Genomic DNA, 57,671 nt, shown 5'->3' with positions numbered 1-57,671 from the left:
CGGGTTTCGACGTGGTCGCCTACGACATCGCCCTCGGCTACCACGGGAACGACCGCCCGCTCGACGCCGTGACCACCATCAGGGCCGAGGCCACCTCCTGGCTGGACCACTTCAACCTGGACTTCACCCAGGGCACCGTCCGTTCGATCGAGGTCAACGGAATGCCCGCCGAGTTCACGCCCGTCAAGGAGGATCTGGTCGTCACTCCCGCGAGGGCCCTGCCCGCCCACCGCGGCTTCACGGTCAAGGTGCACCACACCAGCGACCCGCGCGGCACGGGCGACGGGGGCTGGGTCCGCACGAGCGACGGACTGGTCATGGCCAATCAGGCCGACGCCGCCCACCGGATCTTCCCCGGCAGCGACCACCCCTCCGCCAAGGCCCGCTTCACCTTCCACGTCACCGTGCCCAAGGACCTGACCGTGGTCGCCAACGGCCTGCCCCTGGGCCGGGTCACCCAGGGCGAGAACACCACCTGGACGTACCGGACCCTGCACCCCATGGCCACCGAGCTCGCCCAGATCTCCATCGGACGGTCCGTCGTCCCCCGCCGCAGCGGCCCGCGGGGACTGCCCGTCCGCGACGTGGTGCCCGCCGCAGAGCAGCAGCGGCTGGAGAAGTGGACGGCGAGGACACCCGATCAGCTCGCCTGGATGGAGAAGCGCGTCGGGCCGTTCCCCTTCGAGACCTACGGGGTGCTGATGGCCGACGCGTCGACCGGCTTCGAGCTGGAGACGCAGACGCTGTCCCTCTTCGAGCGCGCCCTGTTCACCCGGACCGACATCCCCGACTGGTACCTCGAATCGATCATGGTCCATGAGCTCGCCCACCAGTGGTTCGGCGACAGCGTCACCCCCCGGATGTGGTCCGACCTCTGGCTCAACGAGGGCCACGCCACCTGGTACGAGGCGCTCTACGCGGAGGAGAAGGGCGGCACGAAGTTCGCCGACCGGATGCGCGTGGCGTACGAGTTCTCCGACGCCATGCGCGTCGACGGAGGACCGCCCGCCGCACCCAAGGGGCCCGCGCCGGGAAAGAAGATCAGCATCTTCCGGCCGGTCGTCTACGACGGCAGCGCGGTGGTGCTCTACGCGCTGCACGAGAAGATCGGGGCACCCGCCTTCGAACGGCTGGAGCGCGAGTGGGTCGCCCGCCACCGCGACTCCACCGCCGGCACGGACGACTTCGTCGCTCTCGCCTCCCGGGTCTCGGGCCAGGATCTGAAGCAGTTCCTGCACGCCTGGCTGTACGGGCCCACGACCCCGCCCATGCCCGGCCACCCCGACTGGAAGCCCACCCGGAAACCCGCGTGACGGCCCGGCGGCGGCGTGGGAACATCGACACGTCGGCGCGGGGGCCGGCCCGGGAATCTCCGGAGGCCACCGCACGTTGTCGACGGTGTGGCCCCTCGCCGGGGGCCGCCACTTCCCAACGACGTAAGGATCAAATGACCTCCTCTTCTTCCCTTCCCCAGGACCGGCAGAGCCTCCCGGAGAGCCTTCGGGCCGACGCCCTGATGGAAGAGGACGTCGCCTGGAGCCACGAGATCGACGGGGAGCGCGACGGCGCGCAGTACGACCGCTCCGAGCGCGCGGCACTGCGCCGTGTGGCGGGACTCTCCACCGAGCTGGAGGACGTCACCGAGGTCGAGTACCGGCAGCTGCGCCTGGAGCGCGTGGTGCTGGTGGGCGTGTGGACGTCGGGCACCGTGCAGGACGCCGACAATTCCCTCGCGGAGTTGGCCGCGCTCGCCGAGACGGCGGGCGCCATGGTCCTCGACGGCGTCGTCCAGCGCCGCGACAAGCCGGACCCGGCCACCTACATCGGCTCGGGCAAGGCGCAGGAGCTGCGGGACATCGTCCTGGAGACCGGCGCCGACACCGTGGTCTGCGACGGTGAGCTCAGCCCCGGCCAGCTCATCCACCTCGAGGACGTCGTCAAGGTCAAGGTGGTCGACCGGACCGCCCTGATCCTCGACATCTTCGCCCAGCACGCCAAGTCCCGAGAGGGCAAGGCCCAGGTCTCCCTGGCCCAGATGCAGTACATGCTGCCCAGGCTGCGAGGCTGGGGCCAGTCGCTCTCCCGGCAGATGGGTGGCGGTGGCTCCGGTTCGTCCGGCGGCGGCATGGCGACGCGTGGTCCCGGTGAGACCAAGATCGAGACCGACCGCCGGCGGATCCGCGAGAAGATGGCGAAGATGCGCCGGGAGATCGCGGAGATGAAGACCGGCCGCGACATCAAGCGCCAGGAGCGCCGGCGCAACAAGGTGCCCTCGGTCGCCATCGCCGGATACACCAACGCGGGCAAGTCCTCGCTGCTCAACCGGCTCACCGGGGCCGGCGTGCTGGTGGAGAACGCCCTGTTCGCCACCCTCGACCCGACCGTGCGCCGGGCCGAGACGCCCAGCGGGCGGCTCTACACCCTGGCCGACACCGTCGGCTTCGTACGGCACCTGCCGCACCACCTCGTCGAGGCGTTCCGCTCCACCATGGAGGAGGTCGGGGACTCCGACCTGATCCTGCACGTGGTGGACGGCTCGCACCCGGCGCCGGAGGAGCAGCTGGCCGCCGTGCGCGAGGTGATCCGCGAGGTCGGCGCGGTCGACGTGCCGGAGATCGTCGTGATCAACAAGGCGGACGCGGCCGACCCGCTCGTGCTCCAGCGCCTGCTGCGCATCGAGAAGCACTCCCTGGCCGTCTCCGCGCGCACCGGCGAGGGCATCGAGGAGCTGCTCCAGCTGATCGACACCGAGCTGCCCCGGCCCGCCGTCGAGATCGAGGCGCTCGTGCCGTACACCCAGGGCTCCCTCGTCGCGCGGACGCACGCCGACGGCGAGGTGATCTCCGAGGAGCACACCCCGGAGGGCACGCTCCTCAAGGCGCGGGTCCACGAGGAGCTGGCGGCGGAGCTCCAGCGCTATGTCCCGGCGGCCCGCGGCTGACCTGCTGCCGCGCGCGTACGGAACACGAAGGCCCGCCCCCGTCCGGGGGCGGGCCTTCGGGCTTCACCGCTTACTGGTTGGCGAACTTCCGGCTGATGCCGTCATAGACGCCCTTGGCCTCAGGGCCCAGGTGCGGACCCGCGAGCCAGGTGCTGTTGGCCGGGCCGATGGAGGTGTTGGAGACCAGCACCACCTTGCCGTCGCGCTGGGCGAACCAGCCGCCGCCCGACGAACCACCGGTCATGGTGCAGCCGATGCGGTACATGGTCGGCTGCGACGGCTCGATCGTCAGCCGGCTCGGCTTGTCGATGCAGTCGTACATCTTCTGCCCGTCGAACGGCGGCGCGGCCGGGTAGCCCCAAGCACCCATCGACTGGATGGACTTCACCTGCGGGGCGTCGAAGTCGACCGTGAGGGCGTTGCCGACGGTCTCTTCGAGGGACTTGCCGGAAGCGGACTCCGGCTTCACGTGCAGCACGGAGAAGTCATAGGGAGCACCGGCACCACCGGTCTCGGCACCCTGCGTGATCCACTGCGAGGACGTCTGCGCCCAGTCCGCCCACCACACGCCGTACGGAGCGACGTCCTGCACCGGCGCGGTGTTGACCTGTGCGCCCGGCAGGCCCTTGTCGTTGTAGGACGGCACGAAGGCGATGTTGCGGTACCAGCCGCCGCTCTTGCCCGCGTGCACGCAGTGGCCCGCGGTCCACACCATGTTGGACTTGCCCGGGTGTGCCGGGTCCTTGACGACCGTCGCCGAGCAGACCATGTGGCCCTCGGGGCTGTCGAAGAAGACCTTGCCGACCGGGGCGGCGTTGTTGTGGTACGGCAGGCCGACCGACTTGGCCGTGACCGGCTGCGGCTCGGGGTCGGTGACACCCTGGTCGCCGGAGGCGCCCGGGGCGGTGCCCGGAGCGCCCTTGCTCGACAGCGTCTTGTCGCTGGAGCGGGCGTCCTTCATGGTGTCGGGCTTCCAGTGGCCCTTGATGATGGGGTTGATGAAGTCACGGGCCTCGCGAAGCCACTGGTCCTTGTTCCAGTTCTTCCAGGCGCCGTTCTTCCACTTGTCCAGGTCCTTGAGGGACGAGGGCAGGTTCTTGGGCAGCTGGAGGCCGTCGTCACCCGTCTGGGTGGCCGAGGCGCTGGGCTTGTCGCTCCCGGACGCCTTGTCCTCGGAAGGGCCGCACGCGGTGGCTGTCAGGGCCAGCGCGGCGGTCAGAGCGGCCGCTGCCAGCGCGGGCCGGCGGATGGATGGCATGGAGTGGGTTCCCCCTGAATCGATCTCTTGGCGCAGCGGTGCCCGCGCAGTGCGCGCCCGCTTATGAATTTGTCATGTACCGCCCCAGTGGGGTGGCAGGACCCCACTATGCCGGTGCGATGGGAGACGGGCGAGGGCGGGTCCCCGGTTCCGGGCCGAACCTTCTTGACGGTCGGCCGTGTTCCGCCGCTCGCGGCGTCGTTGGTACGTACGGGGGAGAGCCGACCGGAGTTCAGCACCAGGAGGTCCCAGAGCTGTGACCTTGACCCAGCTGCCGCCGACCGCGTCACCGTCGGGGACCCATGACGGCATCCTCCGGCGGCAGTCGGCCCGGGAGACGGCGGCCCGTACCTACGCCCGCTCGCTGCCGGTCGTGCCGGTGCGCGCGCGGGGGCTGACGGTCGAGGGTGCCGACGGGCGGCGCTATCTCGACTGCGCCTCGGGGGCGGGCTCGCTGGCGCTCGGTCACAATCACCCGGTCGTGCTCGAAGCGATCCGCGCCGTGCTTGACTCGGGCGCCCCGCTGCACGCGCCGGACCTCGCCACACCCGTGCGGGAAGCCTTCACCCACGAGCTGTTCGCCACGCTGCCCCGCGGGCTGGCCGACGCGGCGCGGATCCGGTTCTGCGGTCCGACGGGCGCCGACGCGCTGCGGGCCGCCTCCGCACTCCTGCGGGCCGCGACGGGCCGCACGGAGCTGCTCACCCTTTCCGGGACACCCGCCGAGACCTCTCTCGCACTCTCCGGTCCGTCCGAGGCGCTCCTCGCCACCCTGGGAAGCGGCGGGCGCGCACCGGCCGGTGTGGTCGTCGAACCCGTGGCGGGCGAGGGCGCCGTGCTCCCCGCACCGGACGGCCTGCTGCGGCGGGCCCGCGACGTCACCGCCGCCCGCGCGATCCCCCTCGTCGTGGACGAGGCGGCGACCGGCGTGGGCCGCACCGGCGCCTTCTGGGCGGTCGAGCACAGCGGGATCGTGCCCGACGTGATGGTGCTGTCCCACGCGATCGGCGGCAGCCTCCCGCTCGCCGCCGTCGTCCACCGCGCCGACCTCGGTGCATGGCCGCCGGGCGACGGCGCGGACGCCTGCCGGGGCAACCAACTGGCCATGGCGGCGGGCACGGCGACCCTGCGATTCGTACGGGAGAACCACCTCGCCGGGCGCGCGGCGGAGCTCGGCGCGCACATGCTCCGGCGGCTCCGGGCGCCGGCCCACGCGTGCGTCGGCGAGGTGCGGGGGCTGGGGCTCCTGATCGGCATCGAATGCACGCCCGGCCCGGCCGCCGCCGTGCAGCGCGAGTGCCTGCGCCGAGGGCTCATCGTCGAACTCGGCGGCCCGCACTCCTCCGTCGTACGCCTCCTGCCTCCCCTCACGATCACCGACGAGCAGACGGAGGCCGTCCTCGACCGCCTGGCGGACGCCCTCGCCGCGGTAGACCGGACCCACCGCCGCGCACCCACCCCGAGCATGCCGAAGGAGGCAGGTGTCGCGTCCCCGGCCTGACACCGGGGCACGCGTGCCGCACACCGCATGAACGCATCCACCGGGACCGAGGCGCCCACCGCCCACCGGGACCGTCAGCCGGCGGGCCGGCCCAAGGTGTCCGCGGTGCCGGGCCAGGGCACGGGCCCCGACCCGCGCACGCCGACCGCTCCCGACCCGCTGGAGCACCCCGACCCCGGGGCCGCCGCGGACGCAGCCGCCGTGGAGAACCTGCTGCGCTGCTGGGTCCGCGAGAACGACATCGCCCGCCCGGACGGCGGCGCGCTGCGGCTGCCCCTCACCGCGAGCGGCACCGCCCTGCACGTCCCCCTGCGCCACTGGTCCGCCACCGGCTGGCACCGCTTCGGCCCGCCCGCGCTGGTGGACGGCCCGGCCGACGCCCCGCCCGTCGACGCCGTCACCCTGGCCGCCCTCCTCGGCCGGGAAGCCGAGCACCGGACCGCCCCCGCCGACCGCCCACCCGCCGGGGGCGTCGCCGAACTCGTCGGCCGGGTCGCGGACTCGGCACGCCGTACGGCGGAGTTCCTCGCGGACCGGCGCGCCCGGCCCGCCGACCCGGACGGGGACGACCTCTTCCTCTACGCGGAACAGTCCCTGCTGCTCGGACACCCCCTCCACCCCGCGCCCAAGAGCCGCGAGGGCCTCTCCGAAGCCGAGTCCCGCCTCTACTCACCCGAGACGCGCGGCTCCTTCCCGCTGCACTGGCTGGCCGTCCACCGCTCCCTACTGGCGTCCGAATCGGCCTGGACCGAGCGGGGCAGGTCCGTCGACGCCGGCACGCTCGCCGCCCGGCTCGCCGGCCCGGGGCTGCGCCTGCCACCGGACACCGTGGCCCTGCCGGCGCACCCCTGGCAGGCGCACGACCTGCGCAGCCGCCCGGCAGCCGCCGCCCTCCTCCAAGCCGGGCTGCTCCACGACCTCGGCGCGCACGGCGAGCCGTGGTACCCCACCTCGTCCGTGCGCACCCTGCACCGCCCCGGCGCGCCCGCGATGCTGAAGCTCTCCCTGGGGCTGCGCATCACCAACTCGCGGCGGGAGAACCTCCGCAAGGAGCTGCGGCGCGGCGTCGAGGTGCACCGGCTGCTGCGCAGCGGACTCGCCGAGCGGTGGCGCGCGGCGTGCGCGGGCGGCCTCGGCTTCGACATCGTCCGCGACCCCGCCTGGCTCGCCGTCGACTCCCCGGACGGCACGCCGCTGACCGGACTCGACGCCGTCGTCCGGCACAACCCCTTCGGCCCCGGGGACGACGCCGCGTGCCTCGCCGGGCTCCTCTCGCCGCGCCCCTGGCCGGGCACCGCGGGCCACCCGGGGCAGCCCGGCATGTCCTCCCGCGTCGCCGACCTCGTGGCCCGGCTCGCGCTCCGCACCGGACGGCCCGCGGGGGCCGTCTCCACGGAGTGGTTCCTGCGCTACCTGGAAGCGGTCGTACGGCCCGTGCTGTGGCTCGACGGCGAGGCGGGCATCGCGCTGGAGGCCCACCAGCAGAACACCCTGGTCCTCCTGGACCGCGACGGCTGGCCCGCCGGTGGCCGCTTCCGCGACAACCAGGGCTACTACTTCCGCGAGTCCCACCGCGACGCGCTCGACAGCGGGCTCCCCGGGATCGGCGCGGAGAGCGACACCTTCGTCCCCGACGCGGTGGCCGACGAACGGTTCGCGTACTACCTCGGCATCAACAACGTCCTCGGTCTGATCGGCGCGTTCGGCGCGCAGCGGCTGGCGGACGAGAGGGTCCTGCTGGCCGCCTTCCGGCGCTTCCTCAAGGACGCGGCCTCCGGACCGGGCACCGGCGCCTCGTCCCTGCCCGGCCACCTCCTCGCGTCGCCCACGCTCCGCTGCAAGGCCAACCTGCTGACCCGACTGCACGGCCTCGACGAGCTCGTCGGCCCGGTCGACACCCAGTCCGTCTACGTCACCATCGCCAACCCCCTTGTCACGTCGGCCGGATGACCGGCGAGAGCCCGGACGGGACGCATCCGGTTGAGGGCGGCGGACGTTCCGCGAGGCCGGGGGCCGGCGGAGAGGAGAGCGCCGCCGCGCCGCCCACCGACCCGAGCGCCAGTTCCAGCACCGACGACACCCTCGACCTGAAGCTGTCCGATGAGCTCGTCGAGCTCATCGCCCACGACCAGCCGGAGCCGCACGCGGAGGGCGCCGCCGCGTACCGGCGCGGCGCGGCCGACCTCCTCGACTCCCTCGCGGACTGGGGGCCGGTCGACACCGCCATGGGCACCTTCCAGCTCGTACCCGTCCGCGTCGAACGCGACCTGCGGACCGTCACCCGCTGGATGAACGACCCGGCCGTCGCGGCCTTCTGGGAGCTCGACGGGCCCGAGACCGTCGCCGAGGCCCACCTCCGCGCCCAGCTCGACGGCGACGGCCGCAGCGTCCCCTGCCTGGGAGTGCTCGCCGGTGTCCCGATGAGCTACTGGGAGGTGTACCGCGCCGACCTCGACCCCATCGCCCGCCACTACCCGGCACGGCCGCACGACACCGGACTCCACCTCCTCATCGGCAAGGTCGCCTGCCGCGGCCGTGGCATCGGCACCCACCTGCTGCGCACCGTCGCCGACCTCGTCCTGGACCGCCGCCCCGCCTGCGGCCGGGTCGTCGCCGAACCCGATCTCCGCAATGTGCCGTCCGTCTCGGCGTTCCTCAGCGCGGGCTTCCGGCTGTCCGCCGAGATCGCCCTGCCGGACAGGCGCGCGGCCCTGATGATCCGCGACCGCGCCCTGCGCCGCGTCCTCTGACCGCCCGCTGCTCCGACCGACCGCACGGGCCAACTCGACGGCCGGCCGCGCCCGTACGGGCCGGGGTACGTAAGGGCGGCATCCCGCGTATCACGGACGCTGTCCGACCGTGTCCCGCCGGACCCGATCCGCTGCACATTTCCATGATCGGGCAAGAGTTGTCAGTGCCTCCCCTTAGGCTGGACGCGCTATGACTGCCTCCTCCTCGCCCTCCCTCGCCGATCTCCTGCACGCCGCCGTCACCGCCGTCGGCGGCACCGAGCGGCCCGGTCAGGTCACCATGGCCGAAGCCGTCGCCGAAGCGGTCGACGACAATTCCCACCTGCTGGTGCAGGCCGGCACCGGCACCGGAAAGTCCCTCGGCTATCTGGTCCCGGCCCTGGCCCACGGCGAGCGCGTCGTCGTGGCGACCGCCACGCTCGCGCTCCAGCGCCAGCTCGTGGAGCGCGACCTGCCCCGCACGGTCGATGCCCTCCAGCCGCTGCTGCGCCGCCGCCCGCAGTTCGCCATGCTCAAGGGCCGGTCGAACTACCTGTGCCTGCACCGGCTGCACGAGGGCGCGCCGCAGGAGGAGGAGCAGGCCCTGTTCGACGCGGCCGAGCCGGTGGCCCCGACGGCGGCCGCCCCGAGCAGCAAGCTCGGCAAGGACCTGCTGCGCCTGCGCGACTGGTCCGACGAGACCGAGACGGGCGACCGCGACGACCTCACGCCCGGCGTCTCCGACCGCGCGTGGTCCCAGGTCTCGGTGACCTCCCGCGAGTGCCTGTCGGCGTCCAAGTGCGCGTACGGCGCCGAGTGCTTCGCCGAGGCCGCCCGGGAGCGGGCCAAGCTCGCCGATGTCGTGGTCACCAACCACGCCCTGCTGGCCATCGACGCGATCGAGGGCGCCCCGGTGCTGCCCGGCCACGAGGTGCTGATCGTCGACGAGGCCCACGAGCTGGTCTCGCGGGTCACCGGCGTGGCCACCGGCGAGCTCTCGCCGGGCCAGGTCAACCGCGCCGTGCGCCGGGCCGCCAAGCTCGTGGACGAAAAGGCCGCGGACGCGCTCCAGACCGCCTCCGAGACCTTCGAGCGCCTGATGGAGCTCGCGCTTCCGGGCCGCCTGGAGGTTCTCCCGGAGGATCTGCAGTACGCGCTGACGGCCCTGCGCGACGCGTCCCGCACGGTGATCTCGGCCATCGGCAACACCCGTGACAAGTCTGTCCAGGACGAGGACGCCGTCCGCAAGCAGGCGCTGGCCGCGGTGGAGAGCATCCACACGGTGGCGGAGCGGATCGTCGAGGGCTCCGAGTACGACGTCGTCTGGTTCGCCCGCCACGACCGCTTCGGGGCCTCCTTGCGCGTCGCTCCGCTGTCGGTCTCCGGCCTGCTGCGGGAGAAGCTCTTCACCGAGCGTTCGGTGATCCTCACCTCGGCCACGCTCAAGCTCGGCGGGGACTTCAACGGGGTCGGCGCCTCCCTGGGGCTGGCCCCCGAAGGCACCGGGGGAGAGGACAGCCCGCAGTGGAAGGGCGTCGACGTGGGCTCGCCCTTCGACTACCCCAAGCAGGGGATCCTCTACGTGGCGCAGCACCTCTCCCAGCCAGGCCGGGAGGGCAGCCGCACGGACATGCTCGACGAGCTCGCGGAGCTGGTGGAGGCGGCCGGCGGCCGTACGCTCGGGCTGTTCTCCTCGATGCGGGCCGCGCAGGCGGCGGCGGAGGCACTGCGGGGCCGGCTCGACACGCCGATCCTGCTGCAGGGCGAGGACACGCTGGGCGAGCTCATCAAGGCCTTCGCGGACGACGCGCGGACGTGCCTGTTCGGCACGCTCTCCCTGTGGCAGGGGGTCGACGTGCCCGGGCCGAGCTGTCAGCTCGTCGTGATGGACCGGGTGCCCTTCCCGCGCCCCGACGACCCGCTGATGAGCGCCCGGCAGAAGGCCGTGGAGGAGGCCGGGGGCAATGGCTTCATGGCGGTCGCGGCCACGCACGCGGCGCTGCTGATGGCACAGGGCGCGGGCCGTCTCGTACGGGCCTCGGGCGACCGGGGGGTCGTCGCGGTGCTCGACCCGAGGCTGGCCAAGGCCCGCTACGGAAGCTTCCTGCGCGCCTCGATGCCGGACTTCTGGTACACGACGGACCGCAACCAGGTCCGCCGCTCCCTGGCGGCGATCGACGCGGCCGCCAAGGCGGAGGACCGGTAGGGCGCGGTGCCCCCGGACCGGGTCCGGGGGCGAGCGCAAAGGCGAGCCCCGGAACCGGCGCAGTGGTTCCGGGGCTCGGTCGTGCGACGCCTTCAGACCCGGCGGAGCACCGCCACCACCTTGCCCAGGATGGTGGCCTCGTCGCCGGGAATGGGCTGGTAGGCGGCGTTGTGCGGGAGCAGCCACACATGGCCGTCCTCACGCTTGAAGCGCTTGACCGTCGCCTCGCCGTCGAGCATCGCGGCCACGATATCGCCGTTCTCCGCGACCGGCTGGCGACGCACCGTGACCCAGTCGCCGTCACAGATGGCGGCCTCGACCATGGAGTCGCCGACCACCTTGAGGACGAACAGCTCGCCGTCGCCCACCAATTGGCGCGGCAGCGGAAAGACGTCCTCGACGGACTCCTCGGCGAGGATGGGGCCGCCGGCGGCGATCCGGCCGACCAGGGGCACATAGGAGGCCGCGGGCTTGCCGGTGGTGTCGGTGGGCTGCGAGCTGGGCTGGTCGGAGCCGCGCACCTCATAGGCGCGCGGGCGGTGGGGATCCCTGCGGAGGAAGCCCTTGCGCTCCAGGGCCATGAGCTGGTGGGCCACGGAGGAGGTGCTCGAGAGTCCCACCGCCTGGCCGATCTCGCGCATGGAGGGCGGATAGCCCCGGCGCTGGACGGAGTCCCGGATGACCTCGATCACCCGCCGCTGCCGGTCGGTGAGGCCCGAGCTGTCCGCCCGGATCCCTGGAGGTCGTCCGGGAAGGGCGCGAGCGGGCTTCTGCCCCTCGGCGTTCATGGCTGCGTCATTCATCGGGTGTGCCTGGTCGAGTCGGTTCTGGGAGCGGTCCTGGGCGGTGATGGTGGCGCTGTCTGCGGTGGTGGTCACGTCGGCCCCTCTCGAGATGTTCTCCCTAGCTGGACAACGGTAGTTGCTTTCGAAAGGTTGCGCCAAACACACGTTCGAGTGAAATATCGAAGATTCCCTGACGTGATCAGGCGAGAGGGTGTACGGCTGAAGATCAATTCGACCTATTACGGTACCCTTCGGTGCGAAGTCCTACGGACTTCACAGACCCTGCCGGGTCGGGCGCCGACCGCTCGGAATCCTCCGGAGGGGCGGCGGTCCGCAGCCGCCGGGCGCGCCCGGCGCGCCGAGGTCGCGGTGCCGGTGTCCAGTCTGTCATCCGCGGACGCCCAAAGGCCCCACGGGGCCGCGGTTCGGGCTGCTCGCGTAGGCTCGGACCCTGCTCGGACGGCGCGACACGCCTCCGGCGAGGTTCGCCACCCGGCACCAGATCTAGTGGTTTGATTGCGGTGGCTCCCCACAAGTTGTGGTCGAAGGCTGTTGCTGGTCATTCCGGCCCACGGTCATCGCCTATGCTGGGGGCTGCTTCGCGAGGCCCCCGTAAGGGGGTCGGCCGAAGCCGAAGATCGTGCACAGTCCTATGAGGGTGAGGAGGGTGGAGAGCCATGCACTGCCCCTTCTGCAGGCACCCCGACAGCCGTGTGGTCGACAGTCGGACCACCGATGACGGATGCTCGATCCGCAGGCGCCGCCAGTGCCCCGACTGCTCCCGCCGGTTCACGACCGTCGAGACCGCGTCGCTGATGGTGATCAAGCGCAGCGGGGTCACCGAGCCCTTCAGTCGCAACAAGGTCATCTCCGGGGTGCGCAAGGCGTGCCAGGGCCGGCCGGTCACCGAGGACGCCCTGGCGCAGCTCGGTCAGCGTGTCGAGGAGGCGGTGCGGGCCACGGGCAGCGCCGAGCTCTCCACGCATGACGTCGGGCTCGCCATACTCGGCCCCCTCCGGGATCTCGACCTCGTCGCGTATCTGCGGTTCGCGTCCGTGTACCAGGCGTTCGACTCGCTGGAGGACTTCGAGGCCGCCGTCGCGGAGCTCCGCGAGCAGCGGCCCGTCGTGGCCGTCGGCGAGTGCGGCGGGGCCCCCGGGGTCCCCGCGCCCGCCACCGCCGCCGAATAGCGGCGACAACCAGAGACCTGCCCGGCGCGCTCCGCGCGCCCGGGTGAACGAAAGACATCCGCGCCACGGAAGAATTGGGCGCATTAGGGCGTTTTGCCCGTAGAGGGAGGCGGCATGACAGAGACGACGAGCGGCCCGGCACGAGGTTCCCGCTCCAAGGGGAACAAGGGCGGCAAGGGTCTGCGCATCGAACGCATCCACACGACTCCCGGCGTGCACCCGTACGACGAGGTGGTCTGGGAGCGTCGTGACGTCGTCATGACCAACTGGCGCGACGGCTCGATCAACTTCGAGCAGCGTGGCGTCGAGTTCCCCGACTTCTGGTCGGTCAACGCGGTCAACATTGTCACGAGCAAGTACTTCCGTGGTGCGGTCGGTTCGCCCGAGCGCGAGTCGAGCCTGCGGCAGCTCATCGACCGGGTGGTGAAGACCTACCGCAAGGCGGGCGAGGAGCACGGCTACTTCGCCTCCCCGGCGGACGCCGAGATCTTCGAGCACGAGCTCAGCTACGCCCTGCTGCACCAGGTCTTCAGCTTCAACTCGCCGGTGTGGTTCAACGTCGGCACCGCCCAGCCCCAGCAGGTCTCCGCCTGCTTCATCCTGTCCGTCGACGACTCCATGGAGTCGATCCTCGACTGGTACAAGGAAGAGGGCATGATCTTCAAGGGCGGCTCGGGCGCCGGCCTGAACCTCTCCCGCATCCGCTCCTCCAAGGAGCTGCTCTCCTCCGGCGGCAACGCCTCCGGCCCGGTCTCCTTCATGCGCGGCGCCGACGCCTCCGCAGGAACGATCAAGTCCGGTGGCGCCACCCGCCGCGCGGCCAAGATGGTCGTCCTCGACGTCGACCACCCGGACGTCGAGGCCTTCATCGAGACCAAGGTGAAGGAGGAGGAGAAGGTCCGCGCCCTGCGCGACGCCGGCTTCGACATGGACCTGGGCGGCGACGACATCACGTCCGTCCAGTACCAGAACGCCAACAACTCCGTCCGCGTCAACGACGAGTTCATGAAGGCCGTCGAGACCGGTTCGAAGTTCGGGCTGCGCGGCCGGATGACCGGTGAGGTCATCGAGGAGATCGACGCCAAGGGCCTCTTCCGCAAGATGGCCGAGGCGGCCTGGGCCTGCGCCGACCCGGGCATTCAGTACGACGACACGATCAACCACTGGCACACCTCGCCGGAGACGGGCCGGATCACCGCGTCCAACCCGTGCAGCGAGTACATGCACCTGGACAACTCCTCGTGCAACCTCGCCTCGCTGAACCTGATGAAGTTCCTGCGCGACGACGACAAGGGTCACCAGTCGTTCGACGCCGAGCGCTTCGCCAAGGTCGTCGAGCTGGTCATCACGGCGATGGACATCTCCATCTGCTTCGCCGACTTCCCGACCGAGAAGATCGGCGAGACGACCCGCGCCTTCCGTCAGCTCGGCATCGGCTACGCCAACCTCGGCGCGCTGCTGATGGCGACCGGCCACGCGTACGACAGCGACGGCGGCCGCGCGCTCGCCGGTGCCATCACCTCGCTGATGACCGGCACCTCCTACAAGCGCTCCGCCGAGCTGGCCGCGGTCGTCGGTCCGTACGACGGCTACGCCCGCAACGCCGACGCCCACAAGCGCGTCATGAAGCAGCACTCCGACGCCAACGCCGTCGCCCCGCGCGCCGACGACCTGGACACCCCGGTCTGGGCCGCGGCGACCGAGGCCTGGCAGGACGTCGTCCGCCTGGGCGAGAAGAACGGCTTCCGCAACGCCCAGGCCTCCGTGCTGGCCCCCACCGGCACCATCGGCCTGATGATGGACTGCGACACCACGGGCGTCGAGCCGGACCTGGCCCTGGTCAAGTTCAAGAAGCTCGTCGGCGGCGGCTCGATGCAGATCGTGAACAACACGGTCCCCAAGGCCCTCAAGCGCCTGGGCTACCAGCCCGAGCAGGTCGAGGCGATCGTCGCCCACATCGCCGAGCACGGCAATGTCATCGATGCCCCGGGCCTGAAGGCCGAGCACTACGAGGTCTTCGACTGCGCCATGGGCGAGCGCGCGATCTCCGCCATGGGCCACGTGCGCATGATGGCCGCCGCGCAGCCGTTCCTCTCCGGTGCCATCTCCAAGACGGTGAACCTGCCGGAGTCGGCCACCGTCGAGGAGGTCGAGGAGGTCTACTTCGAGGGCTGGAAGCTCGGCCTGAAGGCGCTCGCGATCTACCGCGACAACTGCAAGGTCGGCCAGCCGCTCTCCGCCAAGAAGAAGGAAGAGGCCAAGGCTCCCGAGGCCGCTCCCGTCGCGGAGAAGGTCGTCGAGTACCGCCCGGTCCGCAAGCGTCTGCCCAAGGGCCGTCCGGGCATCACCACCTCCTTCACGGTCGGTGGCGCCGAGGGCTACATGACCGCCAACTCCTACCCGGACGACGGTCTCGGCGAGGTCTTCCTCAAGATGTCCAAGCAGGGCTCGACCCTCGCGGGCATGATGGACGCCTTCTCCATCGCCGTCTCCGTCGGCCTGCAGTACGGCGTGCCGCTGGAGACGTACGTCTCGAAGTTCACCAACATGCGCTTCGAGCCGGCCGGCATGACCGACGACCCGGACGTCCGGATGGCGCAGTCGATCGTCGACTACATCTTCCGCCGCCTGGCGCTGGACTTCCTGCCGTTCGAGACCCGCTCGGCCCTGGGCATCCACTCCGCCGAGGAGCGCCAGCGTCACCTGGACACCGGTTCGTACGAGCCGACCGACGACGAGGTCGACGTCGAGGGCCTCGCCCAGTCGGCTCCGCGCCAGGTCGCGGCCCCCAAGGCGGAGGCCCCGGCCCAGCCCGCGGCGGCCGTGCCGGCTCCGAAGCAGGCCCACAACTCCACCGAACTGGTGGAGATGCAGCTCGGTCTGAACGCCGACGCCCCGCTCTGCTTCTCCTGCGGCACGAAGATGCGCCGCGCGGGCAGCTGCTACCTCTGTGAGGGCTGCGGCTCCACCAGCGGTTGCAGCTGACGGCGAGCGCCGCATAGCGCGCACCGGGTGCGCCGTATGACGTGACCAGGCGGAAAGGCCCCCTCCGGGGGTGCTTTTCCGCCTGGCCGTTTTTCGTTCCCTGGTGGGTGCCCGGAGTCAGCAACTGCCCATCAGCGCCGCGAACTCCGCCGGGTCGGCGTCGAATCCGCGGACGGCCTTGCGGAATTTCCACGCCCCCGAGCCGTCCCGGAAGAATTCCCCGACGGTCGCGGCCGTGGACGCCGCGACGGCCGCGAGATCCTCGGAAGCCAGCACGGACCGGCCTTCGCTGATGCGGACTCCCGTGTTCGCCACCTCGCCGAACGTCTTCCGCCCGGCGTTCTGCTGGATGGCCACACCCACCACCACCCGGCCGTAGTCGTCCGACAGCCGGTCGAGTTCCAGTGTCATCGCCTCGTCCGTGCCCAGGCCCTGACCGGTCCGGCTGTCCCTGTTGAGCGTGATGGTGCCGTCGGGGGCCCGGCTGTCGAAGTGGACGAGGTACGCGGGCCTGCCGTGCGGCGCGTCCACGGGATACGTCGCCGCGATGAGGTCGAGGTCGGTGGCGGGGGTTCCGGACGGGCTCGGGTCCCATTTGAGCGTCACTTCGACTTTTTCTATCCCCTTGTTGAGACTGCTCACCAGGCTCCCCTTCCTCGGTTTCGCGTCCGCAACTTCCAAGGATTTCACGCCGGTTGCCGCTGGTGCCACCCTCGGCGGCGTACCCGATGCGATGACTTTCCGGTGAGCGGGTCAGTTGACCCGCTCACGCGGTGCCACGGAGAGAAATGGGTCCTGTGCGCGGTCCCCCGAGGCGGACGCGTCGGCGGGGACGTCGTTGATGCTCGCCTCGCGCCGGCACATCAGGCCGTCGGCGTCGAACTCCCATTGCTCGTTGCCGAAACTGACCCACTGCCTGCCGTCGGCATCGCGCCAGTCGTACCGGAAACGTACGGAGATGCGGTTTCCGCTCCAGGACCACAGATCCTTGCGCAGGCGGTAGTCCAGTTCCTTCTCCCACTTGAGGCGCAGGAATTCCCGGATTTCCGCGCGGCCGGTGAGGAACCGGTCCCGGTTCCGCCAGACGCAGTCCTCGGTGTAGGCGAGGGCGACCCGGTCCGGGTCGCAGGAGTTCCAGGCGTCCTCGGCGGCCTGGACCTTGGCTCGGGCGGTCTCCTCGTCGAACGGCGGAAGCGGCGGTCGCTGAGTCATGGAATTGCCTTTCCCGACAAGGGAGAACGGTCGTTCTCCCGCTGTCGCGTAGCCTAGAGAACGAACGTTCTCTTCGCTAGTCGGGAGTGGCATGGACACCACCGAGGTCGAACGGCGGGTGCTCGACGCCGCCGAGGCGCTCTTCTACGAGCACGGGGTGCAGGCCGTCGGCATGGACCGGATCCGCGCCGCGTCCGGCGTCTCGCTCAAGCGCCTCTATCAGGGCTTCCCCTCCAAGGACACCCTGGTGGAGGCCTGTCTGCGGCGCCGCGACCGGCGCTGGCGCGACGCACTGGCCGATCATGTGGAACTCCGGCCCGCCGACCGGGACCGGCCGCTCGCGGTGTTCGACTGGCTGTATGAATGGTTCACCGAACCGGACTTCAGGGGCTGCGCGTTCATCAACGCGTTCGGTGAACTGGGTACGGGCTCACCGGCCGTGGCCGACGCCGTGCGCGACCACAAGGCCGAGGTGCACGGCTATCTCCTGGGCCTCGTCCGCACCGCCGGGGTGAGGGATCCGGAGCGCCTGGCCGGCCAACTGGCCGTGCTCGTCGACGGGGCGATCACCACGGCGGCGATCACCGGCGAGCCTGACGCGGCCTGCCGGGCGCGCGATGCCGCCGCGGTGCTGCTCGCACCGGCTGAGTGATCATGGAGAGTGGCACGGCCCGGAAGTGTGAAGAGGAGTGGTGACCCATGTCCCTGTGGAGCGGTGACGAGCTCGATCTGGACGCCTACCTGGCACGTATCGGGCTGACGGGGGAGGTGCGGCCGGATCTCGCCACGCTCCGGGCGGTCCACCGTGCGCACGTGGCCGCCTTCCCCTTCGAGAACCTGGAGATCCTGCTGGGCCGGCCGATCCTGCTCGGCATGGGGGCGTTGCAGGACAAGATGGTGGCCGCGTGCCGGGGCGGCTACTGCTACGAACAGAACCTGCTGTTCGCCGCGGTCCTGGAGCGCATCGGATTCTCCTTCACCGGCCTCGGGGCGAGGGTCCGCATGGGCAGTGACAAGCTGCGTCCCGTCACGCACATGGCCCTGAAGGTCGAGGCCGACGGCGGTCGGTGGCTGTGCGATGTCGGGTTCGGCGGGGAAGGCCTGCTGGAGCCACTGCCCTTCCAGGACGGAGCGCAGGCGCGCCAAGGCGACTGGACGTTCGGGATCGCGCGTGAACCGCAGGACGTACACGTGCTGCGCTCGCTCCATCCGGAGGGCTGGTTCGACCTGTACGCCTTCGGCCCGGAGCCGCGTTTCCCGGTCGACTACGCCGTGATGAACCACTACATCTCCACCCATCCGCATTCGCCCTTCGTCTCCCGCGTGGTCGTGCAGCGGACGGAGCCGGGCGTACGCCGGAGTCTGGTGGGACCGTCGTTCTCGACGGCGCGCCCCGATGGTGCCACCGAGCAACAGGACGTGAAGCCCGAGGACTTGGCGGAACTGCTGAAGCGCGAGTTCCGTATCGAGCTCAGTGAGGCGGATGCCGACGCGCTCGCGCGGGTGTACTCATCCGGTACGTGATTACGCGCCGCTGTCGGCACCGTACGATGGCGCGGTGCTGGTCAAGTGGATTCGCTGCACCGTGGTGGACCGCCGCGGTTTCGAGCGGGGGCAGCGAAAATGGGCGGGGTTGCTCGGCGAACCGGGATTCCGGGGGCAGGGCGGGGGCTGGAGCAGGGGCCGCCCCCATGTGGCGCACCTCTTCGGCTTCTGGGAGAGCAGGGCGTTCTACGACTCGTTCATGGCCCGCTCCCACGACAGGCTGGCGGCCGCGCAGGCCGGCACGTTCAAGAACATCCAGGTGCGGCTGTTCGAGCACCGGTGTGACGTAAAGGTGGGATTCCGGCCGCAGTTCGCGGACGCGGACGTGGTGCGGATCGCCCACTGCCGCGTCCGCGAGGACCGGGTCGAGCACTTCACGCTGATGCAGGAGAAGGTGTGGAACCCGGCCATGGCCGGGTCGCCAGGAATGCTGCGCGGCGTGTTCGGCGAGGCGCCGGGCCAGGAGTTCCTGGTGCTGTCCATGTGGGACTCCGGCGCCGAGTACGGGAAATACCGCGTGGACCGGCTGGAGCGGCTCGCACTGCGGGCGCAGACCGAGGCGGATGTCGCGGCGATCGGAGGCGACATCGTCGCGATAGAGCCGTCCTGGACGGTGTGACCGGCGCTCCCGCGACTGCCGGGCCGTGGGGCCCGGCAGCGTCACGCGGGCCGGGCGCAGAGCCCGGGCCGACAAGGCCCTGCATGCACTAGGGCTCGCCCGCATGGCGGTGGCCGGGCGTACGAGCAGTGGTCGGCCCGGGGGCAGGCCTCGGGCTCCAGCCGGGTGCGCACTGCCCAGGAGCGGGGCGCTCACCGAATAGCCGGGGGTTGCCGACCAGCCGCTTCGTCGGGCGCCGCCGCGAGATGCGGGCCGGGCGCCCGCTGACCGAGGGGTGACGTGCGGCAGGGGGCCCGTACTCGATCTAGGGTGGCGGCATGCCACGGCCCCGACGCATCGTTCTCATCCGACACGGCGAGTCGGTGGGCAACGTCGACGACACCGTCTATGAACGGGAGCCCGACCACGCCCTCAGCCTGACCGAAAGGGGGCGCGAGCAGGCCCGGGGAGCGGGCACCCACCTGCGTGAACTCTTCGGGGGCGAGCAGGTGTCCGCCTACGTATCCCCCTACCGCCGCACGCACCAGACCTTCCACGCCCTGGGGCTCGACCCGGCCCGGGTCCGGGTCCGCGAGGAGCCGCGCCTGCGCGAGCAGGACTGGGGAAACTGGCAGGATCCCGCCGACGTGCGCCGCCAGAAGGCCTATCGGGACGCCTACGGCCACTTTTTCTACCGCTTCGCCCAGGGCGAGTCGGGAGCCGACGTCTACGACCGCGTCGGGGCCTTCCTGGAGAGCCTGTGGCGCAGCTTCGAGGACCCCGGCCACCCGCCGAACGTCCTGCTGGTCACCCACGGGCTGACCATGAGACTGTTCTGCATGCGGTGGCTGCACTGGACCGTCGCCGAGTTCGAATGCCTGTCGAACCCGGGCAACGGGGAGACCCGGGCCCTGGTCCTCGGCACCGACGGCCGCTACCACCTGGACCGGCCGTTCGAGCGCTGGTGCACCCCCGAACCGTACGGCTTCACCGGTTAGAGTTCGCTGCGATGACCGCTGACCGATTCCACCGAGCCCTGGGGAGCCTGCGCGGGCTGGCCCTGGGTGACGCCCTCGGGTCCCAGTTCTTCGTCCCCGCCAACTACCCGTCCCTCAAGCGCCGCGAACTGCCGCCCGCCCCCTGGCAGTGGACCGACGACACCGAAATGGCCTGTTCGGTGCTGGGCGTCCTCGCCGAGCACGGCCGTATCGACCAGGACGCCCTCGCGCGCTCCTTCGCCGAGCACCACGACTTCGACCGCGGCTACGGCCCGGCGGTCAACCGCATGCTGCGCCTGGTCAGGGAAGGAAGCGACTGGCGGGAGCTGGCCGCCGCCCTGTTCAACGGCCAGGGCTCCTGGGGCAACGGCGCGGCCATGCGCGTCGCCCCGCTCGGCGCCTGGTACGCGGACGACCCGGAGCAGGCGACGCACCAGGCCGAGATCTCCGCGTACGTCACCCATCAGCACCGCGAGGCCGTGGCAGGGACCATGGCCGTGGCCGCTGCCGCGGCGATCGCCGCCGCGCCCACCGGCCCCGTCGCCGCCGAGGCGCTCCTGGACGGAGTGATCGCGCTCGTACCGCGCAGCGCCGTCCAGGCCGGGCTGAGGCGCGCCCGCGACATGCTCGACTACGGCGACGCGCACACCGTCGCCGCGGTCCTCGGCTGCGGACGCCGTACCAGCGCCCATGACACCGTGCCCTTCGCGCTGTGGGCCGCCGCCCGCAACCTCGCGTCCTACGAGACCGCCTTCTGGACGACCGCGCAGGTGGGCGGCGACGTGGACACCACCTGCGCCATCGTCGGGGGAGTGGTCGCGGCGGCCGAGCGGGGCGCACCGCCCGCGGGCTGGCTGGAGGCCGCCGAAGCGCTTCCCGCGTGGCTGCCTGCTGCTGTGGGCTGACCGGACAGAAGGTAGAGACGAAAAGAGGAGGGGGCGGGGCTACTCGGGCCGGGGCCGGGGGCGTACGCTTGCTGGCGCTATGCCGTACGAACCGCCTACCCACACCGTCGAGCGCTCCTTGCGCGCCACGACCGGAGCCAAGGTCGTCGCCGGAGTCGACGAGGTCGGCCGGGGAGCCTGGGCCGGACCCGTCACCGTGTGCGCTGCCGTCACCGGTCTGCGCCGGCCCCCCGAGGGCCTCACCGACTCCAAACTGCTCACCCCCAAGCGGCGCACCGCGCTCGCGGGCGAGCTGGAGAGCTGGGTCACCGCCCACGCGCTCGGGCACTCCTCCCCACAGGAGATCGACGAGCTGGGCATGACGGCCGCGCTGCGACTGGCCGCCACCCGCGCCCTGGACGCCCTGCCCGTGCGGCCCGACGCCGTGATCCTCGACGGCAAGCACGACTACCTCGGCGATCCCTGGAAGGTCCGCACGGTCATCAAGGGCGACCAGTCCTGCGTGGTCGTCGCCGCCGCATCCGTGATCGCCAAGGTGCGGCGCGACGCCATGATGGCCGAACTGGGCGCCGAGTGCGCCGACTTCGGCTTCGGCGACAACGCCGGATACCCCTCGCCGGTGCACCGCGCCGCCCTGGAGGCGCTGGGCCCCACCCCGTACCACCGGCTGTCCTGGTCCTATCTCGACGCGCTGCCCAGGTGGCAGCACCTCAAGCGGGTGCGCAGCACCCCTGAGGCACTTGCTCTGGAGGCCGGTGGCCAACTCGGTTTCGACTTCTGAGCGGCTCCGGCCGCCACCCGCCGACGCGTCCCGCACCGGCGTTTGATAAACATCAACTCATGCCTCTCATCCCCGAGGAGCCTCAGATTCACGAGAGTGTCCCGGGTCCCCGCGCAGTTCCGGCCCCCGGCCGCGGCGCGCCGACCCCCCGTCCTGTCCCTGGCCCCGGCCCCCGTCCGGTCCCGGTGCGGCCCGGCAGCCCCGGCTCCCACCGCGGCCCGGCCCCGGTACCGTCCCCGCGTGCCGCGGTGACGGACGCCAAGGCCCCTGCCGCACCCGCCCCGGCCCCGGCGGCCGGTCCGCAGGTCCAGCTGATCCCGGCCTCCGCGCAGGGTGCGCTGGACGCCGCGGACGAAGCCGTCGACCTGCTGCTCGACTCCGGCCGTGAGCCCGGCGAGATCCTGGTGCTCACCACCGGCGACCCGCACCCCTGGGCGGTGCACGAGCTGACCTTCGGCGAGTCGTCGTACTGGGCGCAGCACGACGCCCGTGACGACGTGTTCTACGCGAGCGTCGAGGCGACCCGCACCGGACGCCGCCCGATCGTGGTCGTCGCGGTCAACGGCGGCGCGGAATCCATGGTGAACGGCGCCCTGCCCGCCGCCCTGGACCGCGCCGGTGCGCTGCTGATCGTCTGCGGTGATCCCCAGCGGGTCAACTCCCTCCTTCCGGTGGGCGTCTGAGGCACGGGCCCAGCGGTCACCCGGGCCCTGGAGGCGACGGTGACCGCGGGGTTCGTGCCCGAACCGCCGCCCTGCGGCGGCCGGTCAGCCGGCCGCTGTGCGGTGGTGCGTCCTCCGCATCTCGGAGGCTGCGCTTCCGGATGTCGGCGGCGCGGCCCGGTACACGGGTGACCGCGGACGCCGTCCGCTGCGCCCTTCGCCGAGTATCTGCCAGCCGCTCGTGGTCAGCGTGATGTACGCCCCGCAGCGCAGGCCGTGCAGCGTGCATGCGTCGCGCAGGCCCCACATCCACGCACCGTCCTCCTCCGTCCAATGGGCCCCGCCCTCCCGGCAGTAGAGAAGCACGGCAGTGCGGACCGGGGTACGGCGCCGGAGGTCGTGCGGGATCACCTGGCGCAACTGCGCGAGAAGCGCGTTGCGGAGCTCCCAGCCGTCGGCCGAGGCGGGCCGTCGGGTGAAGGACGCGCTCGCGGCGAGCCGTTCATCGGGATCGAGGACGGCGACGACCGCCGTCGACGGTGCGGGCAGGTGACGCACATGCAGACCGGTGATCAGTTCGCGTGGGTTGCGCAGCAACGGGATTCCCGCCGCGGCCCACTCGGCGGGCTCCAGCGAGCGGCCCAGCCGGGGACCGGAGTCGGCGGGGGGCGGGGCTAAGCCGAAGGCCATGATCCTCCCTTCGTCTGCGTGCCCATGGGTGGGCGCGGGCGGGCGTCGGGCAAGGGCGCGCACCGCCACGGCGGTCCGTCGGGACGCTTGGACGTGCGGGGGCGGGAGCACGTCCGATTCTCCCGGTCGCACCGGTACGCGGCAACGATCAATTGGCGCCACTGCCCCCGCCGGGTGCTGCGCGCCCCTATCCCTGCCCAGCCGCCCTGCCCGTCACGCGCGCCTATCCCTGTACCGCCAGAACCAGCGGGAGCACCTCCTTCGCCCCGGCCCGGCGCAGCAGCCGCGCGGCCACGGCCAGCGTCCAGCCCGTGTCCGAAAGATCGTCGACAAGCAGCACGGGTCCGCCCGCCGAGGCCAGGGCCGTCGCGAGACCCGGCGGGACGCTCAACGCCCCTTCCAGCGCCCGCAGTCGCTGGGCGCTGTTGGAGCGCGGCAGCCGGGTGTCCGCTTCCGTGTCGCGGTATTCCACCGTGCCCAGCAACGGCATCCGGCCGATGGCGGCGATGCGCTCGCCCAGCGACTGAATGAGCTTGGGCCGGGTGCGGGAGGCGAGCGTGACGACACCCACCGGCCGGGCGGTCGCGTCGGGCGCGCCAGGGGCCCAACCACCCGGCCCCCGGGCCCAGTCGGCCAGCACGGTCACCACGGCGTCCGCCACATCATCCGGAACGGGGCCGTCCGGCGCGTTCGGGGCGAGGAGCGGCCGCAGCCGGTTGCCCCAGCCGATGTCGGACAGCCTGCCGAGGGCCCGGCCGGTCGCGGCCTGCTCCCCCGCGGGGATGCGGCCCTTGAGATCGACGCCCACCGCGGGCATGCCCGTCGGCCACATCCGCCGGGGCTCGAGCTCGACGCCCGGACGCCCCAGTTCGCCCCGCGACGCGTCCAGAGCCGTGGCGGAGACCGCGGCGGTGAACCGGGGGCCCGCGCAGTTGTCGCAGCGTCCGCAAGGGGCGGCGGCCTCGTCGTCGAGCTGTCGGCGCAGGAATTCCATCCGGCATCCCGCGGTGGTGGCGTAGTCCCGCATCGCCTGCTGCTCCGCCTCGCGCTGTCGCGCGACCCAGGCGTAGCGCTCGGCGTCGTAGGCCCACGGCCGGCCGGTCGCCGTCCAGCCGCCGCGCACCCGGTGCACCGCGCCGTCCACGTCGAGCACCTTGAGCATGGTCTCCAGGCGGGAGCGCCGCAGGTCCACCTGCGGCTCCAGGGCGGGCAGCGACACGGGGCGGTCGGACGCGGCCAGCACATCGAGGGTGCGGCGCACCTGGTCCTCGGAGGGGAAGGCGAGGGACGCGAAGTACTTCCAGATCGCCTCGTCCTCGCGGCCCGGGAGCAACAGCACTTCCGCGTGCTCCACTCCGCGCCCGGCGCGGCCCACCTGCTGGTAGTAGGCGATCGGGGACGACGGCGACCCCAGGTGGACCACGAACCCCAGATCCGGCTTGTCGAAGCCCATGCCGAGCGCGGAGGTGGCGACCAGCGCCTTGACGCGGTTGGCGAGCAGATCCTCCTCCGCCTGCTGGCGGTCGGCGTTCTCGGTCTTGCCGGTGTAGGAGGCGACGACGTGGCCGCGGTGGCGCAGGAACGCCGTGACCTCCTCGGCGGCGGCGACGGTGAGGGTGTAGATGATGCCGGAGCCCGGGAGCTCGCTGAGGTGGTCGGCGAGCCAGGCCAGCCGGTGCGCGGCGTCGGGCAGTTGCAGGACGCCCAGGCTCAGGCTCTCCCGCTCCAGCGGCCCGCGCAGGACGAGCGCCTCCTCCGAGGTCTCGCCCGTGCCCAGCTGCTCGGCGACGTCGGCGGTGACACGCGCGTTGGCGGTGGCGGTCGTGGCCAGCACGGGCACGTCGGGCGGCAGATCGGCCAGCATGGTGCGCAACCTGCGGTAATCGGGCCGGAAGTCGTGGCCCCAGTCGGAGATGCAGTGGGCCTCGTCGACGACCAGGAGGCCGGTGGCGGCGGCGAGCTTCGGCAGCACGTTGTCCCGGAAGTCGGGATTGTTGAGGCGCTCCGGCGACACGAGCAGCACGTCCACCGTGCCCGCCGCGACCTCCTCCTGGACGGTGTCCCACTCCTCGGTATTGGCGGAGTTGATCGTGCGCGCGTGGATGCCGGCCCGCGCGGCGGCCTCCACCTGGTTGCGCATCAGCGCGAGGAGCGGCGAGACGATCACCGTGGGGCCGCTGCCGCGCTCGCGCAGCAGGGCGGTCGCGACGAAATACACGGCCGACTTGCCCCAGCCGGTCCGCTGGACGACCAGCGCGCGGCGATGGTGGGCGACCAGTGCTTCGATCGCGCGCCACTGATCCTCGCGCAGTCTCGCGGCGCCCGTGGTGTCTCCGACGAGACGGGCCAGGACGGTGTCGGCCGAGGTGCGGAGGTCTTCGTTGGTCATGCCCCCATGCAACACGAGGGCACTGACATCGCGCGACCGCGACCGCGATCCTGTGGAAAACCTGGGCGACACCGGGATCGCGGAACGCCCGGCAGCCGCCGTCCACAGGATTCGTAGGACAATATGCGGGAGTTATCCACAGGGCTGGTGGGCTGTGGCGGATCCACGGGACTCTCGGGCCATGACCAAGCACAGTGACTCAGCCCACCCGTTCTCCTCGTCCGCCTCCGCCCCCTCGGGCCCTCGCGCGGAGCAGGAGGTCACCCTCCGCAGCCCTGCCGAACTCGCCGACGCGCTGCCGTACTTGCTGGGCTTCGTCCCGGACGACAGCGTCGTCATGGTCGCGCTCCACGGCGAGCGCGGCCGCTTCGGGGGCCGGCTCAGGCTCGGCATTCCCCACACCCGCGAGGAATGGCCCGACATCTGCGACCAGCTCGCCGAGACCCTCGTCACCGGAAGCAACAAGCGCGGAGCCCGCCCCGACGGCGTCGTCCTCTTCCTCTGCCAGGACCCGGCCGCGGGCGAGACCGCGCGGGAGGTGATGGAGCGGCTGCGCCCGCTCGCCCGGTCCCTGCGCGACGCGTGCGGCCGGTTCACCATGCCCGTGCACGAAGCGCTGTGCATCTCCGACGGCCGCTTCTGGTCGTACTGCTGCCCCGACCCGCGCTGCTGCCCCGCGGACGGCACGCCCCTCGCGGTCCCCGGCACCTCGGTGATGGCCGCGGCCGCCACCTACGCGGGCATGGAGATGCGCGGCTCCCTCAGCCAGATGGAAGCGCGGTACGCACCGCTCACCGGAGCCCGCGCGGAGGAGCAGGCGGAAGCGCTCGACGCCGCGGCGATGGCCCTGGTGCCCCGCATCCTCCGCGGCGCCGACTGCGAGACCGTGCGCCGGGAGACGCTGGACCTGGCCCGGTCGGCCATGAGCAGGTTCCAGGAGAGCGCGCCGCTCGCCGGGCGACCGGAATCCGACGCGCGCGACGACACCCTCCTCACTGCTCAGGAAGCGGCGGCGATCGTCATCGGGCTGCAGGACCGCGTCACGCGGGACCGCGCCGCGGAATGGATGGAGGGCCCCGGCGCCCCCGCCGCACTACGGCTGTGGCGCGCCCTCGCCCGCCGCTGCGTTCCCCCTTACGAGGAACACGCCGCCGCCCCCGTCACTCTCGCCGGCTGGGTCGCCTGGTCGGTCGGCGACAAGCTCGAAGCCCGCGTCGCCCTGGGGCGGGCTCTCCGCCTCGACCCCGAATACCTCTTCGCCCAGCTCCTCCACCGGGCCTGCAACGAGGGCCTCGACCCCGAGCCCCTGCGCCGTTGCCTGCGCGCGGAACAAGCCGATCGCGCACTGCGCCAGGCCGTCGGAGAGGAGGAGGCCCGGGGCAGGGCCGCGGCCGAGGCCAGGGCGGACGTTCCACCCGGCTCGGAAGCGGCGCGGCGCCGGTCCAGGGCGGGAAGGCCCACGGGAAACACCCGGCCCGGCGGACCGAACGGCCCCGCCGGAAGGGCGCGCACCCGGCGGACAGGGGGACAGCAGGGCGCCCACAGCCGGCAGGACCGCCCCCAGTGACCCCCGCGACAAAGCGGGCGCGGGGCCCGCACCGTGACTTCGGCGGGCCCGGCGCCGTTCATCCGGGTGGCTGCAAACGCCGTCCGTCGTCCCGGTCCATGACACCCGCAGGGGAGTGCAGACAAGTGCAAGGCATCGTCCCCCATGGTCAGCCGACTCGTCGTGCCGCACCGCCCCCACGCAACGGCGTGCCCCGCGCGCTCGGCCCGCAGCCCGTCCATGCGGCGCTGATCTGCGTCGCGCTGCCCGCCCTCGCCATCTCCGGTGAGCACGGACAGATGACCGGCCAGGGCCTCGACGGGTTCTACCGAGCCGGCAGACGGCTCCTCGCCCGGTGCACGGTGCGGGTGGGCGGCTCCGAGCCCCTGCCCGTGCAGGGGCGGCTGCTCACGGCAGACCGCGCCCGGTTCGTGGGCACCGTGCGTACCGTCGCCGACTCCGGACCCGACCCGGCCGTCACGGTCGAGCGGCTGCGCACGGCGGAGGGCGTCGAGCGCATCGTCCTGCGCAGTACCGCGGTCCGCCCCTTGAGCCTTCGGGTGGAGGTGTCGTTGGGCACCGACCTGGCCGAGCTGGGCGCCGCCGCGGCGGGTCTGGCCGGAGCCGAGGTCCCGGCCGCCGTGCACGCCTCCGGGCTGCGGTGGTCGGTGCCCGGCGCCCAGTCGGCGGTCATGACCGACCCTCCGCCGGACGACGCCCTGGCCTCGGCGGGGCTGCTGTGCTGGGACGTCGACGTGGCTCCGGGAAGCAGCCGGAGCATCGAGCTGCGGGTGCTCGCCGAACAGCCCGGCGGAGTACGCACACCCGAGGCCCCGGCGCCCCGGGGCAGAACGGGTACGGCTCCCTGGGGCGACGCGCAGGCGGACGGGGACGACCCACGGGCCGGGGCCCTGCTCGCCGCCGCCCTGGACGATCTCCGTGCCCTGCTGGTGCGCGACCCCGGACACCCCGGTGACAGCCACCTAGCCGCAGGCGTCCCCTGGCGCTGCGGCCTCGCCCCGGCCGAGGGGCTGTGGGCGGCCCGAATGACGCTGCCCCTCGGCGTCCGGCTGGCGGCGGGCACGCTGCGCACCCTGGCACGCACCCAACTCCCCGGCCCCGGGCCCGACGGCGGACGCATCCCCGGCGCGCTGCGCCATGCGGGAGCACATCTGCCCCCAGGGTGTACGGGCATCGAGGCCACGCTGTTGTTTCCCGTCGTTCTCGCAGAGGCAAGAAGGTGGGGGCTGTCCGACAGGGAGACGGAAGCACTGCTGCCCGCCGCCGAGCGGTGTCTGGAGTGGCTGCGTACGGCAGTGGGCGACAGCCCATACCTCGCCGACCCCCTGCCCCGGGGCCCGTACCGCTGCGAAGTGCAGGCACACGCGCACCGGGCCGCGCTCCTGGGCGCGGATCTGCTGGAGGCGTGCGGGCGGCCCGGAGCGGAGAGTTGGCGGAGCTGGGCCGCCGGACTGCGCCGACGGTTCCGCGAGGACTTCTGGGTGGAGGATCCGGGGGGTGGCCGCCCGGCCGCTGCCCTCACCCCTCAGGGACAGCGGATACCGCACCTGGGGAGCGCCGCCGCGCACCTCCTCGACACCGGCCTGCTCGGAGCAGGGGCCCATGCACCCGGGCTCCTCGACAAGGTGCAGACCGAACAGCTGGCGCGACTCCTCGGCGGCCCCGCCCTCGACTCCGGCTGGGGCCTGCGCAGCCTGGGGGCGAAGGAGCCCGGACACAATCCGTTCGGGCACCGCAGTGGCGCCGTGCGCGTCCATGAGACCGCCGTGGCCGTCTCGGGGCTCGCGGCAGCGGGCTACGAGAGGGAAGCGGGCGCGCTGCTGCGGGGGGCGATCGACGCGGCCGAGGCCTTCGGCCACCGCCTGCCGGAGATGTACGCGGGGGAGCAGCGCACCACCGGCAGCACGCCGCTGCCGCACCCGGCGGCCTGTCGGCCGGCCGCCGTCGCCGCGGCAGGCGCGGTCCAGCTGCTGACCGCGCTCGCCGGGGTGCGCCCCGATGTCCCGGCCGGGTCGGTGGCGGTCCGGCCACTGCACACCGCGCCGCTCGGCGCCGTGCGGTTCACCGGGTTGCGCATCGCCGAGCAGCCGTTCGCTGTACGGATCAGCAGAATGGGGCTCGGCATGGTCGAGGAAGCTCCCGACGGCCTGCAGCTCGGGGTGTGAGGGTGGCGCGCGCGAGGCTGTCGGAGGGGGCGCATGTGGTCCGCCGACAAGACCCTGTTTATCGTCAAGCAGACGACTATGATCGCGTCATGCCCTACGACCCGTCGGCCTTTCCGCCCTTCGCTGTCACTGTCGACCTGGTCGTGCTCACCGTGCGCCGTCACGCGCTGTGTGCTCTGGCCGTCCGTCGGGGCGAGCCTCCGTACCAGGGCCGCTGGGCACTGCCGGGCGGATTCGTCCGGGGTGACGAAGACCTGGCGACCGCCGCCGCCCGGGAGCTGGCCGAGGAGACGGGGCTGCACGCCCACGACCCGGCGGGGCCCGTGCTCCCCAACGCCGCCCATCTCGAACAGCTCGCCACCTATGGCGATCCCAAGCGCGACCCTCGCATGAGGGTGGTCAGCGTGGCGCACCTCGCGCTGGCCCCCGACCTGCCCGCACCACGGGCCGGCGGCGACGCGCACAGCGTGCGCTGGGCGCCCGTGGAGGACCTGCTCGACCAGGAGGTCGGTTACGGCCGCGAAGGCGAGCAGGCGGCCCCGCTCGCCTTCGATCACGCCCGCATCCTCGCGGACGGCGTCGAGCGCGCCCGTTCCAAGATCGAGTACTCCTCGCTGGCCACGGCCTTCTGCCCGCAGGAGTTCACCGTCGGCGAGCTGCGCCGCGTGTACGAGGCGGTGTGGGGCGTCGCCCTGGACCCGCGCAACTTCCACCGCAAGGTGACGGGCACCCCCGGCTTCCTGGTGCCCACGGGAGGCACGACGACCCGTCAGGGCGGGCGCCCGGCGCAGCTCTTCCGGGCCGGCGGGGCCACACTGCTCAACCCGCCGATGCTGCGGCCGGAGGCGTAGAGCAGGGGCGCTCCCATGGCGGGACACGGCCGGGTCAGCCGTTGGCATTGCGGATCAAATCGGGCATATCGGGTTACGGTGCTGCCGTACGTCCCAGCGACTTCGCGCGCTGTGTGATCCTCTTCGGATCCGCCCGGTTCCCGGCCGCCCCGGGCCGGTCGTCAGCCGCGCCGCCGAGCCGTCTCACGCCCTGCGGGAGAAGCCATGATCCAGGCCATCGGACTGACGAGCGCCCCCCGCCGCGACCAGCCTCCCGCCGTCGACGACATCACCTTCGAGGCCCGCCCCGGGCGGGTGACCGTCCTGCTCGGGGCGGAAGGGGCGGGCAAGACCAGCACCCTGCGGCTCATGCTGCGACTCGACCCCGGTCGCGGTGTCGCCCTCTTCCGCGGCCGCGCCCTCGACCGCGTCGCCCACCCCATGCGGGAGATCGGGGTGCTCCTCGGCGACGTCCCCGGTCATCCCGCCCGCACCGCCCGGAACCACCTGCGGATGCTCAGTGCCGCGGCCGGCGTGCCTGTGCGCCGCGCCGACGACGTGCTGGAAGTCGTGGGACTGACCGGCCTCGCCGACCAGCGCCTCGATGCCTTCTCCCGTGGCATGGACCGCCGCCTCGGCCTCGCCGCTGCGCTGCTCGGCGATCCGCACACCCTGGTCCTCGACGAGCCCGCGCACGAGCTCTCGCCCCGCGAGACCGCCTGGCTCCACGGGGTGCTGCGCGGCTTCGCGGAGCAGGGCGGTGCCGTCCTCGTCACCTCCAGCGACGCCTCCGAGGCGGCCCGCATCGCCCACCAGGTCGTCACCATCGACCAGGGGCGCCTCGTCGCCGACCAGACGGCTGCCGCCTTCGCCCGCACCCGGCTGCGGCCCCGTGTCGCGGTCCGTTCGCCGCTCGCACCCCGCCTCGCCCATCTTCTGGAGGCCGAGGCCGACACCGTGGCCCTGCCCCCGGGCGAGCCGCCCATGGAGGTCGTGCACGAGGGCGGCGGCAGACTCTCGGTCTACGGCAGCAGCTGCGCGGCCGTCGGAGAGGCCGCCTACCGGCACGGCATCCTCGTCCACCGCCTGACCGAGGAGACCGGCGACACCGGGCCCGTGTCCCCGCTGCACCGCGCCGATGGCCGACGCGCCGACCCTTCGGGCGCCGAGACGGCGGTGCAAGAGGCTCCACCCGGCGACACGGCCGGAGAGCCGCCGGGCGAACAGGGCGCCACCGAAGCGTCCGGCCCGACCGTCCGGCCCGTCACCGTGCCACGCCCGCTGCCGCGCCTCCCCGCCCCCGACCCGGCCTGGCCGCTGCGGTACGAACTGCGCCGCGCCACAGGGGCCCCGACCGGCTGGATCGTGTCGGTCGTGACGCTCGCCGCCTCGCTCCTCGCCGCGGTGCTGCTGGCCCGTACCGGCGCCCCGGAACCGCGCCTGTTCACTGGCTGGCCCGACTTGCTGCCCCTGCCCCCGGCGGCCTTCGGCGCCGGGCTCATCGGAGCGCTCTCTTTCGGCCAGGAGTTCCGCTACCCCGCGCTGGCGCCGGACCAGGGCACCGTCCCGCGCCACCTCGGGCTGCTCGGGGCCAAACTCGCGGTCACCGGCGCCGCCGCCTTGCTGCTCGCACTCGTTGCGGTGGTGCTCGACGTGGTCACGGTGCGGCTGCTCTACGGCGACGACGCGGTCGTCGCCCCCACCGGATGGGCCGTCGGCCTGGCGGGCTGCGCCTGCCTGACCCTCGGCTGCGCGTGGGCCGGTCTCCTGGCCGGCGGGCTGTTCCGCTCCACCGCGCTGGGGCTGGTCGCGGTGCTGGCGGTGCCGACGCTCGTGATGCCGGTCCTCGGTAGTGTGCTGGCCGAACCCGCGGCCCGGTCGCTCATCGGGCTTCCTGAGCGGTTGCGCGCGGCCGCCGTGGTCCAGTGGCCGTCCGAGATGGACACCGGGATCTCGGCCGCCCTGCGGCTGGTGTCCCAGCCGGTCGGCTGGGCGCTCGCGCTGTCGCTGGCGGGACTGCTCGGCGCGTACGTCCTCACCGTGTTCCGGGGCAGGCCGAGATGAGGGCGCGCGCCCGGGTGCTCACGCCGCCGCGCTCACGCTCCGGAATCCAAGCCGGTGGCAGGCGCCGAAGTCGTCACTCTCCGCATTTACACCACCCCGGAGAGTGCCCCGTTCTGTCCATTTGGGCGTCAATTGTGAGGTAATGGGCGATCACCCTTTCGTGTGCTTTTCACCAAAGACCTCAAGGGACTTCGAGGTGTCGCCGACAAAGGAGGCGTGAGTACCCTTGCGCACACCATGATGACCGCGGCTCGCCCCGCCGACACCGGCCTCGCCGGCCCGGGCGAGCTTGACCGTTACCCCTACGCGGAGACCCCAGGGGTCGACCGCGGGGCCCCGCCCGCGTGGGACGGTGAGGCGGAGCTGAGCCGAGCCGGCCGTCGCGCGGCCGGCAGTCGCGGCCGAGGACTGCACGGCCAGCTCGTGCAGCAGCTCGGCCAGATGATCGTCTCCGGCGATCTGGGGGCCGACCGCCCGCTCGTCCCCGAGGAGATCGGGCAGCGGTTCGAGGTCTCCCGCACCGTCGTCCGCGAGTCCCTGCGCGTCCTCGAGGCCAAGGGCCTGGTCAGCGCCCGCCCCAACGTCGGCACCCGGGTCCGTCCCGTCAGCGACTGGAACCTCCTCGACCCCGACATCATCGAGTGGCGGGCCTTCGGCCCCCAGCGCGACGACCAGCGCCGCGAGCTCTGCGAGCTCCGCTGGACCATCGAGCCGCTCGCGGCGCGACTCGCCGCCGGGCACGGGCGCGAGGACGTCCAGCAGCGCCTCGCCGACATGGCCGAGATCATGGGCCACGCGCTGGCGCAGGGTGACTCGCTCACCTTCTCGCGCGCCGACGCCGAGTTCCACTCGCTGCTGCTCCAGGTCGCGGGCAACCGCATGCTGGAGCACCTCGCGGGCATCGTCTCCTCCGCACTGCACGTCTCGGGCGCGCCCTCGGGCGGCTGCGACCGTCCCACGGAAGCGGGTGTGGGCCATCACCTCCGGATCGTCGACGCCGTGGGTGCGGGGGACGCCGCCGGGGCGGAGGCCGCGATGCGTCAACTGCTCGTCGCCCACCCGGACGTCGAGCGCGTGGTGCCGGCGCCCCGCGAGCACTGACGGCACGGAAGAGCGGAACGGCACCGGCGGGTCGCACGGACGGGCCGCATGCGCGAGACCGTGGACACGGCTCGCGCGTACGGCCGCACGTCCGGTCGCATGCGCGAGCTGTTGTGGACGGACGGCACATGGCGCCCCCGGAACTCGGGCGGGGGCGCATCGGGGTGTTCTGTCCACTTGAGTGGCCTTCCATCCCTTATGGGGTGTGACTCGGGCCACGAGGATTGGGCGTAACGCTCTTTGAGGCAGTGCGATGACTAAAGAGGTGGTAGCCGCGGAAGGAATACGGGCCTCGCTCGAGGCGCTGTGTCCCTCTGCATTCATCACCCGCGCCGCCGGTTCATCCTTGCCGGCGGTCGTCGGAACCGGTCCTCGTCCAGAGGGAGCCGGGACCGAAAGCCGTTTCCATCGTTCCGAGAGGTTGTTCGTGTCGGCCAGCACATCCCGTACGCTCCCGCCGGAGATCGCCGAATCCGAGTCTCTGATGGCGCTCATCGAGCAGGGAAAGGCCGAGGGGCAGATCGCCGGCGACGACGTGCGTCGGGCCTTCGAGGCTGACCAGATTCCGCCAACCCAGTGGAAGAATGTTCTGCGCAGCCTCAACCAGGTCCTCGACGAGGAGGGTGTGACGCTGATGGTCAGTGCCGCCGAGGCGCCCAAGCGCACCCGCAAGAGCGTCGCAGCGAAGAGCCCGGCGAAGCGCACCGCCACCAAGGCCGTGGCGTCCAAGACGGTCACGGCACGGCAGACCGCGTCCGCGACGTCCACCACGGACGCGTACGGCGACGGTGACGATGCCGTGGGCTCGCCCGTGAAGAAGGCCGCCACCAAGAAGGCGGCGGCGAAGAAGACGGTGGCCAAGAAGGCTGCCACCAAGAAGACGGCGGCGAAGAAGACCGCCTCCAAGAAGGACGCCGACGAGCTGCTCGACGACGAGCTCGTCGACGAGACCCCCACCCCGGGCAAGGGTGGCGAGGACGAGGACGAGACCGGCGAGAACAAGGGCTTCGTCCTGTCCGACGAGGACGAGGACGACGCGCCCGCGCAGCAGGTCGCGGTGGCCGGTGCCACCGCCGACCCGGTCAAGGACTACCTCAAGCAGATCGGCAAGGTCCCCCTCCTCAACGCCGAGCAGGAGGTCGAGCTCGCCAAGCGCATCGAGGCGGGTCTGTTCGCCGAGGACAAGCTGGCGAACTCCGACAAGCTCGCGCCCAAGCTCAAGCGCGAGCTGGAGATCATCGCCGAGGACGGGCGCCGCGCCAAGAACCACCTGCTGGAGGCCAACCTCCGACTGGTGGTCTCCCTGGCCAAGCGCTACACCGGCCGCGGCATGCTCTTCCTGGACCTCATCCAGGAGGGCAACCTCGGTCTGATCCGCGCCGTCGAGAAGTTCGACTACACCAAGGGTTACAAGTTCTCGACGTATGCGACCTGGTGGATCCGCCAGGCCATCACGCGCGCGATGGCCGACCAGGCCCGCACCATCCGTATCCCGGTGCACATGGTCGAGGTCATCAACAAGCTCGCGCGTGTCCAGCGCCAGATGCTCCAGGACCTGGGCCGCGAGCCCACCCCGGAGGAGCTGGCCAAGGAGCTCGACATGACCCCCGAGAAGGTCATCGAGGTCCAGAAGTACGGCCGTGAGCCGATCTCCCTCCACACCCCCCTGGGTGAGGACGGCGACAGCGAGTTCGGTGACCTCATCGAGGACTCCGAGGCGGTCGTGCCGGCTGACGCCGTCAGCTTCACCCTGCTCCAGGAGCAGCTGCACTCCGTCCTGGACACGCTCAGCGAGCGTGAGGCGGGCGTCGTCTCGATGCGCTTCGGTCTCACCGACGGTCAGCCGAAGACCCTCGACGAGATCGGCAAGGTCTACGGGGTGACGCGTGAGCGCATCCGTCAGATCGAGTCGAAGACGATGTCTAAGCTGCGCCACCCGTCCCGTTCCCAGGTCCTCCGGGACTACCTGGACTGACGGACGGAAACAACCGGATCAGCAGGTCCCGAAGGCCCGGCCCTCTCTCGCGGAGGTGCCGGGCCTTCGGGCTTCCCCGGGGGCCGGGTGCGAATTCGGAGTACGGCCGTCCGGCTTCGGGATGCGGTGATCGGCGCGCGGGTTGACCCTGGGTGTGCAAGGAACTCCGCACCGTCAGGAGACCGCATGCGTTCCCTGAGCTATCCGCTGGCCGGCGCCATCGCGCTGCTGCTCGCGGCCCCTGCTCCGGCAGCGGCGGACCGGGTGATCGTCGGGGGACAGTCGGTGCGGGCCTCGGAGGCGCCCTGGGCCGTGGCCCTGGCGAGCCGCCAGCGGTTCGGGCCCGCCCGGTCGGGGCAGTTCTGCGGCGGCGTCGTGGTGGGGCCCAGGACGGTCATCACGGCGGCGCACTGTCTGAGCCACGAAGTGCTCGGCATGGATGTGAGCGAGGCGAAGGACCTCCGGATCATCACCGGCAGGGACGATCTGCGGGGAGTGGGCGGGGCCGAGCTGGAGCTCCGCGACACCTGGGTCAACCCCGGGTACGACGCCGGGACCAACGCGGGTGACGTCGCCGTACTCACCCTCAAGGAGCCGGTGCCGGGGGGCCGCGTCCTCCCGATGGCGCAGTCGGGCGATCCGGTCTACCGGACGGGCACGCCGGCCATGGTCTACGGCTGGGGCGACGTGTACGGCGACGGCACCTATTCGGAGACCCTCCGTACGGCCAGGCTGCTCGTGCTGGACGACGCCCTGTGCGAGCGGGCCTACCCGGGGAGCGCGGAGGGGGTCTACCGCAGGGGTTCGATGCTGTGCGGCGGGCTGCCGGACGGCGGCAAGGACGCCTGCCAGGGCGACAGCGGCGGGCCGCTGGTCGCGCGGGGGCGGCTGATCGGACTGGTGTCCTGGGGCAGCGGTTGCGCCCAGAAGGGCCATCCAGGGGTCTATACGCGCATCTCGGCGGTCAAGCCGCTGGTGGCGGCACGAGTGACCGAGAGCGCGAAGCAGGCCGCGCCACCCGCCGCTCAGGCGGCCGAGCCGCCCGCACGGACCGCGCCGCCGGAACCGGAGCGGATCGCCCCTGTGGTGCAGCTGCCGCCGATCGCCCAGCAGCTCGTGTCACGGGCTGTCCCGCGAGGCGTGCGGCATGGTCCCAGGGCGCGGCCGAGAAGGCCGTGGTGAGCGCCGTGAGGGCATATGGAGGCATGTCTGCCCGCCGCCGTGGGTGCCGCGGTCATGTGGTTGAGCACACGAGAGCGGGCGACCTCCCCCGTGGGGGTGGCCGCCCGCGGCTGTCCGGCCCTGGATGGCCGGACCTCGCTCGTCGTCGGATGCGATGTGTCAGCGTTCCATTGCGGACTCAACGGTCCTCGTCGGACGCGGACGCCGGAGAGGCGGTGAGCCGCTCCGTCTCGTCCTGTATCTCCGCGGCGATCTTCTTGAGTTCTGGCTCGAACTTACGCCCATGGTGGGCGCAGAAGAGCAGTTCGCCGCCGCTCATGAGAACGACGCGCAGGTAAGCCTGAGCGCCGCATCGGTCGCAGCGGTCAGCGGCCGTCAGCGGGCTCGCGGGGGTCAGAACAGTAGTCACGTCGCCTCTTCTCTAGCTCGACGAGCTGTCGTACCAGGGTCAACATCCAACCAGGCCGAAAACGTTCCCGCTCGTGGCTTTTCCTCGAAAGTTCCTTCCGAGTGGGCCGGATCTTGACGGTTGGCGGCGAATGAGCCGTATTGCGTGGGCTTACGGTTTCACGTCGCTGGGGGTCTTTGGTCCTCCCCGGCCGGCTTGCCGGGTTGTTCTTGAGGACGTGCCCGGAGCCTAAATGGTTCATGCCTCCAATGGAACGTGATGTGCACGTCACTCCATCGAGTCATCGAACGTGTGATCGACTCTGGACTAGCATGGGCATTCCTACGGGTGGCTGCGCAAAGGCTCTACCAGGCCTCGGTACCCTCTGAACGGCGACCGAGCCATGACCGCGCCCGACCGGGGCCAAAAAGAAATTCAGCGAGGAGCGAACCGCGTGACCGCCGATATGTCCGTGCCGTCCACTGCGTTGCTGACCGGGGCAGACCGGGACGGATCCAACTACACCGCGCGGCACCTGCTCGTCCTCGAGGGTCTTGAGGCCGTCCGCAAGCGCCCCGGTATGTATATCGGCTCCACCGACAGCCGTGGCTTGATGCACTGCCTGTGGGAGATCATCGACAATTCCGTCGACGAGGCCCTGGGCGGTTTCTGCGACCTCATCGAGGTGATCCTCCACGACGACGGCTCGGTGGAGGTCCGGGACAACGGCCGCGGCATCCCCGTGGACGTGGAGCCCAAGACCGGGCTGTCCGGCGTCGAGGTCGTGATGACCAAGCTGCACGCGGGCGGCAAGTTCGGCGGCGGTTCGTACGCCGCCTCCGGCGGTCTGCACGGCGTGGGCGCCTCCGTGGTCAACGCGCTCTCCGCGCGACTGGACGTGGAGGTGGACCGCAACAGCCGGACCCACGCGATCAGCTTCCGGCGCGGCGTCCCCGGCATCTTCACCGAGTCCGGCCCGGACGCGCCCTTCGACCCGGCCAACGGCCTCCTCAAGGGCAAGAAGGTCCCCAAGGCCCGCACCGGCACCCGTGTCCGCTACTGGGCGGACCGCCAGATCTTCCTCAAGGACGCGAAGCTCTCCCTGGAGACGCTGTACGGGCGCGCCCGGCAGACCGCGTTCCTCGTGCCGGGGCTGACCATCGTCGTCCGCGACGAGCGCGGCCTCGACGGCGAGGGCAGTACCGAGGAGACGTTCCGCTACGACGGCGGCATCAGCGAGTTCTGCGAGTACCTCGCGCAGGACAAGGCCGTGTGCGACGTGCTGCGGCTGACCGGCCAGGGCACCTTCAAGGAGACCGTCCCGGTCCTCGACGACCGCGGGCACATGACCCCGACCGAGGTCACCCGCGAGCTCGGCGTGGACATCGCCCTCCGCTGGGGCACGGGCTACGACGCGGCGGTCAAGTCCTTCGTCAACATCATCGCCACCCCCAAGGGCGGCACGCATGTGACCGGATTCGAGCGGTCGATCACCAAGACGGTCAACGAGGTGCTCCGGTCCTCGAAGCTCCTGCGGGTCGCCGAGGACGACGTCGTCAAGGACGACGCCATGGAGGGCCTCACCGCCGTCGTGACCGTCCGCCTGGCCGAGCCGCAGTTCGAGGGCCAGACCAAGGAGGTCCTGGGCACCTCGGCCGCCACCCGGATCGTGGCGAACGTGGTCGCCAAGGAGCTCAAGGCGTTCCTGACCTCCACCAAGCGCGACGCCAAGCAGCAGGCGCGGGCCGTCATGGAGAAGGTCGTCGCGGCGGCCCGTACGCGCATCGCCGCCCGGCAGCACAAGGAGGCCCAGCGGCGGAAGACGGCACTGGAGTCCTCCTCGCTGCCGGCCAAGCTCGCCGACTGCCGCAGTGACGACGTCGAGCGCAGCGAGCTGTTCATCGTCGAGGGCGACTCGGCGCTCGGCACGGCGAAGCTGGCGCGGAACTCCGAGTTCCAGGCGCTGCTCCCGATCCGCGGCAAGATCCTCAACGTCCAGAAGTCGTCGGTCTCCGACATGCTCAAGAACGCCGAGTGCGGCGCGATCATCCAGGTGATAGGGGCGGGGTCCGGCCGGACCTTCGACATCGACGCGGCGCGCTACGGGAAGGTGATCTTCCTCGCCGACGCCGATGTGGACGGCGCGCACATCCGCTGCCTGCTGCTGACTCTCTTCCAGCGCTACATGCGGCCCATGGTGGAGGAGGGGCGGGTCTTCTCGGCGGTGCCTCCGCTGCACCGGGTGGAGCTGACCCAGCCCAAGAAGGGGCAGGACAAGTACATCTACACCTACTCCGACAGCGAGCTGCGCCAGACGCTGCTGGAGCTGGACCGGAAGAACGTCCGCTACAAGGAGGGCATCCAGCGCTACAAGGGCCTCGGTGAGATGGACGCCGACCAGCTCGCGGAGACCACGATGGACCCGCGCCACCGCACGCTGCGGCGCATCAACATCAGCGACCTGGAGGCGGCGGAACGCGCCTTCGACCTCCTGATGGGCAATGAGGTCGCCCCGCGCAAGGAGTTCATCACCAACTCCGCGGCGACGCTGGACCGCTCGCGCATCGACGCCTGACCGGCCGTCGCCTGACGATCGCCGCTTGATGTGGGCGCCTCCCCGGCCATTGCCGGGCGTGGCGCCCACTCGTCCGGAGGCGGCCGTGCCGTGGTGGTCCGGCGGCGACGTGCCGCATCGGGAGGTCCGTGCGCCGGTGGGGGCCTCCACCCCCGGGTGGAGAATGATCTCCACCCGGGATCCACCCGAAGCCCACCCGTGGTCCGATCCCGGTCGGGAGCCGGATCCGTAGCGTCGGATGCGTTGAATCGTTCGCGTCCATCCGCGCCCCACGGAGGCTTTCCCCATGTCCGGCTTTTTCGATGTCGTAGTGATCGTCGCCGTCTGCGCGACCGTGCTCGCCCGGCAGACGAGGCCGCGCCAGGTGGCCGCCGACGCCGGACGCTGGTGGGTCCTGCCCGTGGTGCTCGGCTTCATGGCCTTCCGGGAGCCGGGGCTGATCGACGCCGGGCATCGCGCGGAGTCCGTGGGCCTGCTGGTCGGCGGGGTGCTGGCCGGGCTCGCCACCGGCGCCGCGTGGGCCTGGACCACCCGAATATGGTCCGACGAGTCCGGGGCACTCTGGGCCCAGGGCGGCAAGGCCACGCTCGCGATATGGCTCGGCGGGGTGGCCCTGCGCGCCGCGCTCTATGGTCTGGGCGCGCTGGTCGGGGTCCACCAGAGCGGTGCCGCGTCGATGGTGACCATCGCGGCCATGCTCCTCGCCCGTTCCGGCGTGCTGGCCCACCGGGCTCAGGGATTCCGCGCGGCGTACGGTGTCCCTGCCGGTGGCTGAGACCTACGTCGCGGCGGAAGGACCCCACGTGCCGATCGAGAACTGGACCGAGTGGCCCGCCCGCGAGGCGCTCTCCCGGATGGGGGTGCCACTGCGGCGCCGGGTCATGAGCTGGGTGGTGCGGCTCGGCCTGCTGGCCCTGCTCCTGTGGGGCGTGCTGCAGGACCATGTGCTGCACGGGTGGGGGTTCGCCGCCCTGGCCCTCGGGCTGCTGGTCTGCGTCGCCGGGATCCGGATCTACTTCGGTACGACGCTCGACCGGCGGCTGTGGCCGTCCCTGGGGGTGCTGGGGGTGCTGTACGCGGTCGGCGCGGGCTCCCAGTTGGCAGGGGTGCATTCGCCCGCGGCCGTGCTCTGGAGCGTCTGCGCGATCATCGGCATGGAGCGGCTCCCGCTGTTGTACGGAGTGGCCGTCTCCGCGGTAGCCATGGGGTCGTACGCCCTGGCGACCCCGGACGACCCGACGGTGGTTGCCTTGACGGCGCTGGGGCTGCCCGTCGTCGGATACGCGCTGCGGCTGGACGAGGAGGCGCGGGGGGCGGGGTTCCGGCTGCTGGCCCAGGAGCGGGCGGCACGCCGGGCGGAGGCCGAGTCGGCGGCGCTCGCCGAACGGGCCCGGATCGCCCGGGAGATCCATGACGTGCTCGCCCACAGTCTCTCCGCGCAGATGGTGTACCTGGAGGCGGCACGGCTGCTCATCGAGAGGGGGGAGGACCGGCAGCGGATCCTGGAACAGGTGGTGGCGGCCCGGGGCATGGCGCGCGAGGGGCTGGCCGAGACCCGGCAGGCGCTCTCCGCCCTGCGTGGCGAGATGTCCCGCATCGAGGACTTCCTGCGGGAGTCGGCCGCCTCCGAGGGGGCATGCCTGGAGGTGGCGGGGGAGCCGCGGAGCCTGTCGGCGGAGGCCGGGCTGACGGTGCGCAGGGTCACCCAGGAGGCCCTGACCAATGTCCGCAAGCACGCGCCAGGCGCCAGGGTGGAGATGAGATTCACCTATCTGGAGGGAGAGGTGGAGCTGTGGGTCCGTGACAGGGGCGGCCACGCGGATGCCGGGGATCTCGCGGTGTCCGGCGCCGGGTACGGTCTGCTGGGGATGCGCGAGCGCGCCGAACTGCTCGGCGGCACGCTGGAGGCCGGACCGGCCGGACCTGAGCAGGAGGGCTTTGTGGTGCGTTTGCGGGTGCCGGCATGACGGCTGGCGGGGCCGACGGCGGTGAGGCGTCCGGTGCGGGGGACCGGGCCGGGGCCGGGGGCGCGGCTGATGCCGGTGGCGGGGGAGGCGCGGGGAGTTCGGGCCGTGCGGGGGCACGCGGTGGCGGTGGCGACGTGGTGGCGCGGGTCGTGGTGGCCGATGACCAGACCGTGGTGCGCGAGGGCATCGTGATGCTGCTCGGGCTGCTGCCGGGGATCGAGGTCGTGGGGGCGGCGGCCGACGGTCATGAGGCGGTGCGCCTGGTGGCCGCGCACGCTCCTGATGTGGTGCTGATGGACCTTCGGATGCCGCGCTGCGACGGGGTGGAGGCGACGCGGCGCATCCGCGCCGAGTATCCGTCGACGCAGGTCGTGGTCCTGACCACCTATGCCGATGACGACTCGCTTTTCCCCGCCCTGCGGGCCGGGGCGCGCGGGTATCTCACCAAGGACGCCGGCGGGGAGGAGATCGTGCGGGCGGTGCGGCATGTGATGTCGGGGGAGGCGGGGCTCTCGCCCAATGTGCAGCGCCGGTTGCTGGAGCGGCTCTCCGGGCCCGAGGCGGAGGGCTCGGCGGCGCGCGCGGCCGCCGCCGGATCATCGCCCCTCCGTGAGCCCGCCCTCGGCGCGGCGCCGCGCCGGGAGTTGCCGGACGGGCTGACGGCGCGTGAGGCGGAGGTGCTGTCCCTGGTCGCGGAAGGGCTGTCCAACGCGGAGATCGCCCGTCGGCTGCATGTCAGCACGGCGACGGTCAAGACGCACATCAACAACCTCTTCGCGAAGACGGGGGTGCGGGACCGCGCGCAGGCCGTGCGGTACGCGTTCCGCTACGGGATCGTGATCCCGCCCGACCCGCAGCGGAGTTGACGGAAGGTCAGGCGACAGAGGGGGGCGGGGGCTTGCGTTCTGCTCAGCGGGCCGTCCAGGCGTAGCGGTGTTCCGGGCGGCCGGTCTCGCCGTATTTGAGGGTGAGGCGGAGTCTGCCGGACTCCTCCAGGCGCTTGAGGTAGCGCTGTGCGGTGGAGCGGCTCAGGCCCGCGCGGTCGGCGACCTCGTGGGCCGACAGGGGCCGCACCGCGTCCGAGAGCACCCGGCGGATCAGTTCGGCGGTAGGCGCGGAGTGCCCCTTCGGCAGGGGGACGCTGGTGGCGGCGGTGCGCAGGGTGCCGAAGATGCGGTCGACCTGGTCCTGGCCCGCCTCGTCCGCGTCGTCGAGGGTCCGGCGCAGCTGCGCGTACGCCTCCAGCTTCACCCGGAGCCCGGGGAAGGTGAAGGGCTTGACGAGGTACTGCAGGGCGCCGAAGCGCATTGCCGCCTGGACCGTCGCGACGTCCCGGGAGGCCGTCACCATGATCACGTCGGTGAGGTGGCCGCGCTGGCGCATCCGGCGCACCAGGGAGAGCCCCGTCTCGTCGGGCAGGAAGTGGTCCAGGAGCATCAGGTCGATGCCGCCCCGTTCGAGCACGGCCATGGCCTGGGCCGCGGTGTGGGCCTTGGCGCCGACGTGGAAGCCGGGTACGCGCGCGACATACGCGGCGTTGATCTCGGCGACGCGGAAGTCGTCGTCCACCACCAGGACTTCGATCATTTACTTCACCCCTTCGAGTGAGCGCACTGCTTCGGGCAACTCCACGGTGAACACCGCGCCGCCGCCGTCCCGTTCACTTGCCCGAGCCGAGCCCCCATAGCGTTCGGCCAGTCTTCTGACGAGGGAGAGTCCGAGCCCGCGGCGGCGGTGCGGGGGCGATTGTTTGGTGGACCAGCCGTCGGCGAAGACGCGTTCGCGGTCGGCGGCGGGCACCCCGGGCCCGTTGTCGGCGACGTGCACGACCAGGGCGGCTCCCACTGTCCGCAGCTCCACTTCCACGAACGGTTCGCCGCCGGTCCGGCCCGCGGCCGCGTCCAGCGCGTTGTCCACGAGATTGCCGAGGACGGTGACCAGGTCGCGGGGGTCGACCACCCGGTCGGGCAGCCGGGTCCGAGGGCTCACCCGCAGCGCCACGCCCCGCTCCGCCGCCACCGCGCTCTTGCCCACCAGCAGCGCGCCGACCAGCGGATCGTGCACCCGCTCGGCGACCTGCTCGGCCGTGGCCCGGTGCGCGCCCGTCACCTCCGCCAGGAACTCGGCGGCCTCCTCGTACAGCCCCAGCTCCAGCAGCCCGATCAGGGTGTGCAGCCGGTTGGCGTGCTCGTGGTCCTGGGCGCGCAGCGCGTCGGTCAGGCCGCGGGTGCCGTCGAGCTCCCGGCGCAGCTGCTCCAGTTCGGTGCGGTCGCGCAGGGTCGCCACGGTGCCCCCGTCGGCGGTGTCCATCCGGTTGGCGACCAGGACCCGCCCGTCCCGGACGGTGAGCAGGTCCGTGCCCGTCACCCGCCCCGCCAGCACATCCGTGGTCCGGCCGGGCGGCAGGACGCTGTCGAGCGGCTGCCCGGTGGCGTCCGGTCCGAGCCCGAGCAGCCGCTGGGCCTCGTCGTTGACGAGCCGTACGCGGCCCCGCCGGTCCAGGGCGACGACGCCCTCGCGGATGCCGTGCAGCATGGCCTCGCGCTCGTCCAGCAGGGCGGAGATCTCGGTGAGTTCGATGCCGCGGGTGCGCTTGCGCAGCCGCCGGGAGACAGCGAGCGCCGCCAGCGCCCCGGCCCCGAGGGCGGCACCGGCGTACAGCAGGATGCCCGGCACCGCGTGCACCAGCAGCGCGTGCACATTGTCGTAGGCGATGCCGACGGAGACGGCACCGACGACGGCGCCCTCGGCGTCGCGCAGCGGCACCTTGCCGCGTGCCGAGCGGCCGAGCGTGCCCTGGGCGATACCCTTCCACTCCTGTCCGCTCAGGGCCGTGCCGGGGTCGCTGCTCACCTGCTCGCCGATCCGCGCGGGCGAGGGGTGGGAGTAGCGGGTGCCCCGGGCGTCGACGATCACCACATAGCTCGCGCCCGTGGCCAGCCGGATGCGTTCGGCGGCGGCCTGTACGGGCCCCTGGGGGGTGGGCCGTTCCGTCAGCAGCGCGTCGGCCATGGCGGGCTGGGCGGCGGTGGCCTGGGCGATGGCCAGCGCCCGCCGCTCGGCCTGGTCGTCCAGCTGGGCGCCGAGGGGCGCGAGGAAGAGCCCGGCGGCGAGCCCGGTGACACCGGTGATGATCAGCAGCTGGACGAGCAATACCTGGGCGAAGACGCGGCGGGGCCACCGGGGGCGCATAGGGGTCCCTTTCGTCTCGTGCCGAGGTGCCACCAGAACGTAGCCGGATCACGGCCCAATGGCCGGTTCCGTAGCGCTTTCGTTGTTCTACCGCGAGCAAAACGAGCAGAACAGGGTTCGTGCCCTCAACCCGCACAGCGCTCACAAGGCTGTCTCCGCGGGGCGCGCCGCCCTTACCGTCCAGCACCTGCCGCCCCGAGGGACCGCGGGGCGGACGAGCCGGGCACAGGAGGCACCACGATGAACAGCGGGACGCTCGACACTACGCACAGCGGCACCCCACCGGACCGGAATCCGGCCATCGAGCTCCGCGGCGCGAGCAAGGTGTTCCGTACCCCCTCGGGAGCGGAGCACACGGCCGTGCGCGATCTCGACCTGACCGTGGGGCGCGGTGAGTTCGTGGCCGTGGTGGGACCCACGGGCTGCGGGAAGTCGACCACCCTCACCCTGGTCAGCGGGCTGGAGGAGCCGACCGAGGGTGAGGTGCTCATCGGCGGCGACCCCGTGACCGGGATCCGGCCGGAGGTCGGGTTCGTCTTCCAGCAGGACGCGGTGTTCCCCTGGCGCACGGTCCTGTCCAATGTGATGGCCGGCCCGCGCTTCCGCGGCGTGCCGAAGGCCGAGGCGCGGGAGCGCGCCCTCGACTGGCTCGGCCGGGTGGGGCTCGCGGCCTTCGCCGACCGCTATCCGCATCAGCTCTCCGGCGGCATGCGCAAGCGCGTGGCACTCGCCCAGACCTTTGTCGGAGACCCCTCGATCCTGCTGATGGACGAGCCGTTCTCGGCGCTCGACGTGCAGACCCGCGCGCTGATGTCGGACGAACTCCTCGAACTGTGGGGCGGTGGGCGGCCCGGCGGAACGGCCGCGTCCGTCGTCTTCGTCACCCATGACCTGGAGGAGGCGATCGCGCTGGCCGACAAGGTGGTCGTGATGACGGCCGGTCCGGCCACCGTGAAGGAGGTCTTCCCCGTCCGGCTGCCCCGGCCGCGGAAGGTCGAATCCATCCGTCTGGAGGCGGAGTTCGTCGAGATCTACCGCGAGATCTGGTCGTCGCTCGGCGAAGAGGTCCGCATCACCCGGGAGAGGGGTGCCGACCGTGTCGCATGAGTCGATTCCGTCCGGTTCCGCCGTCGCACCGGTGGCCGCGCCCAAGCGTGCCACGGGCCGTACGGAAGCGCGGGCCAGGGCCGCCCGGCACCGGAAGCTGCTGGTCCTCGCGGTACGGGTGCTGCTGCTCGCCGTGGTGCTCGCGGCCTGGGAGCTGATGGCCCGCCACAAGATCATCGATCCCTTCAACTTCTCGATGCCGTCGAAGATCTGGGACCAGATCGTGCAGTGGACGGCGCACGGCACCGCGCAGGGCTCGCTGGGCGAGCAGATCTGGTACACGCTCTACGAGGCCCTGTTCGGCTGGATCATCGGGGTGACCGGCGGGGTGGCCCTCGGCATCGCGCTCGGCCGGGTGCGCTTCCTGGCCGACGTCCTCGGCCCGTACATCAAGATCCTCAACGCGCTGCCGAGGATCGTCCTCGCGCCCATCTTCCTCATCTGGTTCGGCCTGGGGCCCGCGTCCAAGGTCGCCTCGGCCGTGGTGCTGGTCTTCTTCCCGGTCTTCTTCAACGCGTTCCAGGGGGCGCGGGAAGTGGACCGCAATCTGGTCGCCAACGCCCGCATCCTGGGCGCGAGCAACCGCCGGGTGACCCTTCAGGTCGTCGTGCCGTCCGCCACGTCCTGGATCTTCACCAGCCTGCACGTGAGCTTCGGCTTCGCGCTGATCGGGGCGATCGTCGGGGAGTACATCGGGGCGGAGAAGGGGATCGGGCTGCTCGTCTCCGTTTCTCAAGGGGCGCTCAACTCGGCGGGGGTGTATGCGGCGATGGTCGTCCTCGCCGTGGTCGCGCTGGTGGCGGAGGGGCTGCTGACGTTCGCGGAGCGGCGGCTGTTCCGCTGGAAGGCGGTCGATCCGGGGGCGGGTGGCTGAGGCCGCGCGCCCGGCCCGATCCGCACGGGCCGGGTCCTGCGCCTTCTCTCCCACCCCTCACGTAAGGAACAGCAGCCATGCGTTCGATCAGCAGCACCCGCCGCCTTCGTCTCGCGGCCGCCGCCGTGACCCTGGCCATCGCCCTCACCGGATGCGCCGACGAGGTGTCCGGAAACGGCGCGAACTCCGGTGGCGGCAAGACCTCGGGGGACACCGTGAAGATCATGGTCGGTGGCCTCGACAAGGTCATCTACCTGCCGGCGGTCCTCACCCAGCGGCTCGGCTTCTTCCAGGAGCAGGGTCTCGACGTCCGCCTTCTCACCGAACCCGCCGGAGTGCAGGCCACCACCGCCCTCGTCGCCGGCGAGGTCCAGGGCGTCGTCGGCTTCTACGACCACACGCTCGACCTCCAGGCGAAGGGCAAGCAGGTGGAGTCGGTGGTCCAACTCGCGCAGACCCCGGGCGAGGTGGAGGTTGTCTCCAAGAAGGCGGAGGACGGCCTGGCGTCACCCGCCGACTTCAAGGGCAAGAAGCTGGGCGTCACCGGACTCGGCTCGTCCACCGACTTCCTGACGAAGTATCTGGCCGTGCGGAACGGCGTGAAGGTCGGTGACTTCACCCCGGTCGCCGTCGGCGCGGGCCAGACCTTCGTCTCCGCACTCCAGCAGGGCTCCATCGACGGCGGGATGACCACCGACCCGACCGTGGCGCAGATCCTCGCGCAGGGCACCGGCAAGGTGCTCGTCGACCTGCGGACGCCCGAGGGCTCCCGGGCCGCGCTCGGCGGGCTCTACCCCGCGTCGAGCCTTTACATGAACACCTCGTGGGTGAACGGCCACAAGGAGACCGTGCACAAGCTCGCGGGCGCCTTCGTGAAGACCCTCGCGTGGATGGCCGCGCACAGCCCCGAGGAGATCGCCGCCAAGATGCCCGCCGACTACGCCAAGGGAGGAAAGGAACTCTACGTCCAGGCCGTCAGGAACACCCTGCCCATGTTCACACGGGACGGTGTGATGCCCGCCGACGGGCCGAAGACCGTGCACGACGTGCTCAAGGCGTTCAACCCCACGATACGGAACGCCGACATCGACCTGGAGAAGACCTATACGACGGAGTTCGTCAGGAAAGCGGGGTGACGGACACGACGTCCATGCGCGCCGGGGTGCCGGGCGTCCGGCCGCAGCTCTCCGGGCGGGGCGGCTCGGCGGCACCCTGCTCGACGAGGACCCGCCAGGCGCGGCCGTCGGTGTGGGTGACGGTCACGGACCAGTGCGCGGCCGCGCCGTCGACGGGCTCGGCGCGGGGCACGTCCAGGGCGTCGGCGCCGTCCTCGCCGGTGAGTTCGCGTACGGCCAGCTCGGCGGCCTGGCCGGGGCGTCCCCACGCCGAGCGGCCGCGGCACTGCTCGGTCACGATCCGGCCGTCGCGCACCGCTTCGAGCACGTCCTTGACGCCGTGCGCGGTGACCCGCCCGTACGCGTAGCCGTAGGGGAGGACGAAGAGGGTCGGCGCGAAGCGGTGGCCACCGATGTGGGTGACCTCCCAGGTCTCGATGCCGCCCGCGCTGACCAGTTCGGCGGCGAGCGGCCTGCCGAGCAGGGCGCAGCAGCGGTCGCGCTTGCCGTTGGTGCAGACGAACACCAGCGGGTCCCCGTCGTACGGCTCCCACAGCCCGCCGTGCTCGCCCGCGCCGAGCGCGGCGAGGTCCAGCGCCGCCAGCGCGGCCGGGTCGGCCGATTCGGTGGTGCGGATCCAGGAGCGGCCCGGCGCGGTGTGGGCGACGAACACCCGCTGCGTGGTGGGCCGGTGGCAGTCCGCGTGGCGGCCGGGGCGCCGGATCAGGGCGATCCGTACGCCGGTGCCCGCCGCGGCCGCCTCCAGCGCGTGGCCGACGGCGGGGTCGAGGTGGCTGGTGGCGAGCGCGTCGGCGCCCCAGGGGCCGGGCTGTTCGAGCAGCAGCCAGGTCCGGGCGGTGGCGGCGGTGCCTGCCAGCGGCTCGGAGAGTTGACGGGAGACGGTCGCGCACGTGCTCACGAAGGTTAGCCTAACCTGGGTTGCCGCAGGTTGTATGCGGGAGGCCCCGGCATCGGCCCACCATGCGTCCCCGCAAGCCCTGGACGCGCCTCACGGCAGCGGCTGCGGGGGCCTCGGCCCGCAATAGTGACCCGTCGGGCGGAGGCGCAGCGGGCGTTCCGCGTACTCCTCCAGGGCGTGCGCGATCCAGCCCGCCGTGCGCGCGACCGCGAAGACCGTCTCGCCCGCCTCGGGCGGCATGCCCGAGGAGACCGAAAGGACGGCCAGCGCGAGGTCCACGTTCGCGTGCAGGGACACATGGCGGGCCGTGGTGGCCTCGACCTCCCGGGCTGCCGCCAGGGCGCGTCCGGCACCCGGCACCGACTCCAGCCGGGCGAAGAGCGCGGTCGCCCTCGGGTCCGCCCCGGGGTAGAGGCGGTGGCCGAGGCCGGGTACGCGCCTGCCGTCCCGCAGGTGGTCCGCCACCACCGCGCCGGCGCTGCCGCGCTCCAGCACCTCCGTCAGCATCCGGTGGGCCAGGCCGCTCGCCGCGCCGTGCAGCGGCCCCTCCAGCGCGCCGAGCCCCGCCGAGACCACGGCGTACGGATGGGAGCGCGCGGACGCCGCGACCCGCGCCGCGAGCGTGGAGGCGGCGAGGTCGTGGTCGATCAGCAGGACGAGCGCGGCCTCCAGGGCGCGCAGCGACGCCTCGTCCGGGGCTCGTGACGTCAGCCGCGACCACAGGCGCGGCGCGAGCCGGTCGTCGGCGTCCGCCCGCGGACCGGCGGGCGGCAGGGCGTCGACCAGCGTCGGGATCAGGCCGCGGGCCGTGCCGAGCACGGTCGCCGGAGACAGGTCGAAGCGCAGCGGATCCGCGGTCGACGCCGCGATCGCGGCCACCCGCAGCCGGTCGGTGGGCCCGCTGTGGGCGGGCAGCGCGGCCACGGCGCGCCTCGCCGCGGCGAGCGTCTCCCCGGGCGCGGTGAAGCGGATGCCGCGCCGCAGCTCACCGGTCCACAGCCAGTCCGCCACCTCCTCGTACGCGTGGCGCTCGGCGAGCGCGGTCGCGTCGACGCCGCGGTAGAAGTACCGGTCCTTCTCGATGAGCGTGATGCCCGTACGGATCGCCGTCTCGCCGCCGAACGTCGGTTCCCGCCTGCCGCGCCGGGCGAGCGCGTCGACCTCCCGCGCGTCGAAGGTGCTGCCCCGGCCGCCGGGGCCGCGGCGGCTGGAGAGCTGGCCGCGGCTCACATACGCGTAGACCGTCTCGGGTTTGACGCCCAGCCGCTCGGCGACCTCACGGGTGGTCAGCCGCCCTCTGTCGTCGCCGCCCGCCACCGCGCCGTCCGTCACATGATCCGCCATGGGTCACACCGTAGCGGGCCGTACATATTGATTCAATCAATGTTGACAGCTGTTGAATCAAGGATGGACAGTCGTATCAAGATTCGAGGGAGCACCACTCGAGGGATCGAGGAGACATCGCAATGCCGATCACCGAGGTACCGCGCGGACTCGCGGGCGTCGTCGTCACCGACACCGCCCTGGGGGACGTCCGCGGCCGCGAGGGCTTTTACCACTACCGCCAGTTCTCCGCCGTGGAGCTCGCCGGGAGCCGCTCCTTCGAGGACGTCTGGCACCTGATGTTCCGGGGCGCCCTCCCCGACGCGGCACAGCGCGCCGCCTTCACCGCCGAGACCGCCGCCCTGCGCCGGCTCCCTGCGGACGTACGCGACGCCCTGCCCGCCATCGCCCGCTCCTGCGCCCCCGCCGGCCCGCTCGCCGGGCTGCGCACCGCGCTCTCGCTGCTCGGCGCCTCCGCCGGGCTGCGCCCGCTGTACGACACCGACGCCGCCCGGCGCGAGGCCGACGCCCTCGCCGCCTGCGCCGCCGTCCCCACCCTGCTCACCGCGCTCCACCGGCTCGGCCGGGGGCTCGCGCCCGTCGAGCCGCGCGACGACCTGTCGTACGCCGCCAACTACCTCTACATGCTCGACGGGCGCGAGCCCGAGCCCCGGCGGGCCCGCGCGATCGAGCGGTATCTGATCTCCACCGTCGACCACGGCTTCAACGCCTCGACGTTCACCGCCCGCGTCATCGCCTCCACCGGCGCCGACCTCGTCGCCTGCCTCGGGGGCGCCGTCGGAGCCCTGTCGGGACCGCTGCACGGCGGCGCGCCCAGCCGCGCCCTGGACACCCTGGACGCCATCGGCACCCCCGACCGCATCGACCCCTGGATCCGGGAACGCGTCCTGGCCGGCGACCGCATCATGGGCTTCGGGCACCCCGTCTACCGCACCGAGGACCCGCGCTCACGGATGCTGCGCACCATCGCGCAGGACTTCGGCGGCCCCCTGGTGGACCTCGCGGTCGAGGTCGAGGGAAAGGTCGAGGCGATCCTCGCCGAGCTCAAGCCGGGGCGCGAGCTGCACACCAACGTGGAGTTCTACGCGGGCGTCGTCATGGAGCTGTGCGGGCTGCCGAGGGAGATGTTCACGCCCACGTTCTGTGCGGCCCGCGTGATCGGCTGGAGCGCCAATATCCTGGAGCAGGCGGAGGACTCGAAGATCATCCGCCCGGCGGCCCGCTATGTCGGCCCGCCCCCGCCGCAGCCGGTCCCCGCTGCGCCCGACCTGTGACGGAGGCTGCCCCTTGGCGAAACGACAGATACCGGTCATCGTGCTGGCGGGCTTCCTGGGGTCCGGCAAGACCACCCTGCTCAACCACCTGCTCGGGCACAGCGGGGGCAGCCGGATCGGCGTGGTCGTCAACGACTTCGGCAGCATCGAGATCGACGCGATGAGCGTCGCGGGACAGGTCGACTCCATGGTCTCCCTGGGCAACGGCTGCCTGTGCTGCGCCGTCGACACCAGCGAGCTCGACGGATTCCTCGACAAGCTCGCCCGGCCGGCCGCCCGGATCGACGTCATCGTCATCGAGGCCAGCGGACTGGCCGAACCGCAAGAGCTCATCCGCATGATCCTCGCCAGCGACAACGAGAGCATCGTCTACGGCGGCCTGGTCGAGGTCGTGGACGCCGCCGAGTTCGCCCGCACGCGCGACCGGCACCCGGAGATCGACCGCCACCTGGCCATCGCCGACCTCGTCGTCCTCAACAAGGCGGACCGGGTGGGGGAGGAGGACCGCCGGGCCGTCCTCGACGAGCTAGCCCGTCTCGCGCCCGGCAGGCCCGTCCTGGAGGCGGTCCACGGGCGGGTCGACCCCGAGCTCCTCTTCGACCGCAAGCCCCGGGAGCAGGAGACCCCGGGCGCGGTACGCCAGCTGTCCTTCGAGGACCTCGTGCGGGATGAGGCAGAGCACGGCCACGGCTGCGGGACGCACGACTGCGGCGGGGACTGCGCGGGGGGCAGCCCCGGCCACCGTCATCTGCACGCCGCGTACGACAGCGTCGCCTTCACCGCCGCGGAACCGATGGACCCGCGGCGGCTGATGGACTTCCTCGACAACCGGCCGGAGGGGCTGTACCGCATCAAGGGCTTCGTCCACTTCGGGGCGGACGGGCACCGGCGGACGCGGTACGCGGTGCACGCGGTCGGCGACTTCCTGCGCTTCTACGCCGCCCCATGGGGACGGGCGGAGGAGCGGCTCACCCAACTGGTGCTGATCGGCACGGGAATCGACGCGGACGCCCTGCGGACGGCGCTGGAGGGGTGCCGCCGCGTCGAGCCGCGGGACGCGGACGAGAACGCGATGTGGGGAGTCCTGCGCTACGCACAGGGGTGACATCCGTCGGAGGGCGCGCCTCTGCGAGGCGCGCCCTCCGACGCTGCGGTCCCTACACCGGGCCCGCCACCACCGCCACCGGCTTCGTCAGCGGCGTGCCCGAGCCGTCGCGGCGGGGATCGGGCTCCGGGAGGTCGGCCGGGGTGCCGTTGGCCGCGGCCGCACGGGCCGGGGACGGGCCCGCCCACGCCATGACGAGGCAGTCCTCGCCCTTGAGGAAGCGCTGGCAGCGCACGCCGCCCGTCGCCCGGCCCTTGCGCGGATACTGGTCGAACGGCGTCAGCTTCGCCGTCGTCTCCGAAGCGCCCAGCAGCGTGCCGGCCGCACCGGCCACCGTGAACACCGCCGCGTCCACCGCCGGATCGATCGCGGTGAAGGAGATCACCTTCGCCCCCGACGCCAGCTTGATGCCCGCCATGCCGCCCGCCGGACGGCCCTGCGGACGCACCTGCCCCGCCGGATAGCGCAGCAGCTGCGCGTCGTCCGTGATGAAGACCAGGTCCTCCTCGCCCGTACGGAGCTCGACCGCACCGACGATGCGGTCACCGTCCTTGAGGGTGATGACCTCCAGCTCCTCCTTGTTCGCCGGATAGTCCGGGACCACGCGCTTGACGACGCCCTGCTCCGTGCCGATCGCGAGGCCCGGCGAGGACTCGTCCAAGGTGGTGAGACACACCACCTGTTCGCCGTCCTCCAGCGTCAGGAACTCCGCGACCGGGGCCCCGCCCGACAGGCTGGGTGCCGCCGCCGTCTCCGGCAGCTGCGGCAGGTCGATCACCGCCAGGCGCAGCAGCCGGCCCGTGGAGGTCACGGCGCCCACGTCCGCGCGGGCCGTCGCCGGGACCGCCGAGACGATCACATCGTGCTTGACGCGCTTGGCGGCCCGCTCGCCACCGTCGTCGGGGAACGGCTCACCGCCCGCCGTACGGGCCAGCAGCCCGGTGGAGGAGAGCAGCACCCGGCACGGGTCGTCCGCGACCTCCAAGGGCACGGCCGACGCCGGGGAGCCCGCCGACTCCAGCAGGACCGTCCGCCGGTCGGTGCCGAACTTCTTCGCCACGTCGGCCAGTTCGTTGGACACCAGCTTGCGCAGCTCTGCGTCGGAGTCGAGGATCGCGGTCAGCTTCGCGATCTCCTCGTTCAGCCGGTCGCGCTCCGACTCCAGCTCGATCCGGTCGAACTTCGTCAGGCGGCGCAGCGGGGTGTCGAGGATGTACTGCGTCTGGATCTCGGAGAGCGAGAAGCGCGCGATCAGGCCCTCCTTGGCCTGCACGGCATTCTCACTCGATCGGATGATTCTGATGACCTCGTCGATGTCGAGGAGCGCCACCAGCAGGCCCTCGACCAGGTGCAGCCGGTTCCGCCGCTTGGTGCGCCGGAACTCGCTGCGCCGCCGCACCACCTCGAAGCGGTGGTCGACATAGACCTCCAGCAGCTCCTTGAGACCCAGCGTCAGGGGCTGCCCGTCCACCAGCGCGACGTTGTTGATGCCGAAGGACTCCTCCATCGGCGTCAGCTTGTAGAGCTGCTCCAGCACGGCCTCGGGGTTGAAGCCGTTCTTGATCTCGATGACGAGACGCAGGCCGTGGGAGCGGTCCGTGAGGTCCTTGACGTCGGCGATGCCCTGGATCTTCTTGGCGCCGACCAGGTCCTTGATCTTGGAGATCACCTTCTCCGGGCCGACGGTGTAGGGCAGCTCGGTGACGACGAGGCCCTTGCGACGGGCCGTCACGTTCTCCACGGCGACCGTGGCACGGATCTTGAAGGTGCCGCGGCCCGTCTCATAGGCGTCGCGGACGCCGTTCAGCCCCACGATCCGGCCGCCCGTGGGCAGGTCGGGGCCGGGGACGAACCGCATCAGGGTGTCGAGGTCGGCACCCGGGTGCTTGATCAGGTGGCGGGCGGCGGCCACGACCTCGCCGAGGTTGTGCGGCGGCATGTTCGTCGCCATGCCGACCGCGATCCCGGAGGCGCCGTTGACCAGGAGGTTCGGATAGGCGGCGGGGAGCGCGACCGGCTCCTGCTCGCTGCCGTCGTAGTTCGGCGCGAAGTCGACGGTGTCCTCGTCGATCGACTCCGTCATCAGCGACGTCGTCGCCGCCATCCGCGCCTCGGTGTAGCGCATCGCCGCGGGCGGGTCGTCATTGCCCAGCGAACCGAAGTTGCCGTGCCCGTCGACCAGCGGCACGCGCATCGAGAAGGGCTGGGCCATGCGCACCAGGGCGTCGTAGATGGACGCGTCACCGTGCGGGTGGAGCTTGCCCATCACCTCGCCGACGACGCGTGCGCACTTCACATAGGAACGCTCCGGACGCAGGCCCATCTCGTTCATCTGGAAGAGGATGCGGCGCTGGACGGGCTTGAGACCGTCCCGGGCGTCGGGCAGGGCGCGCGAGTAGATGACCGAGTAGGCGTACTCGAGGAAGGAGCCCTGCATCTCGTCGACGACGTCGATGTCGAGGATGCGCTCCTCGAAGTCGTCCGGCGGCGGGGTCTTCGTGCTGCGGCGGGCCATCGCGGCTGCTGCTCCTTCGATCGATTGCCGAGGCGGGATGCTGACGCCGACCATTGTGGACCGCCCCACCGACAACGTTGACAACCGACCCGTCCGTAAGAGCGCACCGCACCGGGAACTTCGCCAGATGTCAGCGCGCTTGCATACAGTGACAGGACTGTTCATCACGCGAGTCGTCGCGAACCATCGCGCGCCTCCACGCGGGATTTCACGCGATCGAAGGGACGTACATGCCCATGGGTCACACGGCCACGCAACAGGCCGGTTCCAGCGGCCTGACAGCGACCGAGCACCGCCTGGCCAATGGCCTGCGGGTGGTGCTCTCCGAAGACCACCTGACCCCGGTCGCCGCCGTCTGCCTCTGGTACGACGTCGGCTCGCGCCACGAGGTCAAGGGCCGCACCGGCCTCGCCCATCTCTTCGAGCACCTTATGTTCCAGGGCTCGGCCCAGGTCAAGGGCAACGGCCATTTCGAACTGGTGCAGGGCGCCGGCGGTTCGCTCAACGGCACCACCAGCTTCGAGCGGACCAACTATTTCGAGACCATGCCGGCCCACCAGCTGGAGCTGGCCCTGTGGCTGGAAGCCGACCGCATGGGCTCGCTGCTCACCGCGCTCGACGACGAGTCCATGGAGAACCAGCGGGACGTCGTCAAGAACGAGCGCCGCCAGCGGTACGACAACGTCCCCTACGGCACCGCCTTCGAGAAGCTGACCGCCATGGTCTTCCCCGACGGCCACCCGTACCACCACACCCCCATCGGCTCCATGGCCGACCTGGACGCCGCGTCCCTGGAGGACGCCCGCGCCTTCTTCAGCACGTACTACGCGCCGGGCAACGCCGTCCTGTCCGTCGTGGGCGACATCGACCCGGAGCAGACCCTCGCCTGGGTCGAGAAGTACTTCGGCTCCATCCCCGCGCACGACGCCAAGCAGCCGCCGCGCGACGGCGCCCTGCCCGACACCATCGGCGAGGAGCTGCGCGAGGTCGTGCGCGAGGAGGTGCCCGCGCGCGCCCTGATGGCCGCCTACCGCCTCCCGCACGACGGCACCCGTGACGCCGACGCCGCCGACCTCGCGCTGACCGTCCTCGGCAGCGGCGAGTCCTCCCGGCTCTACAACCGCCTGGTCCGCCACGACCGCAGCGCCGTCGCCGTGGGCTTCGGCATGCTGCGGCTCGCCGGCGCGCCCTCGCTCGGCTGGCTGGACGTCAAGGCGTCCGGCGGCGTCGAGGTGGCCGACATCGAGGCCGCCGTCGACGACGAGCTGGCCCGCTTCGCCGCCGAGGGGCCGACCCCGGAGGAGATGGAGCGCGCCCAGGCGCAGCTGGAGCGCGAGTGGCTGGACCGCCTCGCCACGGTCAGCGGCCGGGCCGACGAACTGTGCCGCTTCGCCGTGCTGTTCGGCGACCCGCAGCTCGCCCTCACCGCGGTGGAGCGCGCCCTCGACATCACCCCGGAGGAGGTGCAGCGCGCCGCCAAGGCCAGGCTGCACCCCGACAACCGCGGGGTGCTGGTCTACGAGCCCACCGCCCCCGCCGACGAGAACGCCGCGCACGACCTGAACGACGAGGAGACGGCCCAGTGAGCGACGCCGTGGCCACCGGCACCATGACCTTCCACCCGCGGCCGCGGGCCGGCGAGGCGACCCCCTGGGCCTTCCCGGCCCCCGAGCGCGGCACCCTGCCCAACGGCCTCACCGTGCTGCGCTGCCACCGCCCCGGCCAGCAGATCGTGGCCGTCGAGGTCAACCTCCTGGCGCCCCTGGACGCCGAGCCGGAGGGCCTCGACGGGGTCGCCACCATCATGGCGCGCGCCCTGTCGGAGGGCACCGACAAGCACACCGCGGAGGAGTTCACCGCCGAGCTGGAGCGCTGCGGCGCCACCCTCGACGCCCACGCCGACCACCCGGGCGTCAGGGTCTCCCTGGAGGTGCCGGCCTCCCGCCTCGGCAAGGCCCTCGCCCTGCTCGCGGACGCCCTGCGCGCCCCCGCGTTCCCCGACGGCGAGATCGAGCGGCTGGTGCGCAACCGCCTGGACGAGATCCCGCACGAGCTGGCCAACCCCTCGCGCCGTGCCGCCATGGCGCTCTCGAAGAACCTCTTCCCGGCCGACGCGCGCATGTCGCGCCCCCGCCAGGGCACCGAGGAGACCGTCGAGCGCATCGACGCCGCCGCCGTGCGCGCCTTCTACGAGGCACACGTGCGGCCCGCCACCACGACCGTCGTGGTCGTCGGCGACTTCACCGGCGTCGACCTCGAAGCGGTGCTCGCGGACTCCCTGGGCGCCTGGACCGGCTCCGCCGCCGAGCCCCGCCCCGTGCCGCCGATCACCGCGGACGACACCGGCCGCGTGGTCATCGTGGACCGCCCCGGCGCCGTCCAGACGCAGCTGCTGATCGGCCGGATCGGCGCCGACCGGCACGACCGCGTCTGGCCCGCCCAGGTGCTCGGCACCTACTGCCTCGGCGGCACCCTGACCTCCCGTCTGGACCGCGTCCTGCGCGAGGAGAAGGGCTACACCTACGGCGTACGGTCCTTCGGCCAGGTGCTGCGCTCCGCACCGGAGGGCACCGGCGCGGCCATGCTCGCCATCAGCGGCTCGGTCGACACGGCCTCCACCGGCCCCGCCCTGGAAGACCTGTGGACGGTGCTGCGCACCCTCGCCGCCGAGGGCCTGACCGACGCCGAGCGGGACGCCGCCGTGCAGAACCTCGTCGGTGTCGCGCCGCTGAAGTACGAGACCTCGGCCGCCGTCGCGGGCACGCTCGCCGACCAGGTCGAGCAGTACCTGCCGGACGACTTCCAGGCGCGGCTGTACGAGCGCATGGCGCAGACCGGCACCGTGGAGGCGACGGCCGCCGTCGTCAACGCCTTCCCGGTCGACCGGCTCGTGACCGTCCTCGTCGGTGACGCCGCGGCGATCGAGGAGCCCGTCAAGGCGCTCGGGATCGGCGAGGTCACCGTCGTCAGCGGCTGACGCCCGAGGGCGACCGACGCCCGCCGGCAGAGGTCTGACGCCGAGTGACATCGGCCACCA

44 protein-coding genes and 1 pseudogene (1 of these 45 running past the window's edge) are annotated in these 57,671 nt (G+C 72.1%); 33 read left to right on the top strand and 12 right to left on the bottom strand.

Translation table 11 applies throughout. From position 1 onward, the window contains the following. Nucleotides 1-1,313, top strand: partial view of a M1 family metallopeptidase gene (locus tag ABD269_RS05700; protein WP_344116667.1) — the 3' portion only. The gene continues 166 nt to the left of window position 1, outside the view; 1,313 of the gene's 1,479 nt are visible here — the last part of the coding sequence; its start codon lies beyond the left edge, outside the window; the stop codon is at nt 1,311-1,313. 134 nt (nt 1,314-1,447) lie between these two features. Then, a complete protein-coding gene (gene hflX, locus ABD269_RS05695; RefSeq protein WP_301891887.1) occupies nt 1,448-2,941 on the top strand; it encodes a GTPase HflX in 1,494 nt (497 codons plus the stop codon). A 70-nt stretch (nt 2,942-3,011) separates the two neighbouring features. Here the strand turns inward: hflX and ABD269_RS05690 are convergent, their stop codons facing one another. Then, nucleotides 3,012-4,199 carry a trypsin-like serine peptidase gene (locus ABD269_RS05690; protein ID WP_301891886.1) on the bottom strand — a complete coding sequence of 396 codons (1,188 nt, stop codon included), beginning with the start codon at nt 4,197-4,199 and terminating at the stop codon, nt 3,012-3,014. A gap of 256 nt (nt 4,200-4,455) precedes the next feature. On the opposite strand from ABD269_RS05690, the gene ABD269_RS05685 reads away from it, so the two are divergent. From ABD269_RS05685 to ABD269_RS05670, 4 genes are all read left to right on the top strand, one after another. Beyond that, nucleotides 4,456-5,700 carry an aminotransferase class III-fold pyridoxal phosphate-dependent enzyme gene (locus ABD269_RS05685; RefSeq protein WP_425572838.1) on the top strand — a complete coding sequence of 415 codons (1,245 nt, stop codon included), beginning with the start codon at nt 4,456-4,458 and terminating at the stop codon, nt 5,698-5,700. Nucleotides 5,701-5,727: 27 nt separating this feature from the next. After that, complete coding sequence (locus ABD269_RS05680; protein ID WP_344116663.1) at nt 5,728-7,650, top strand: IucA/IucC family protein; 1,923 nt, start codon at nt 5,728-5,730, stop codon at nt 7,648-7,650. After that, nucleotides 7,647-8,450 (top strand): GNAT family N-acetyltransferase, encoded by an 804-nt coding sequence (locus ABD269_RS05675; RefSeq protein ID WP_344116661.1) that lies wholly within the window; start codon nt 7,647-7,649, stop codon nt 8,448-8,450. The genes ABD269_RS05680 and ABD269_RS05675 overlap by 4 nt, the downstream gene beginning before the upstream one ends. Nucleotides 8,451-8,640: 190 nt before the next feature. Next, a complete protein-coding gene (locus ABD269_RS05670; RefSeq protein ID WP_301891883.1) occupies nt 8,641-10,635 on the top strand; it encodes an ATP-dependent DNA helicase in 1,995 nt (664 codons plus the stop codon). Between the two features lie 92 nt (nt 10,636-10,727). Here ABD269_RS05670 and lexA read toward each other — a convergent pair whose 3' ends face one another. Then, nucleotides 10,728-11,513: a transcriptional repressor LexA gene (gene lexA, locus ABD269_RS05665; RefSeq protein ID WP_116214248.1), complete on the bottom strand. Its 786-nt coding sequence runs from the start codon at nt 11,511-11,513 to the stop codon at nt 10,728-10,730. A 584-nt stretch (nt 11,514-12,097) separates the two neighbouring features. Here lexA and nrdR point away from each other — a divergent pair. Together nrdR and ABD269_RS05655 are read left to right on the top strand one after the other, a co-directional pair. Then, complete coding sequence (gene nrdR, locus ABD269_RS05660; protein WP_301891882.1) at nt 12,098-12,610, top strand: transcriptional regulator NrdR; 513 nt, start codon at nt 12,098-12,100, stop codon at nt 12,608-12,610. 114 nt (nt 12,611-12,724) lie between these two features. Further along, complete coding sequence (locus ABD269_RS05655; RefSeq protein WP_301891881.1) at nt 12,725-15,595, top strand: vitamin B12-dependent ribonucleotide reductase; 2,871 nt, start codon at nt 12,725-12,727, stop codon at nt 15,593-15,595. A gap of 117 nt (nt 15,596-15,712) precedes the next feature. Here ABD269_RS05655 and ABD269_RS05650 read toward each other — a convergent pair whose 3' ends face one another. Both ABD269_RS05650 and ABD269_RS05645 read right to left on the bottom strand, forming a co-directional pair. Beyond that, nucleotides 15,713-16,237: a TerD family protein gene (locus ABD269_RS05650; RefSeq protein ID WP_344116657.1), complete on the bottom strand. Its 525-nt coding sequence runs from the start codon at nt 16,235-16,237 to the stop codon at nt 15,713-15,715. Between the two features lie 111 nt (nt 16,238-16,348). Next, entirely contained in the window at nt 16,349-16,807 is a 459-nt protein-coding gene (locus ABD269_RS05645) for a nuclear transport factor 2 family protein (protein ID WP_344116655.1), read from the bottom strand. Between the two features lie 91 nt (nt 16,808-16,898). Here ABD269_RS05645 and ABD269_RS05640 point away from each other — a divergent pair, with 91 nt between their 5' ends. The 7 genes from ABD269_RS05640 to ABD269_RS05610 all read left to right on the top strand — a co-directional run bounded on the left by ABD269_RS05640 (nt 16,899) and on the right by ABD269_RS05610 (nt 22,317). After that, nucleotides 16,899-17,459: a TetR/AcrR family transcriptional regulator gene (locus tag ABD269_RS05640; RefSeq protein ID WP_344116653.1), complete on the top strand. Its 561-nt coding sequence runs from the start codon at nt 16,899-16,901 to the stop codon at nt 17,457-17,459. A gap of 47 nt (nt 17,460-17,506) precedes the next feature. After that, nucleotides 17,507-18,331, top strand: a complete 825-nt coding sequence (locus ABD269_RS05635) for an arylamine N-acetyltransferase family protein (protein ID WP_344116650.1) — start codon at nt 17,507-17,509, stop codon at nt 18,329-18,331. 34 nt (nt 18,332-18,365) lie between these two features. Then, nucleotides 18,366-18,971 (top strand): YdbC family protein, encoded by a 606-nt coding sequence (locus tag ABD269_RS05630; RefSeq protein WP_301891876.1) that lies wholly within the window; start codon nt 18,366-18,368, stop codon nt 18,969-18,971. A gap of 317 nt (nt 18,972-19,288) precedes the next feature. Next, complete coding sequence (locus tag ABD269_RS05625) at nt 19,289-19,948, top strand: histidine phosphatase family protein (protein ID WP_344116648.1); 660 nt, start codon at nt 19,289-19,291, stop codon at nt 19,946-19,948. An 11-nt stretch (nt 19,949-19,959) separates the two neighbouring features. Then, entirely contained in the window at nt 19,960-20,853 is an 894-nt protein-coding gene (locus ABD269_RS05620; protein WP_301891874.1) for an ADP-ribosylglycohydrolase family protein, read from the top strand. Nucleotides 20,854-20,932: 79 nt separating this feature from the next. Further along, nucleotides 20,933-21,634, top strand: a complete 702-nt coding sequence (locus ABD269_RS05615) for a ribonuclease HII (RefSeq protein ID WP_344116645.1) — start codon at nt 20,933-20,935, stop codon at nt 21,632-21,634. A gap of 59 nt (nt 21,635-21,693) precedes the next feature. Continuing rightward, nucleotides 21,694-22,317 (top strand): hypothetical protein, encoded by a 624-nt coding sequence (locus ABD269_RS05610; RefSeq protein WP_344116643.1) that lies wholly within the window; start codon nt 21,694-21,696, stop codon nt 22,315-22,317. An 84-nt stretch (nt 22,318-22,401) separates the two neighbouring features. Here the strand turns inward: ABD269_RS05610 and ABD269_RS05605 are convergent, their stop codons facing one another. Beyond that, on the bottom strand, nt 22,402-22,986 hold the full coding sequence (locus tag ABD269_RS05605; protein WP_344116641.1) for a hypothetical protein: 585 nt from the start codon (nt 22,984-22,986) through the stop codon (nt 22,402-22,404). A gap of 223 nt (nt 22,987-23,209) precedes the next feature. Continuing rightward, the gene (locus tag ABD269_RS05600; RefSeq protein WP_344116639.1) at nt 23,210-25,375 is read right to left on the bottom strand and encodes a RecQ family ATP-dependent DNA helicase; all 2,166 of its coding nucleotides are present in this window, start codon (nt 25,373-25,375) and stop codon (nt 23,210-23,212) included. A 181-nt stretch (nt 25,376-25,556) separates the two neighbouring features. Between ABD269_RS05600 and ABD269_RS05595 the strand changes: the two genes are divergently transcribed. The 7 genes and pseudogenes from ABD269_RS05595 to ABD269_RS05565 form a co-directional block, all read left to right on the top strand. After that, the gene (locus ABD269_RS05595) at nt 25,557-26,942 is read left to right on the top strand and encodes a DUF4192 domain-containing protein (RefSeq protein WP_301891869.1); all 1,386 of its coding nucleotides are present in this window, start codon (nt 25,557-25,559) and stop codon (nt 26,940-26,942) included. 125 nt (nt 26,943-27,067) lie between these two features. Continuing rightward, entirely contained in the window at nt 27,068-29,107 is a 2,040-nt protein-coding gene (locus ABD269_RS05590; RefSeq protein WP_425572837.1) for a glycogen debranching N-terminal domain-containing protein, read from the top strand. Nucleotides 29,108-29,196: 89 nt separating this feature from the next. Continuing rightward, entirely contained in the window at nt 29,197-29,958 is a 762-nt protein-coding gene (locus tag ABD269_RS05585) for an NUDIX hydrolase (protein WP_301891867.1), read from the top strand. Between the two features lie 204 nt (nt 29,959-30,162). Next, entirely contained in the window at nt 30,163-32,001 is a 1,839-nt protein-coding gene (locus ABD269_RS05580) for an ABC transporter ATP-binding protein (RefSeq protein WP_344116636.1), read from the top strand. Between the two features lie 162 nt (nt 32,002-32,163). Continuing rightward, the gene (locus ABD269_RS05575; protein WP_116214265.1) at nt 32,164-33,102 is read left to right on the top strand and encodes a FadR/GntR family transcriptional regulator; all 939 of its coding nucleotides are present in this window, start codon (nt 32,164-32,166) and stop codon (nt 33,100-33,102) included. A gap of 427 nt (nt 33,103-33,529) precedes the next feature. Then, on the top strand, nt 33,530-35,077 hold the full coding sequence (locus ABD269_RS05570) for an RNA polymerase sigma factor (protein WP_301891865.1): 1,548 nt from the start codon (nt 33,530-33,532) through the stop codon (nt 35,075-35,077). Between the two features lie 186 nt (nt 35,078-35,263). After that, nucleotides 35,264-36,061 (top strand): annotated as a pseudogene (locus ABD269_RS05565) (S1 family peptidase); the annotation flags it as partial. A 376-nt stretch (nt 36,062-36,437) separates the two neighbouring features. On the opposite strand, the gene ABD269_RS05560 reads toward ABD269_RS05565, so the two are convergent. Next, the gene (locus ABD269_RS05560) at nt 36,438-36,668 is read right to left on the bottom strand and encodes a DUF7455 domain-containing protein (RefSeq protein ID WP_030260793.1); all 231 of its coding nucleotides are present in this window, start codon (nt 36,666-36,668) and stop codon (nt 36,438-36,440) included. Between the two features lie 433 nt (nt 36,669-37,101). On the opposite strand from ABD269_RS05560, the gene ABD269_RS05555 reads away from it, so the two are divergent. From ABD269_RS05555 to ABD269_RS05540, 4 genes are all read left to right on the top strand, one after another. Continuing rightward, nucleotides 37,102-39,222, top strand: coding sequence for a DNA gyrase/topoisomerase IV subunit B (locus ABD269_RS05555; RefSeq protein ID WP_301891864.1), 2,121 nt, complete (start codon nt 37,102-37,104; stop codon nt 39,220-39,222). 286 nt (nt 39,223-39,508) lie between these two features. Beyond that, entirely contained in the window at nt 39,509-39,997 is a 489-nt protein-coding gene (locus ABD269_RS05550; RefSeq protein WP_344116629.1) for a DUF1453 domain-containing protein, read from the top strand. A 79-nt stretch (nt 39,998-40,076) separates the two neighbouring features. Continuing rightward, nucleotides 40,077-41,189, top strand: coding sequence for a sensor histidine kinase (locus ABD269_RS05545; protein ID WP_425572842.1), 1,113 nt, complete (start codon nt 40,077-40,079; stop codon nt 41,187-41,189). Then, nucleotides 41,186-42,055: a response regulator gene (locus ABD269_RS05540; RefSeq protein WP_344116627.1), complete on the top strand. Its 870-nt coding sequence runs from the start codon at nt 41,186-41,188 to the stop codon at nt 42,053-42,055. The genes ABD269_RS05545 and ABD269_RS05540 overlap by 4 nt, the downstream gene beginning before the upstream one ends. 43 nt (nt 42,056-42,098) lie before the next feature. Here the strand turns inward: ABD269_RS05540 and ABD269_RS05535 are convergent, their stop codons facing one another. Together ABD269_RS05535 and ABD269_RS05530 are read right to left on the bottom strand one after the other, a co-directional pair. After that, nucleotides 42,099-42,776 (bottom strand): response regulator, encoded by a 678-nt coding sequence (locus ABD269_RS05535; RefSeq protein WP_301891861.1) that lies wholly within the window; start codon nt 42,774-42,776, stop codon nt 42,099-42,101. Beyond that, nucleotides 42,777-44,381 (bottom strand): sensor histidine kinase, encoded by a 1,605-nt coding sequence (locus tag ABD269_RS05530; protein WP_301891860.1) that lies wholly within the window; start codon nt 44,379-44,381, stop codon nt 42,777-42,779. A gap of 240 nt (nt 44,382-44,621) precedes the next feature. Here ABD269_RS05530 and ABD269_RS05525 point away from each other — a divergent pair, with 240 nt between their 5' ends. The 3 genes from ABD269_RS05525 (at nt 44,622) to ABD269_RS05515 (ending at nt 47,498) form a co-directional block, all read left to right on the top strand. Then, a complete protein-coding gene (locus ABD269_RS05525; RefSeq protein WP_344116623.1) occupies nt 44,622-45,488 on the top strand; it encodes an ABC transporter ATP-binding protein in 867 nt (288 codons plus the stop codon). Between the two features lie 4 nt (nt 45,489-45,492). Then, nucleotides 45,493-46,362 (top strand): ABC transporter permease, encoded by an 870-nt coding sequence (locus ABD269_RS05520; protein ID WP_344116726.1) that lies wholly within the window; start codon nt 45,493-45,495, stop codon nt 46,360-46,362. 77 nt (nt 46,363-46,439) lie between these two features. Further along, nucleotides 46,440-47,498: an ABC transporter substrate-binding protein gene (locus ABD269_RS05515; RefSeq protein ID WP_344116621.1), complete on the top strand. Its 1,059-nt coding sequence runs from the start codon at nt 46,440-46,442 to the stop codon at nt 47,496-47,498. Here the strand turns inward: ABD269_RS05515 and ABD269_RS05510 are convergent. Then, nucleotides 47,482-48,396 carry a ferredoxin family protein gene (locus ABD269_RS05510; RefSeq protein WP_301891857.1) on the bottom strand — a complete coding sequence of 305 codons (915 nt, stop codon included), beginning with the start codon at nt 48,394-48,396 and terminating at the stop codon, nt 47,482-47,484. The genes ABD269_RS05515 and ABD269_RS05510 overlap by 17 nt on opposite strands. A 90-nt stretch (nt 48,397-48,486) precedes the next feature. Further along, nucleotides 48,487-49,740 carry a citrate/2-methylcitrate synthase gene (locus tag ABD269_RS05505; protein ID WP_344116617.1) on the bottom strand — a complete coding sequence of 418 codons (1,254 nt, stop codon included), beginning with the start codon at nt 49,738-49,740 and terminating at the stop codon, nt 48,487-48,489. A gap of 122 nt (nt 49,741-49,862) precedes the next feature. Here ABD269_RS05505 and ABD269_RS05500 point away from each other — a divergent pair, with 122 nt between their 5' ends. Beyond that, the gene (locus tag ABD269_RS05500; protein WP_344116615.1) at nt 49,863-51,014 is read left to right on the top strand and encodes a citrate synthase/methylcitrate synthase; all 1,152 of its coding nucleotides are present in this window, start codon (nt 49,863-49,865) and stop codon (nt 51,012-51,014) included. A 13-nt stretch (nt 51,015-51,027) separates the two neighbouring features. Continuing rightward, nucleotides 51,028-52,119, top strand: coding sequence for a CobW family GTP-binding protein (locus ABD269_RS05495; RefSeq protein WP_344116613.1), 1,092 nt, complete (start codon nt 51,028-51,030; stop codon nt 52,117-52,119). Between the two features lie 52 nt (nt 52,120-52,171). Here ABD269_RS05495 and ABD269_RS05490 read toward each other — a convergent pair whose 3' ends face one another. Next, complete coding sequence (locus ABD269_RS05490; RefSeq protein ID WP_344116611.1) at nt 52,172-54,634, bottom strand: DNA gyrase/topoisomerase IV subunit A; 2,463 nt, start codon at nt 54,632-54,634, stop codon at nt 52,172-52,174. A 236-nt stretch (nt 54,635-54,870) separates the two neighbouring features. On the opposite strand from ABD269_RS05490, the gene ABD269_RS05485 reads away from it, so the two are divergent. After that, nucleotides 54,871-56,220, top strand: coding sequence for a M16 family metallopeptidase (locus tag ABD269_RS05485; RefSeq protein ID WP_344116724.1), 1,350 nt, complete (start codon nt 54,871-54,873; stop codon nt 56,218-56,220). 23 nt (nt 56,221-56,243) lie between these two features. Further along, entirely contained in the window at nt 56,244-57,611 is a 1,368-nt protein-coding gene (locus tag ABD269_RS05480) for a M16 family metallopeptidase (protein WP_344116722.1), read from the top strand. The last annotated feature ends 60 nt before the right edge of the window (nt 57,612-57,671 follow it).

This window comes from Streptomyces blastmyceticus (assembly GCF_039521185.1).
GTDB classification, from domain to species: domain Bacteria; phylum Actinomycetota; class Actinomycetes; order Streptomycetales; family Streptomycetaceae; genus Streptomyces; species Streptomyces blastmyceticus.
This window is presented reverse-complemented; position numbering and strand designations above follow the sequence as displayed.

Bases quoted from the DNA above. Each gene is read 5' to 3' on its own strand.
- hflX (WP_301891887.1), top strand. From the start codon at position 1,448: ATGACCTCCTCTTCTTCCCTTCCCCAGGACCGGCAGAGCCTCCCGGAG.
- ABD269_RS05690 (WP_301891886.1), bottom strand. From the start codon at position 4,199: ATGCCATCCATCCGCCGGCCCGCGCTGGCAGCGGCCGCTCTGACCGCC.
- ABD269_RS05680 (WP_344116663.1), top strand. From the start codon at position 5,728: ATGAACGCATCCACCGGGACCGAGGCGCCCACCGCCCACCGGGACCGT.
- ABD269_RS05675 (WP_344116661.1), top strand. From the start codon at position 7,647: ATGACCGGCGAGAGCCCGGACGGGACGCATCCGGTTGAGGGCGGCGGA.
- ABD269_RS05670 (WP_301891883.1), top strand. From the start codon at position 8,641: ATGACTGCCTCCTCCTCGCCCTCCCTCGCCGATCTCCTGCACGCCGCC.
- nrdR (WP_301891882.1), top strand. From the start codon at position 12,098: ATGCACTGCCCCTTCTGCAGGCACCCCGACAGCCGTGTGGTCGACAGT.
- ABD269_RS05655 (WP_301891881.1), top strand. From the start codon at position 12,725: ATGACAGAGACGACGAGCGGCCCGGCACGAGGTTCCCGCTCCAAGGGG.
- ABD269_RS05645 (WP_344116655.1), bottom strand. From the start codon at position 16,807: ATGACTCAGCGACCGCCGCTTCCGCCGTTCGACGAGGAGACCGCCCGA.
- ABD269_RS05640 (WP_344116653.1), top strand. From the start codon at position 16,899: ATGGACACCACCGAGGTCGAACGGCGGGTGCTCGACGCCGCCGAGGCG.
- ABD269_RS05635 (WP_344116650.1), top strand. From the start codon at position 17,507: ATGTCCCTGTGGAGCGGTGACGAGCTCGATCTGGACGCCTACCTGGCA.
- ABD269_RS05625 (WP_344116648.1), top strand. From the start codon at position 19,289: ATGCCACGGCCCCGACGCATCGTTCTCATCCGACACGGCGAGTCGGTG.
- ABD269_RS05620 (WP_301891874.1), top strand. From the start codon at position 19,960: ATGACCGCTGACCGATTCCACCGAGCCCTGGGGAGCCTGCGCGGGCTG.
- ABD269_RS05615 (WP_344116645.1), top strand. From the start codon at position 20,933: ATGCCGTACGAACCGCCTACCCACACCGTCGAGCGCTCCTTGCGCGCC.
- ABD269_RS05610 (WP_344116643.1), top strand. From the start codon at position 21,694: ATGCCTCTCATCCCCGAGGAGCCTCAGATTCACGAGAGTGTCCCGGGT.
- ABD269_RS05605 (WP_344116641.1), bottom strand. From the start codon at position 22,986: ATGGCCTTCGGCTTAGCCCCGCCCCCCGCCGACTCCGGTCCCCGGCTG.
- ABD269_RS05600 (WP_344116639.1), bottom strand. From the start codon at position 25,375: ATGACCAACGAAGACCTCCGCACCTCGGCCGACACCGTCCTGGCCCGT.
- ABD269_RS05595 (WP_301891869.1), top strand. From the start codon at position 25,557: ATGACCAAGCACAGTGACTCAGCCCACCCGTTCTCCTCGTCCGCCTCC.
- ABD269_RS05585 (WP_301891867.1), top strand. From the start codon at position 29,197: ATGCCCTACGACCCGTCGGCCTTTCCGCCCTTCGCTGTCACTGTCGAC.
- ABD269_RS05580 (WP_344116636.1), top strand. From the start codon at position 30,163: ATGATCCAGGCCATCGGACTGACGAGCGCCCCCCGCCGCGACCAGCCT.
- ABD269_RS05550 (WP_344116629.1), top strand. From the start codon at position 39,509: ATGTCCGGCTTTTTCGATGTCGTAGTGATCGTCGCCGTCTGCGCGACC.
- ABD269_RS05545 (WP_425572842.1), top strand. From the start codon at position 40,077: ATGGGGGTGCCACTGCGGCGCCGGGTCATGAGCTGGGTGGTGCGGCTC.
- ABD269_RS05540 (WP_344116627.1), top strand. From the start codon at position 41,186: ATGACGGCTGGCGGGGCCGACGGCGGTGAGGCGTCCGGTGCGGGGGAC.
- ABD269_RS05535 (WP_301891861.1), bottom strand. From the start codon at position 42,776: ATGATCGAAGTCCTGGTGGTGGACGACGACTTCCGCGTCGCCGAGATC.
- ABD269_RS05530 (WP_301891860.1), bottom strand. From the start codon at position 44,381: ATGCGCCCCCGGTGGCCCCGCCGCGTCTTCGCCCAGGTATTGCTCGTC.
- ABD269_RS05525 (WP_344116623.1), top strand. From the start codon at position 44,622: ATGAACAGCGGGACGCTCGACACTACGCACAGCGGCACCCCACCGGAC.
- ABD269_RS05515 (WP_344116621.1), top strand. From the start codon at position 46,440: ATGCGTTCGATCAGCAGCACCCGCCGCCTTCGTCTCGCGGCCGCCGCC.
- ABD269_RS05505 (WP_344116617.1), bottom strand. From the start codon at position 49,740: ATGGCGGATCATGTGACGGACGGCGCGGTGGCGGGCGGCGACGACAGA.
- ABD269_RS05500 (WP_344116615.1), top strand. From the start codon at position 49,863: ATGCCGATCACCGAGGTACCGCGCGGACTCGCGGGCGTCGTCGTCACC.
- ABD269_RS05490 (WP_344116611.1), bottom strand. From the start codon at position 54,634: ATGGCCCGCCGCAGCACGAAGACCCCGCCGCCGGACGACTTCGAGGAG.
- ABD269_RS05485 (WP_344116724.1), top strand. From the start codon at position 54,871: ATGGGTCACACGGCCACGCAACAGGCCGGTTCCAGCGGCCTGACAGCG.
- ABD269_RS05480 (WP_344116722.1), top strand. From the start codon at position 56,244: ATGACCTTCCACCCGCGGCCGCGGGCCGGCGAGGCGACCCCCTGGGCC.